The following is a 55,925-nucleotide window of genomic DNA, read 5'->3' on the forward strand; positions in this document are numbered from 1 at the left end:
CGCGGTCCTCGCCGCCCGGGAATTTCTGGGGGGCAGTCCGGCCCTGCTGTACCTGGGGGACAACCTCTTCGCCGACACCCTGACGCCGCTGCGCGAGGCGCTGGACGGGGCCGACGCCGCCCTGGGCGTCAAGCGGGTGCCCGATCCCAGCGCCTACGGGGTGGCGACCGTGCAGGGGGGCCTGCTCACCCGGCTGGACGAGAAGCCGCGCCGCCCGGCGAGCGACCTGGCGGCCTGCGGGGTGTTCGCCTTTCACCCCCACGTGCTCGACGAGGTCGCGCGCCTGGGACCCAGCGAGCGCGGCGAGATCGAATTTCCCCAGGCCCTGCTGCGCGTGATCGCGGCGGGCGGGCGGGTGCGGGCCGTGCCCTTCGCGGGCTTCTGGAGCGACGCGGGCACGCCCGCCGACCTGCTGACGGCGAGCGCCCACTTCCTGGGTGGCCTGCGCCCCCGCACGGAGGGCACCGTGCGCGGCAGTGCCCTGACTGGCCCCGTGGTGATCGAGGAGGGCGCGACGGTGGAGGACTCCTCCCTGACCGGGCCCGTCCTGATTCAGACCGGGGCGACGGTGCGCGGCTGCACGCTGGGCCCCCATGTGAGCATCGGCCCACACGCGCGGGTGGAGGAGGCCCGCTTGTCCGACACCCTCATCGACGAGTACGCGACGGTCCTCCGGCCTGCCCGGCCCCTCGTCCGCGCGGTGATTGGGCGGCACGCGACTGTCACCGCTCCCAGCGACGCGGGCCCGCAGGTCGTGGTGGGCGATTACAGTGTGCTGCGGCTCTAGCCTCCCGGCTCCGCATGGCCTGCTCCCACCCCCTGCCGTACTCTGGGGCATGACTGGACCCTTCCCGGACGAGCCGCATCCCGCCCAAACGCCCGACGAGGAACGGGGCGAGGTGGTCATCAGCGGGCTGGACACCGGCCCCGGTCTGAACGAACGGGAGAATGTCTCCCCCACCGACGAACTCGTGAGCCTCCAGCCCCTCCTTCCCCACAAGGAGCCGGAGGACGAGGACGGCTGAACGGGGCAACAGTACCCTTTTTTCCCTCGTCCGTGTACGCTGGACAGGTGCTGTCCCTTCAAAAAGCCGCGAGCATCCTGGGCGCCTTCAGCGCCGAGCAGCCCGAGTGGGGCGTGCGGGCGCTGGCCGCGCACCTGACAGTCCCGCGCGCGACGGCCCACGCCTACCTCGCGGGCCTGACTGACGCGGGCTTCCTGCGGCGCACGCCCGCCGGGAAATACCGCCTCTCCTGGCACATCGCGGAGATGGGCGCGCACCTCACCTCTGCCCTGCCCTGGTTTCAGGACGCCCGCGCGCTGATCACCCGCCTGGCGCTGGAGGTCCGCTCGGTGGCCTTCCTGTGCATCCTGGAGGGCGAGGAGGTCGTGTGCGCGATCCGCGAGCGCCACCCCGACGCCGACATCGACCTGCCCCTGGACATCTATCTGCCCGCCACCGCCACGGCCAGCGGCAAGATTTTGTACGCCCACGCCGACCTTCAACCGCACGAGTTCGCCGCCCTGACGGTCAACAGCATCACCACCCCCGACGAGTGGCGCACCGAGGTGGCCCGGGTCCGCCGCCGGGGCTACGCCTACTCCATCGAGGAGTGGATCATGGGGCAGTGCACCCTGGGCGTCCCCTACCGCCACGGCGGCCAGGTCGTCGCCGCGATCGGCGTGCAGATGAGCGCCCGGCGTTACCTGCGCGAGGAACGCAGCATCCGCGAGCGCGTGCTCAGCATCGTGCAGGAGGAGGACCGGGGCTGAGGGAGCGGGGCTCGGGGCCTTTAAGAAGCTTCGAGTCGAAGTGGGTGGGATGGCAGGTTTTGCTCCCCTCAGCTCAGCAGTTCTCGGGCCGGTGGGAAAAGGAAAGCCCCCCGCTTGACACGAGGAGCCTTTCTGGTGGCCAGGGCCGGACTTGAACCGGCGACCCAACGATTTTCAGTCGTTTGCTCTACCAGCTCATTAGGAATACCGTCTACAACAGTATATTTCGGTTTCGCCCTCTTGTCAAAGCCCTGGGGAGCACACGATAATGCCCGGGCTGCATACGTGAGAAGGTCGTCCTGAAGCGGGGTTGGGTGTCACAAGGATACAACGACCGGAAATCGTTCGCTGCATCCATGAATAATGCTGTCCGAGACAACGCAAAAACTCGCATAATGCTTCCGGGCCTCTACCGACAAAAGATAAGTTGGAGCTATCCAATCTCGGTAAAGAGTAGGCGGTGTTCAGTCCGTAATTTCTTAGCTTCGCGAAGTATTAAAGCTGAACAAGGTACATTCTACATCCGTCTTCAAGAAGTAGTTTCATCTTCCTGTTCTCCCGCACCTCCTGAGCAAGCCGTTCGAGCCCGATAGCATGACGAATGACAGCAGACATTGACATTCCCGTAGCCTGAGCTACCTTTTCCAGGAATTCAACGTCCTGTTCCGCAAGATTCACAGAAACTTTGATGGCCTTCGGCATCATCTATCTCCTCTCGTACCCTCAGTGGACTACGGTTAGCCTACACTAGAGAGTAGAGGAGTGGGAGGTTATGAGGTTCTGCCTCAGGTAAAGAGTATCGCAAGCTCCAACAGCTTTCCGGAGCTTTACAGCCTGCTGTCTCCTTTTCTAGGGAGAGAAGAAGCACTTAAATCTGAGGGGTTTCCCTCTCTTGAATTTCCACGGGTCCATTTTCGAGTCAAAAGAAGGTAGAGCATTCATCGTCGTGAGATGAACGCTCTCCAGAGACTTCTTATTGAGATTGATGGAAAAGGAGGGGCAAGGCATCCATGAACTCCATGACCCTGCCTGTTGGATTCCGTTCTACTCCAGTTGAATCTTCAGGCCGAGATTGCGAGCGTTCTCGCTCAGGTTTCGCTGCTGAGTCGTGTCGAGCCCGGAGGCGACCTTACCGCTCACGACGACTTCCACGGTCACGTCACCCCCAGCGTCGATAATCTGCTGGATGATTTCCTCATAGATGTCCTGGAACCGCCTCACCATCCGGGCCTGGTCGAGCTTCCCTTCGGCGAACACCTGCTTGGGAAGCCGAACAGGAGGAGGAGGGGGCGGCGGGGGTGGGTCCTTTACATCGTCATCTCCCCCGAAACGACCATCACCGTTATCCCCCTCTGGTTTGTCGCCTACCTCATCAGCCCGCCGCTGCTCCTGCTCGGTCCTGCGCTGCTCCTGGGCTGCCCCGATGCTCACGAGCACCGACTGGCTGTCCGCCCGCACCTCGGCTGGCTCGCCGAACTTCAGATTCAGGTACTTGCTGCCGTCAAAGCCGTCCGCATAAGCGAAGTAGGGAGGATTGGCCACCAGACCGTCGCGGATGGCGCCCAGCAACACCTCGGCGCTCGCCAGACGCTCCAGATACAGGTACTGCGCGAAATACTCCAGCAGTTGTCTGACTGGGAGGTGCGACTTGCCTGCCCAGAGTCTCCTCTTCAGTTGCAGGTCGAGCAGCAGGCCCCCGAATTGCCGGGTGAGCTTCCCGCTGTTGACCAACTTCTTGGTCACGCGCTCTATCAGCTCGCCGTCCGCGTTCAGCCGCTCCTCGTCGAAGGCGATGCTCGGCGGACCACCCGCTTCCTCCTGGAGATACGGCGTCAGCAGGAACGTGTACGTCGCGCCAATTTGGGCAGCGCTGCCCTTGTCGTGCTCCTGCATCCGGCTTGCGGCCTGCCGCTTGTCACTGGGGGTCAGGTTGCTGGCTTCCGCACCCTCGTGGATGGTGGCCCACGCCTTGTACTGGCGGACGCGGGCGAAGAGGTCGTCCAGTCGGGCCTTGTCGGCGGCGAGCACCACCACGTTGTTCCTGCCGAGTCGGTCGCCACTTCCCTTGCGGGTCACGAGTTCCCGGGCACGGAGGACGGCGGGACTGTCCACCGAGCCACGCACATGGGGGTACTCCGAGGGCAGGATGACCAGCCGCACGGCAGGCTCCCGGCTCTCGTCGGGGACGCTGCCACCGTCCGCCGTGACATGCACCCCCGCAAAGTCACCCCGGGTCTTCGAGTTCGTGAACTCTTGCAGACGGCGCTCGACCTCGTGCAGCACCTCGTCTTCGGGGAGGTGGGCCGCGAGGTCGGCGGCGCGGCGGTTCAGGCTGGGCTGGGTGCTGAACCAGTAGTGGGAGCTGTCCGAGTACAGATAGACCGCTTGCTGGGACACACGGCGCAGCGCGTCGTTGAACGGTCCGGCAGGCTCACCCGGCTGAATGCTGTTCAGGAAGATGCTGCGGGTCTCCACCCCCTGATGGGCGGTGGACGCTTTCGGGGCCGTACACATGAACACCGTACGGGTCACGCGACGGGCTGCCGCCACCTGCCCCAGGCGTCCGCTCTTGTCCTCAGTCTCCACCTGGACCGGCAGACTGTTGGGACCGTCCACCTCCTGGTTCATGATGGCTTCCCAGGACTCGCCCAGGTAGTTCCGCAGTTCCGCCTGCACCCGCACATCGTCGAGGGGCAGCGTGCCAGGCAGAATCATCAGGCTCTTCTCGCCGTCCTGCCACAGTCGGTGGATGACCAGCGCCATGAAGCGCAGAACACCGCGCGTGCGCTGGAAGCGTTCGAGCGTGCTCCACGTCCCGAACAGCGCGTCGAACAGCGCCGGATGGATGGGGTAGCTGTTCTTGAGCTTGCGGGCGAAGTCGGGTTCGGTGACGCCGCTGGGGAAGTCGTTCTTGTTGGCGTTGTAGTGGTCCGTGAACGCCTTGACAACGGCGTCCGCCTGGCGGTGGGCATCGCCCTGAAGCGGCTCGAACAGACGGCGGCGAACAATCTCGAAGGACTCCTCCGGGTTGGCGGGCAGCCAGGTGCTCTGCACGCGCTTGAAGGTCTGCTTCAGGGCTCCCAGGGCGGCGCTCCCCCCCTCCCCCGCCACCTCCGACTGGCTCTGCGGCAGGCTCGCCACCACCAGGGCACGCGGGACACGCTTGGCCGCCTCGGTCAGCGACTGGGCGAAGCTGATGTTCGACTCGTAGGACCCGGCAGGCAGGTCGGTGCGTCCATACAGCTCGCGCAGCAGGGCGACCCACTCGTCAATCAGAATCAGGCAGGGACTCGCCAGCTCCAGCAGGCGCGTCAGCTTGTCGGCGCCCGGGTTGCTGCGCTGCTCATCGGCCTGGGCTACGAGCGCGTAGCCTGCCGCCCCGGCGAGCTGGTAAGCCATCTCCCCCCAGATGGTGTTGGTGACGGTTCCGTCCCGCTGCTTGCGCTGCCCCGTTCCCAGGTCGGTGCCGACGAGGACGGCACGGTTGACCCCGGCAGGAGCGGTGGGAATCCCCGCACTGGTGTGGACCGCTTCCAGCCCCGGCAGCTCGCGGGACGGCACGTCGCCGAACAGGTGGTACAGGGCCAACATGCTGTGCGTCTTGCCACCGCCGAAATTGGTCTGCAACTCGACCACCGGGTCGCCCTCGCCCTTGCCCAGTCGAGTCAGGGCGTTGGTTAACAGGTCACGCAGACCCGCCGTGACGAACGTTCTGCCGAAGAACGCACGGGGCTCGCCGTACTCCTCACTGGCCTCGCCCTTGTACACCTGCGCCAAGTCAGCAGCGAATTCCGCCGCCTGGAACTTGCCCTCTCGGACATCGGCGTGGGGGATGATGACCTCGCGCCACGCCTTCAAACCTTCGGGGATACGGCCCTCCACATGGGTCACGCTGCGGGACACTGAGCGTTCCTGCTCGCGCAACTTGATGCGCATGGTCTCGTCGCGCTCCTTCAGGAGATGGGCCGCGACTGCCAGGCCCATGCGGGAAGCCACGCGGTACATCGTGTCCAGGGCGCGGTAGGTGTCGTCGTAGGTGAAGGGCTGGTCGTGCGCCAGGGCATTACGCCAGTCGCGGAGCTCGAACACGTTGTTGCGGTCGGTCTGTTTCAACTTCTCGCCAAAGGCGTCGTGCCAGAACTCAGCGATAGTCTTGACGAGGAGTTGAATATCCCAGACTGGCTTGCTTAAGCTGTCAATTGGAATTCCAGAAAAGCGACCCGTGACACGGTCTACCCAGTCGTCGCCGTAAGCCCTCCGAAGAGCGCGCTCGACGTACACCACCAATTCTTCCAGCAGGGCGTCCTGAGCACCCTGAACACGTTGCCGATTGGAAAGGGCCATATGGGCACAGGCTAGCGCCGGGAGAGTCACGCGAGTGGCACAAAACTACGCGCCACCAGGCACCGGTCACGGCGCGGTCATGAGGGTAGGGACAGCATAGGGTCAGGCTTCAATGCCAGCGGGCGAAGGAGCAAACCCCAACTCCACGTCTCGTCTCAGGAGGTACGCATGAATTGGAACCTTCGTCTGCTGACTCCATTCCTGCTCGCGGGAGGCGTCCTCCTCCTGACCCAGCCGTTCGGGGGTTCCGGAGGCACGCCAGCCGCGAAAGAGACTGTGACTCCGGTAGGGCTTCTTCGGGCTGGCCTGTCACCTACGGATACCAAGAAACCTAATCAGGAGTGTTCGTCAGAAACAGGCTGCGTCGATGTTACGGTCTCCCGCCCCTTCATCACTGCTCCCAGCATTTCTGACGTGGAGGGCGTTCTCGACCTTGGCGAGGGGGGCGTTCATCCGTTGACCCCCAACGACGGTGCGGTAACTGCGCAAGGTCTCAACCCCTACTCAGGCACTACTACAATTAACTGCGATAAGAAGTGCCCCGAAGAAGTCAGCGGAAACCTTCTACTGTATGCCCAGGGACTGAACGTCTATTCAGAACCCTTCTCCACCAAAGTGCCCGCCCCCCTGGAAGTTCTTGGAGTCACGCCGAGCGCCAGCAAGCCGGACCTGGTCAACACCATCTACTGGGCCGCCATTGGTGCAGGTATCCTGAGCTTCCTGCTGTTGTTAGCCACGCGTCCAGCGGTTTACATCCTGGGCCGGAAAGACCGGGGAGATACCGAGCCCGCAGCCTTGGCGGACGAGGTCATTAGTCAGAAGAAGTGGGCCTTTCCCGGCGAGCTGAGTACTATCTTCGCCGCCGCCACCGGCCTTGTGAGTGTTGCTGCCGTCAAGGCCATCTTCGACGGCGAGAAGTTGAAGACAGCCGTGTTTACCGCCAACGAATACGCCACCCATGCCCTGGTACTTGGCGCCCTAATCGCAGTTTCCAGCGTAATTTTCAACTCTTCTTCTAAAGTGGTTACTCCCACGAAGAAAAACTCAGACTTTACACCGTTGTCGGGAGAAGAAGACAAAAACTACCGAACCACGCGGCTATACGGCTTCTACCATGCCGTTGCGTGGTACATCGCCGGGCTCACCGGCCTGTTACTGCTGAGCGCGTGCCTGTTCCTGGAGTTCTATTTCGCAGGGTTCATCCCCAGGACGCTGACCAGCCTCGGCGCCCTGAGCCTACAAATTCTCGCCCTCTGCGTGGCTGTGTTTGCCATCCTCTACACGCAGTCCCAAGTGAGGCTTGGTGGCTACACCCTGCGGGGAAGTAAGTATTCCTCCCTACAGGACGCCCTGAATGCCCAAGAGGACACGGAGGAGAAGTCCGGGGAAGGTCTCAAGGCGGAGATGCTGGAAAGGTCCGAACGTCCAGCCCGTAGCAGCGTGGAAACCTTTCTACGAGGTGCCGTTCAGCCGCCATCACAGTAGCCCGTCGCCTCGAACAATCCCGCTTGACCTCCGCCCGGCTACTCAAACAGCCCCGGCTGCACCACGACTTCCCGCTTCTCCACCCGCGCCGCTGCTTCCGCTGCCTCGCTCCACGACGCCACCAGCGCGTTGTACACCTGACCCTCGGCGCTCCAGCCTTTGCGCTCGCAGATGCCGTAGAGGCGGTAGGCGAGCTGCCGGGCCGAATCCGCGAGGTCGCCGAGTTGGGCCATGAGCGCCCCCGCCGCCTCCGCTCCCTGCTCGTCGTTGATGCGGGCGAGGTGTTGCACGGCTTCCCATGTCGTCGGGTGTTTGTCGGTCTGGGGCGTCCAGTCCTGCGCCAGTTCGTCCCGACGTTTCAGGCGTACCCGTCCGGCCCTCGCCAGAATAAGACCTGCTTCCTGTACGCCCGCCACGCTTACGCCACGCGCCGTCGCCAGCGTCTCGGCCTCGCCATACGCTGCCTCGTCCATGCCGTGGGCCTCGAACCACGTCACGGCAAAGCGGGTGTCCTCGTCCAGGTGGCCTTCCTGTTCAGCTAGGTACTCGTCCAGCGCCGCGTTGATGAGTTGCAGGGCTACGCGCACCGGCATCCGCGAGCCGTCGGATTCCAGCACCTGGCTGTACTTGCTGAACACCGCCATGCCGGGGCCAATGCTGGCCTGTGCCATGTCCACGGGAGCGATGTTGCTGGCAGTCAGGGCTTGCAGGGCTTCAGGGAGGGTGCGGCGCAGTTCGCGGAGGAAGTCAGCACGAGTGGTCAGGGGCGCGTCCGTCGGGCGAGGACGGCAGACCATGACGATGGAGGAAGCGAGGGCGTTGGCGTCCTTACCAATCATGCGGTTGCTGAGTTCCGTGCGAACAGGCCAAGTGCCATTGATGCTGTAGCCTGCCCGAATAATCGCCTCCAGGAAGGTCGCCCAGCCGGTGCTGCTGACGCCACCCGCGTCCGTTTCGGACTGCTTGAAGGCGTAGTAAATCGCTGCCGGGTACTCCTGATTGCCCTGCGTTGCCATATTGTGCATGGCCTGAGTCATGCCGTTTAGAAAAAATGTCTCAGCATTTTCCTTGCTGCCGTGACGGTAGGGCGTGGCGACAAGCTCCCCTGTTTTGGGGACAAGCATTCCGCCGAACACGTCTGGATAAGTGGAACGCAACGAACGCCGCAGCCAGACATAGAAGAAGTCTGAAAGGTCAGCATAGCCGATGTTGTCATAGTAGGGCGGGTCAGTGGAAATAACGGCGTTATCGGGAACAAGACGGGAAGCGGCGTCAACCTGCAGAAGACTGCCAGAGGCAGATGCCGCCAGCCCTTCCATACCCTTCGAGGTGTACTCAAGAGAGTTATCCCAGCTTCCCGACTGTCCTGAGAATGGATTTACTTCCGTGAAGCCCCATGTCATTGGAATTGCTTGTCGGGAGAAGGTATTTCTAGTCTTGGTTCCCCAGGTCGCCCCCCCCACATCCCAAGTGCATATCGTCGTCAGACGGTCTGCCAGGCCACTAACACAAAAGCTTAAATAGGCAGCTATTCCCTCTGCGTATGCCTGCCCCCCATTTCCCCCGTCGCGCAGCGGTTTCCCTCCGTCCATGCCTCTCACCAACGCATCGGCCCTCACACGCTCGCGGGCCTCAGCCACAAGGTCAGAGAAGGTGGTCAGGGCGGTCAGTTGCCGGGGGGTGAATAGGTCGCCAAAGGTGGTCATACCATAGTTCGGCGTTTTGAAGTCGCGGGGATTGGTGGGCAGCTTTGCTTCCGGTATCCACTCCGGCTCCGCGCTCGCCGCCACCTTCTCTATCTCCTCAGTTGGGTCGAGGTAGACCCGTTCCCGGTTGCCCTCAGCCACTACCGCCATCAGGCGCTGGCCCATGCGCCCGGCCTTACCCTCGGCGCGGATGTACGTTAATGGGAAGGGCGTACCCGTCAGGATGCAGCGTGCCCCGGTGCGGCCCACGGTGCCATCCTTCAAGTGTGCAGGAATCTTGCCCTTCCGAACAACGAAACGGTACGTGTTGCCCTCCACGACGGGTTCCACATATGCTTCCTTGCCTTTCATGCGGCTTAGTTCATAGGTACTTAACAGCGGCACATGTGCACCGTTGGTTGCAGGGTCGGGGCTGGCGACGGTCCTGGCCCACAACCAGGCAATAACCGTAGCTTCCTTCCCATCCGGCAGCTTGGCCTTGGGATACAGGTGACCGATGCGCCGCTCGGCTTCCTCCTTCATCCACTGGCCGTAGTACCGCACATCCTCCGCCAATCCCTGCGCACCCTTGTACGTCCCCCCCGTAATGCCTTTGGCGGTGGGATGGACGGGTGGGCGACCGGCGAAGCGCGTTGGAATCTCAATGCTGGCCTTGCCAATCATGACAGCGACGGGGTTCAGGTCACTGCCGTGCGCCTCCAGCCCCAGCCGCTGCGCTTCTAGGGGAATGGTGCAGCCACCGCTGAAGGGGTCGAGGACGGGCGGGGGATTGTTGCCCGTGCAGAGCCGAATGAGGTGGTTGGCCTTGGCAAGCACCTTCTCATTGGTGGTGTTCTCCCACTCCACCAGTTCCGCGATGAAGTCGAACAGGCGGTTGCGCGGAGTGTCCTCGGCTGTGGCGAAGGTGCCAGGGCGACCCGGTGTACGTGGGCGCTTGGAGTCGTTACCGGGAGTCATGACCGTCAGCTCGCGGCAAGCCTGCACGAACTCCAGTGGGGCCGCCGCGTCGTTCGGGTCATCCACCAGTTGTGCAAACAGGATGGCGCGGGCAGTGGCAAGCGGGCGACGTGCCCACCACAGGTGCAGGGTGCTGGGATGGCCGTGCCGGATGCTCTTCTCACGAGCTGAAGCGGCGTTAATGGCGTCCAGCGGCAGGGCAACCTCGATGAGTTTACGGCGGGGGGTGGAGTTGGTCATCGGTGAATCGTCCCGCGTGATGTCATGACTGAACCAAAATAGATTAACCTTCCGTGAGAATTCCCATTACACGACACATGCTCCCGTTGGGCGGGGTTTCCAGCCTCACGTCTGTGACATCGGGGTGAGATGGACTGTGGTGTACTCCGTCCAACGCCCCTTCCCCTTTCATATTTCCCAACAGGAGTGTCCTCATGACTGCCGCGTCCGCATCTGAACAACCAGATTTTCAAAAGCTGTACCAGCAAGTCACTGCCTTGATGGACTTCGCCCGTCCTCTGGCTGACCGCCTGATGGCTGCTGGTTCCCTGGAGGGCGCCCTTCAGGAAGGACAGCAGATGGCAGTCGAGGGGTTGATGCAACATGGACGGGCCTTTATGGCTCAGGTGGGAGTCGAAGTGGGGTTCGCCGGAATGGGGAGCCCGCCCGACGTGCGGGACGCAAGTAACGGCGCGGCGGTGAACGCGGCTCAGGCTGGTCAAGGTACGTCCTCATTGAACCTGGGTGGGTTAGCAGGACTGGCCAACGCTGCGCCCGGAGTGATGTACGCGCGGATAGGCGTCGAGGGGATGCGGGTGGCCGCGGATTTCGCGCGGGATTACGTTGAAGTGGTTCAACGCGAAACAACGAAACGGCACGACATCACGGCACAGCGTGACATCCGGGTTCGAGAACTGGAGCTGGTGCGGGAGACTCTGGAGCAGTACTTGAAGGCCACGTTCGACGAACGCCGCAGCAATTTCCAGGAGCTGTTCAAGCGGCTGGATGTCGCGCAGGGTCAGGGGGACGTGCAGGGGATGCAGATGGTCCTGGCAGGGATTCTGGACCTGGCGAAGTCCAGCCCGTTCAAGGACCTGGCCACGTTCAAACGGAACCTGGACAACCCGGATTTCGTGCTGGAGCTGTAAGCGCATACACCGAAGAGTTCCGAACCAAATAGTTGATGTCAAAGGAGAAAAGATGCCGATACCACTGGTCATCATTGGGATTGCTGCCGCTGGCGCGATAAAGAAGGGGATTGACGCTGGCGGGCTGTTGATGCGCGCTTCGGAACTTCAGAAGGAGACCAACGAGCGCAAAGGGAAGGCCGAGGGCAAGTTTGAGGACCACCTCCAGGCCGTGCGCCATGATGCCCTGGCCCTTGAAGAGCAGAAGCACGCCGTCATGGCAGGCACGATGGCGCGCTTCGTCGAGCTGTGGGAGCGCCAGAAGAAGCGGGCTAATGTCTCGGACAAGGACTTCACGGTACGCCTGAACATCTCAGCGGAGAAGCTGGAGGAATTTCGGGGTATCGGCGTGAAGAGCTTGGAAATTGCAGGCGGTCTGGCCTCAGCCACGGCGGCGGGCGTGGGAACAGGGGCGACCGTCATTTCGGCGGTGAGTGCCTTCGGTGTCGCCAGTACAGGTACAGCCATCAGTGGCTTGAGTGGCGCGGCAGCCAACAGTGCCCTGCTGGCCTGGCTGGGTGGGGGAAGCCTGGCTGCCGGGGGTGGGGGCATGGCCCTGGGCACCATCGTCGCTGGCGGATTGTTTGTCGCACCCGCCGCGCTGGTGGGAAGCTTCATCGCGGCAAAGAAAGGGCAGGAGGCGTTGACCGCTGCGACGGAGTACCAGGCAAAGGTCGATGTGTACATCGCCGAATTGCAGGGGAAACAGACGCACCTCACAGCCATCCAGGAGCGCATGACTGAAGTTTCGGACCTCATCACGGCCCTGGTGCAGCGTCTGCGGAACGCCCTAACCCTCTGCGAGAGGGACGAGGCGCGTATGGAAGGCAACGTCCGTCTAGAAAACTTCTACGCGGCAGCAACGCTGGCGAAAACCCTGTCCGAGTTGCTGAGCGTACCCATCATTGATGAGCACATCCAGGCGGCGGCGGCGTCACAAGCGGTGGTGGCCCAGGCATACGGGTCCCTCTGAACGTCCAGAGAGGTCACAGGGCAACACTTCCTCTCCTGTGTATTCGTCTTAACCCCGGTATTCGCGCGCACGAATACTGGGTGTTTTGCGAATAGGGTCAATGGGCTTCCCGCGCCAACGCCGTCAACTCGCCCAGGTGAAACACCGCCGCGACCTCGGCGAACCCCGGCTCATTGAAGGAGTAGCCGCTCAGGTAGCGAGGGGCACGGGCTCCATCCGGCGTCACTTCCACCAGGGCGAGGCGGAATTGCTCCGGGGCGTTGCGGCTCGCCAGAATCTCGTTGCGGGTCAGGGTCACTGTGTCCGCCTCATACCACCGCCCCTTGACCTCAATGAAATACAGGCGTCCCGTGCCGGGGTCCTTGCTCTCGATGTCATACCCTAGTCCTCGTTGGGCGCTCACATCACGGGGCTCCCGTCCCAGGGTGCGCTCAGCCTGCATCACGGCGTTCATAGCCGCCCGCTCGACTTCAGCACGGGCCGCAGTGTCCACACTGGGCCTCGTGGTCGGACCCCCTGAGACCAGGGCTTCCGGGATGACGAGCGCCATGCCCAGAACTTCGGGCACCCCCGCGCTGATGGTCCGCTCCCGGTTCAGCTCATCCATACGGCGCTCCAGCCGCTCGGCGAGGTCGGCGGCTCGCTCACTGGCCTTCTGGCTGTTCACGCGCGGGGTCCTCCCCTCCCGCTCCTGCGCCCTGAACTCACGTGCCCGACCGTCCCAGTAGTTGATTTCCCGCATCAACCGGGAGCGGACCTCCCGCTCCACCTTCTCGATAGTTTCCAGCCGTGCCGCCCGGACCTCCTGGACATGTTGCGGGGCCAGGTGAAGCGCCGCGTAAGTCCGCACCAGGGACTCCACGTCCTGCCCGAGCCACGCCGCCCGGGTGAAGGACCGGGCTTGCCTCTCCTCGTCGGCGGTCGGGGCACGGTACTCCAGGTGGGGGGCGAGACCGGCATCCTGCGCCGTGCGGTCTGGTCCCAGTTCGACGAACTGGAGCCTGCGGCTGACCACCGTGTACGTCTGCCCCCGGCTGGGGCGGTTGTCGCGGACCTCCTGTCCCACGTAGGCGAGCAACCGGGGCGTCGGCGTGCGGTTCTGCGGGTCTATCAGGATGCTTCCCTGCTTGAGCACCGCCTGGTTCTGCCCCAACGTCAGCGCGATGACGGCATCCAGCAGGGGGTGACCCGGGCAGAGGAACGCCGCCTCGGGGTGAGTGCTGCGTACCATATGCTTGTCGAAGGTCACGCGCACGTACTGCCGGTTCACGGGCTGGCCGGGGTTGAGCTCCCTGGCCTTGTCTCGCACCCGGGCGGGAACGTGCCGAAGCTCGAAGCGCCCCTCCTCCCTGGGCGTCACGCTGCCCCCCAGGTCCCGGAAGGCGTCGAGGAAGAACGCCTGGATGAAGTGGGGCTGGAGTTTCCGGGCCTCGGCCCTCTCCATGTCATCCCGGATGCGGTTCACCTCGCTGGTGTCCATGCGGGTCTGCCCCAGCGCCCGGGTCTCCAGCAGTTTGCGGAGGGCGGCGGTGTCCACCGCTCCCGCCACGGCCTCGTACAGCTCAGCGCGGACATCGGGGCGGTCACCGTAGCGCACGGCCTTCATCAGCAGTTCGCGCAGGGGCTGGCCCTCGAAGAGCTGCCCGAGCACGTCGAAGACCTGCCCGCCCAGGGTGCGGGATTGGGCCTCCAGTTTGTTCAGCAGCGCGGCGTACACGTCCCCTTCCCGGGTGTTGGCGGCGAGCAGGTTCCACAGGAAGCAGACCTCCTCCTGCCCGATGCGGTGGATGCGACCGAACCGCTGCTCCAGCCGGTTGGGGTTCCAGGGCAGGTCGTAGTTGACCATCAGGTTCGCCGTCTGGAGGTTCAGCCCCTCCCCCGCCGCGTCGTTGGCAATCAGGATTTTCAGGTCGTTCCCGTAGTTGAACCGCTCCACGATGGCCCGTCGCTGGTCCCGGCTCACCGCACCGTGGATGACCTCCACCGCCTCCCCCTGCCCGAGCAGGGTGCGGATGCGGGTCGCCAGGTAGTTCAGGGTGTCCCGCGCCTCGCTGAAAATAATCATCTTGCGCCGGGTGCCGTCCGCCCGGAACATCTGCGGCGACTCCAGAACCCCGGCGAGTTCACGCCACTTCGTGTCCTCCTTGCTGTTGCGCAGGCGCAGAGCCTGGGCTTCCAGCTCGGTCAGGGCGTCTATCTCGGCGCGAAGTTCCTGGACGGTCTGAGCACTGGTGGCGTGGTCCACGACCTGCTGTTCCAACTCGCTGGCCTCGGCGTCGTTGAGGTCGTCGAAGTCGTCCCAGTCGTCGGGGCTCGGCATGGCCTGGGTGGTCTCGTCCCGCAGGCGGGCTTCCAGCCGCTCGTGGCGGCGGCGCAACGACTGGTAAATCGCTTCCGGGCTGCTGGCGAGGCGGCGTTGCAGAGTCTGCAAGGCGAAGCCCACGTTGACCTTGCGGCTCTCGTCCAGCCGGTCGGCCCGGTTCATCTCGTTGCGGACGTAGGTGGTCACGTCGTCGTACAGCGCCTGTTCGCGCGCGGACAGGGCGTAGGCCACCGTCTCGGAGACGCGCCGGGGAAAGAGCTTGCGCCCGTCGAAGCGCCGCAGGTCTTCCTTCACCATCCGGCGCATGAGGTCACCCGCCTCCACCCGCCCGGAGTGGTGCCCCTCAAAACGGTCAGCGTCGAGCAGGCCCATGAAGACGGCGAAATCATCATCCTTGCCGTTGTGGGGTGTGGCGGTCATCAGCAGGAAGTGACGCGTCCGGGCCGACAGTTCCCGGCCCAGCAGAAACCGCTTGGTGTACTTGACTTCCCTCCCCTGGGCCTGGGCGCTCATTCGGTGGGCCTCGTCCACCACAATCAGGTCCCACTCGTGGCCCGCCAGCCGGTCTTGCAGGTCGGTGTTGCGGCTAAGCATGTCCATCCGGGCAATCCAGAAGGGCGACTCGCCGAAGGGGTCCGCAATCCGGTTCGCCGTGATGCGGTCGCGGGAGAGGAGGTCGAAGTGCAGGTCGAACTTGGTGGCCAACTCATCCTGCCATTGCTCCACCAGTCCCCCCGGTGCGACGATGAGGCAACGGTCCAGTTCCCCCCGCACCATCAGTTCCTTGATGAGCAGTCCGGCCATGACAGTCTTCCCCGCCCCGGGGTCATCCGCCAGCAGGAACCGCAGCGGCTGACGATTCAGCATCTCGCCGTACACCGCCGTGATTTGGTGCGGGAGGGGCAACACCTGCGAGGTGTGAATGGCCAGGTAGGGGTCGAACAGGTGGGCCAGTTCAATGCGCAGGGCTTCCGAGACGAGCCGCAGGCGGCTGGCGTCCCCATCGAAGCGGTACGCCGCTTGCGGCACGACCACCTCGCACCCCCGCAGGTCATCCGGGTACACCAGCCGTTCGGAGAGCTGACCCCGCGCATCCTTGAGGACCAGCGTGGCGATGTCAGTGGTCACGGGGGTGACACTCAGCACCTGTGCGACCTGCTCCGCGATGAGGCCACGCACATAGGTGCCGGGAACGAGGTCGGAGAGCTGGAGCACAGCGTGATTTTAGAGTCCTGGTGCAGTTTGAGCTTGCTGAAATGGGGGAATGCGAGACACCTCTGCCGCCGAGGGGCTGAGACGGTGAAGGGTCGTCAGCAAGTATTCGCCGGACATCGCCCTGCTCGTCCTCTCGTTCGCTCTGGGGCCAGTACAGGGGAAGTCGCGTCCCTGACGCCGTCCCCTGTGGATTGGGAACGGGATGTTGCGAAGGTGGGAGACGGCAAGGTGGGCGTGCGCTTTGTCTCCGGGGAACAAAAGACGCTTCGGGTGCGCGGGTGGTACTCACACACGAGAGGAAGGACAGCACTTCGTCCTCTTCCCGCGAGCCCATGCACGCGCGGCAGATACACCAACTCATCGGCTTGAGCTCAGCCTCCCCTCCCCCAGTCGTGAGCGGTCAATCGTCAGTCTGTCCAGAAACGCCGAACGACCTAGAGCGTTCAAAGTCGTCGGGAAAATGGGCTGCCCAAATAAATTTGAGCGGCGGAAATTTCATCAGAAAGTATCTCGTCGGGCGGTTGAGGGACGGGGGTAACTTTCGCAGGTCTTCTCGTGGCTCTCAGGCGAGACGACGACCCACTTCATTTTTAGTAACTCAGAGAAATATGGGAGGCGCACTTTCTAGTTTAAAAACGACAGGGGTTTTTTCTTTATCATGGGCGGTACGTGTATGGAATGAGTGGATTGACAAATGGGGCGAGTCAAACTAGCATTCCTCCCATGAAGGAACGCACACTCACGCATGAGCATCAAACCGATGATTGAAATATAGTCGTTTCTCCGAAATAACTTCAACAGAGTGAGCCTGCCGGTGGCACTGGCAACAGCAGTGAAACTCCGATAGGCGGAGGAAGTTTCGACTTGCCTATTGACAATGGATTGACTAGAGGAAAAGAGGGAGATGAGTATGACCTTGCGCAGGAAGAGGCGCGAAAAAACATCAAAGATAACTGCCAGACCCAAGGCTGTAGCAGACAACACAAGCGATAAAAATTCCACAACCCTGCCACTCATCTGAGCAGGAAGGGAATGTTTTCGGAAAGACTTACGAACAGCTTCTCATCTGTTTTTCTGGGGCAGGGAGCGAATAAGCACAATTCCCTTTCCAAAACTCGGAAAGCCGTGGGAGCTAATAGGAGGAATAAAGAGTATGAAGGCACGAGGAGCAACAGTGATACAGAAGCAGATGAGAGAGCACATACTGGACCTGTACCCGGGGTTGGGATTGGACCCGGATTACATGAAGTTCTTCCATTGGATGTACTTCGGAACAGTACAACTACCCGAGGAGCGGAGGGTAATCTACTACGAATATATTTGCAGACTGCTCGGCAAAACATCCTCCAACTTCTCAGTATTCAAGTTTCTGGAACGTTTTCAGGAAGATGTCTATGTGGAATTGGATGTAGCGGAGTACAAGAAGGGGGAGAAGGCGAGAACAATACTTCCTCCGCAGGATGGATTTTTGATAAATCTCATACTGGAGGAACTGTGTGTTCCAATAGAAAATAAGCGTTCCCCCGTCTACTTCACGGACGGTAGACCTTTTTTACCTGCCAGACATTACAAGATGCTGGAAGGAGAATACAAAGACTACTATGGAGCAATGCAGAGGGGAAGCATCATTCACGATTATTTCTCAAACCATCGTTCTTCTTACTATAAGAAATATATTCACCAGATTCCCCCTATTATCCTATCCATAAATAATGGAGACATTCTGGGAGATAAGCAGATACAGGCACTACTCTCCCTTGATTCTCTCAGCACAAACATTCTTCCATTCTATAGAACCACCGATTCCTATAAAAGAATATTTGCCGAGGGATTCAGCTTCCAGAATATAAAACGCGAGTATCGCAGACGTATTCTATACGATACGATAGAGGTGGATTTATCGTCGGCTCAACTTTCCATTGCTGCTCACCTGTGGAAAGTTAAGCCCCTCCTTGATTTATTACACTCGCCAGAATCAATCTGGAAGGCGCTTCACCACTCCTTGGCGAAGGAGTTTTCCGAGACAACCAAGGCACAGATGAAAACGGCAGTCTATGCGGTTACCTTTGGCGGCGGCGAGAATACCATACTGGAGTCCCTGGAGAGTTTTTCGACGAAGGAAAAGGAGGAGTTTTTGAAACTTCCCCCAATCCACGCACTCAGGCGGGCACAGACGAGAGAGCTGAAGAAAATAAGTAACGCTGGCGGAGCCATGTCAGCACAGGGCATATGGATACCAAGAACGAACGCTCCCCAGAGCGTCTTGGTAAAAGCGATGCAGTCGTATGAACGGCTGCTCATAGAAGAAGTCTATAAGGTAGCACTGGACTCTCATAGAGATGTGCGAATACTCAGCCACGAACACGACGGCGTAAGCCTGAAGGTATTGAAGAGTGATAGGGTTAGGTCAACATTAAAGCGTATGCAGAAGGCCGTTCGGCTCAAGGCCAAGGAACTGAAGGTCGAAGTAGCGCTGGAAGTCAAACAATGAAATCAAACTGTATTCTTCTCAATGAGAGAATCGTGGATATCTCGTCCTTCTCTCCACGTTATCGACCCCATGACGCTCAAAGTTAATGTCGGCGGAAATACTTAATCTTCAGATGCCCATCCTCCAGAATTTCCTACGCCTTGAAGAGATGGATTTTCACGCAGCTCATGACTCTGCGCTTCTATGCTCTGGTGTACTTTCGATAGTACCGAGGTCAGCGTTTTGTCCTTCCGGTGAATGTCTCTCGCGCTATTCTGTGGTCTACAACGAAGCAACGGGAGGCAACCACTGGAAGGACTTCGAACTACTGACGTCTTGGAGTCTGTATACCAAGGGTACTCGGGGAATAGGATAGAAATGGGGAGGGCAACAGTGTCACAGCTTGAACTGAATCTCCTTTTACCTCCCGAGGAAATTCTTGATACACGTCGCCAAGGGAAATGTTCCTTTACGCGGTAGATTAGGTACGCGCTCTGGGAACCTCTCCCTGGGTCTACTTATTGACGTACACGATGACCCGGGCCGCGGTTGCGGCGAGCTCTTTCGTGTCCCCCCGCTCCTCATACTCGCGTCTCTGCACCCAGTTGTCTGACGCGTCCATCACGTACTCAAAGGTTCGTGTGGATTGATAGTTGAGCTTCATGTGCTTGTCATAGGTGGTCTCCACCTCTTTGACGGGTAGTCCAGCGTCGTTGTAGTCGGTCACCGTGACCTTGATGGGATAGATGGTGTCTTCGATGCGGTTTTCTTCGCGCACGATTTTCCCATCCCGGTAGGTGATGGTCGTGACGTCCGTCTCATCCTCGCGCCCTTCCAGCGTCAATGAATACCGGGTAACTCTCCCCTCGGTGTCCAGGGTGTACTCGAAGGACTTGGCACGCAACCCACCGCTCGCGGCGACCTCCTCGACAATCGTCGAAGCGCCGTAGGCGCAGGTAGCGAGGGTAACGAACGGGGTGCCTGCGCCTTCGTTGCCCCCAACGCGTGTGAGACGCCCATGTTGGTCGTACTCGTACACCTGTTGTGACGTCGTCACCCCAGAGCGGGTTGAATCCCACGTCTGGTCCACCGCACCGAGTCTCCCATCAGCGGAGTAGCTGTAGGTAGAGCTGAACCGGCTCCCCGTGCTCCTGCCTGCCACGGTCAGGGTCATGTCGCTCACTTCACGGCGCAGGAGACCAGCGGTGTAGGTGCTCGACACCTTCATTGACGCCACGGAGGAGCGCGCGTCCGTCAGGGTGATGCTGGCAATCTTGTCCAGGTGGAACGTGTCTGAAAACGGGCTTGGCACGCAATACATCGCACTGGTCTGCCCGGCGCCAAACAAAACCAATAAGGAAAGAAAACGAAGGCTTTTCACATTCCTCATTCTAGTGGGCGTGGAGGCCACGAGACGAAGCAAACCCGGAGAGGAGTGACGATAGCGGCGCCAAACGTCCCCACCGGGTGGAACTCTTTCCTCGCCCTAGCACATGGAGGGGGAAATCCCTGATTTCGATTTCCCCCAGGCCAGTACGCCTTAGCCTTCGGGCGAATTTGACTTCCTGCCCCTTTGTCTCCTCCTTCTCACAGAGCGCTCCACGGCTGTGCTGGATGACTGGAGTGAACGCGACTCGGGCGGCGTCCGCCATTCGGATAGTGCGGCACAAAGGAGATTCACGATGCCCTCCAGACGCGCCCTGTCCAGGCCCATCTCCCACTCGGAGCGGTCTCCGTCTGAGCTGTTCAGCCAGGCTCGCAGCCCCCACACCTCGCCATCTCCTCCTTGGAGCACGACCTCCACCTGTCCCCGGGACAGCGCCTGCCGCCACTTCGGGAGATTGACGCGAAAGCCCTCCGGGTAGGTTCGACGGAAGTCCATCTCTCCCCACCGTCGCCGCAGTGACGGACTCAATGGGCCGAGGGTCAATTCATCGAGAACTTCTTCCAGGGGAAGCGTGGTGACCCACAGCAGCATCGAGGCGACAAGCTGCGCTCCCACAGATACGGCTTGGGTATGGTGCTCCTCGCACGAGCGAATCTGAAACAGATTGCGCTGGAGGGCCAGGGTGGTCCAACGAACGCGCTCCTCCACACTGAACCCCTGCTCTTGCCCGCTCACCTGCGGTCACCCGCCTTCGAGGCGGCGAGACGGTCTGCCGGGGAGACTTGAGCGTGAACCCTCGCCAGGTCTTCAGGGAGCAGATTCACGTACCGGCGCGTCATGTCGAGGTTGGAGTGGCCCATCACATGCTGGAGCGAGAACACGTCCCCTCCATTGCGCAGGTAGTTCACGGCGAAGGCCCGCCGGAAGGCGTGGGGCGCCGCGTGTGCCCTGGGCACCTTGGCTTGCTCGGCGAGGTCCGCGAGTATCTGCGACACCCCGGAGCGGGTCAGCGGTGTCCCGGCCCGGCCCAGGAAGACGTTCTGGGTGAAGGAGTGGCGCGGCTTGCGGCTCTTGCGGATATAGCGGTCCAGGGCCTCGGAGGACATCTGGCCCAGGGGAATCACCCGCTCCTTGTTGCCCTTGCCGATAACCCGGAGGAGCCCATCAGCCAGGCGCACATCGTTCAGGGTCAGGCTCGCTACCTCAGCCAGCCGAAGTCCAGTATCGAACAAGGTGACCACGATGGCGGTCTCCCGGTCACGACACGGGCTCTTGCGAGCGGCGTCGAGCATCCGGCGATACTCCTCTCCTCCCAGCGTGAGCATGAGCCGTTGGGGTTTCCTGATACGTTCCAGACGAACGGTGGGGTCCCGGTCCAGGAGTTCGTCCTTGAGCGCCCAGCCAAAGACACCCTTGAGGGCACGGTAGTGGGCGTCAATGCCGCCCTCCGTCAGTCCCCGCGCTTCGAGGTGTTCCATGAAGCCGCGCAGGTCCGCCACGCTGACTGCCTCCGCTCGCAGGGAGTGGCCCTGCCCTTTGAGGTAGGTGCGTAAGGCCCGGGCGGTGGCGCCGTAGTACGTCAGGGTGTACGAGCTGCGCTTCCGGAGCTTGAGGTGCCGAGTGTGCCGCTGCCAGAGTTCGTCGAGGTGCATGGCTGCTCCTTTCGACGGCATCCTGTGGTGGTTTGAGCGGGCCGGAGACTCGAATCGTTTGCTCTGCAATGGGGCTGTGGAGAGCACACTATCCCGCGATTCTCATCTCGCTCATTCGACCCGGTACAAAAAGAAAAATCCCGTGCTGGACGGGATTCTTTCCTCTTGGTGGCCAGGGCCGGACTTGAACCGGCGACCCAACGATTTTCAGTCGTTTGCTCTACCAGCTGAGCTACCTAGCCATGCCCCGGAGGGCTTTGGCGGTCCGGACGGGATTTGAACCCGCGACCTACTGCGTGACAGGCAGTTATGCTAACCGCTACACTACCGGACCAGGCACTGCAAAAAGCAGCGGGGTTAAGGATAGCCGCGCCCCCCCACCTTGTCAACCGGCCCACACTCGCCCTCGCCGTCCCGTTCAAAAAGGCATCGCGCGGGCCACCTTCACTGGTTCCCGCTCCGCCGGGTCAAGGAGCAGTTCCAGGTACTGGCGGGCGGGCAGAGCGTCGATCATCGCGAGTCCCGCCTCCTCGTTCAGCAGAATGCCGCCCCCTATCTGGGTGTGCCCGTAGACGCCAAAACTCAGGCCCGCCATCTTCACGTATTCGGGGGAATCCCGGAACCAGCGTTTCGCGCCCGGGTCGCTGTAGAACAGGTCGTCGTAGTGGGTGTGGGCGGGCAAGGGGGAGACGTGGGCGAATTGGACGCTGCCGACGCGCACCTCGCGGGGGAAACCCTCCATCCACGCGCGCAGGTGTTCGGGCAGATGCACGCCGCCGTGGCTCGGGTCGAATTCCACGTGGACCAGACCGCTCCCCGTGCCCAGCACGTGGCTGGTGGTCAGCACGGCGGCGTCGTGGTTTCCCAGCAGGATGTGAATGGCGTGGGGGGCGGCAGCCTGAAAGGCCCGGAGCCCTTCCAGGTGCCGGACCTGCTCGCGGGCGGCAAGGAACAGGTGGTCGGGATTGCGGGGGTCGAAGCGGGACACGCCCGTCAGGCGCTCGTAGGCCCCCTCGTTCTTGGGATGCACGAGGTCGCCGATCAGCACCACCTGATACAGCCCGGCCCGGACGGGTGGGGTGGGACGACCCGCCGCGTCCACGCAGCTTGCCGCCCGCAGCGCCCCCCACAGCCCGTCCCAGTCCGCGTGAACGTCGCCCACGGCAATGAACTTCTGCACGGGCCTAACCTCTGAGGATCGCCTGGAGTTCCTTGTAGATGGCGCGGCTCTCCTCCACGGTCTCGCCGTAGCCGCGCAGCAGCACCCGGGTCGCCTCGCCGCCCTTCCCGGCGGCCTTGAGCTGCTCGATCAGGTCCTCGATGTGGCGGCGGGCCTTTTCCATCTGGGGGTCGCGGGGAGGTTCGGGGGCCCGGGAAGCGGGGCCGGCGGTGGGTGCCACGACCCCCTCGGCCTCCGCGTCGAGGTCGGCGGTGTTCGGGCCGTCCTCCGGGTCGTACTCCACCCACTGCGCCTCGGTGGGCAGGGGCACCCCGAAAAAGCGCGCGGCGTCGGCCAGGGCGCGCAGCTTGGCGTCGTTCAGGGTGTGGCCCGTCGCCAGGCCCTCGCGCACCGCGCCGAGCACGTTCAGGCGGGCGCGCACGACCGGGGGCGTCACGCTGTCGCAGGCCCACTGGAGGGACCAGCCGGGGTCCACCCGTTCCAGGTGCAGGGCGAGCTGGTCGGGGTCGGGGCTGGGGGTCACGCGCGCCTGGTCCCCCCGCACCTCCGCCACCGCCCAGGCGGTCATCGCGGCACGCAGGGCCTCACGCGTACGGTCAAGGTCGGCCATAGGGCCTGAGTCTAGCGGGCGGGGCCGGGGAGGCGTGTGCGGGAAAGGAAAATCCCCGACTTTAGAGCCGGGGGGTGCCGTCGGGCGAGTCTGGACGCGGCGGGCACACACGAGAGGCTTAACTCGGGTCAGGAGTTGGATCAGTCAGGGCCAGCAGCTTGAGCATGGTCAGGATGGCCGTGATGAGCGCCACCCCCATTCCAAGATTCGCTTCGGAAGAGGGGAGCTTCCGTTTCCTGGTGGGCTTCTCGTGGTTCAAGGAGCACCACCTTTCTGGACGCCACGCTGTTCGCGCAGCAGGCGTCCTTTCCCCTTGTCGAGGTGTGGCCTCCCGGCTCTCCCGCTTGTCATGCAACCCGCCCTCAGGCAGGAGCGGATACAGGCGAGGCTGTGACAGAAACTTTCCGGCCCGTACTGCAACTCCCATGACATTTATCACCCGCTCTTCCTGACAGGTCCCACTGGGGTATCCATCTCCCGGGGCGCAAGCTGGGGGCATGACTGGAGAGGCGATTGAGCTGCGCGGCGTGGACAAGACCTTCGGGCGGGTGCGGGCGCTGGAGGGCCTCAACCTGGACGTGCGGGCGGGGGAACTCACCGCGCTGCTGGGGCCGAACGGGGCGGGCAAGACGACCGCCATCGAGCTGATGCTGGGGCTGCTCCAGCCCACGGCGGGCACGGTGCGGGTGCTGGGGGGTGACCCGCGCGACCCGCGTACCCGGACGCAGGTGGGGGCGATGCCGCAGGAGAGCGCCATCCCCGCCGCCCTGACCGTGCGCGAGGCCGTGACCCTCTTCGCCCACCTGTACCCCACGCCGCTTCCCGTGGACGAGGCGCTGGCCCTGGCCGACCTGGGACCGCTGGCGGGTCGCCGGGCGGGGGCGCTCTCGGGCGGGGAGAGGCGGCGCCTGGCCTTCGCGCTCGCGGTCGTCGGGGACCCCGCCGTGCTGTACCTCGACGAGCCGACGACGGGTATGGACGCCGGGAGCCGCCAGGCCTTCTGGGAGGCCGCAGAGCGCATGAAGGACGGGGGCAAGACGATCCTCCTCACGACGCACTACCTGGAGGAGGCCGAGCGCACCGCCGACCGGGTCGTGGTGATGAACGCGGGCCGCATCCTGGCGGACGACACCCCGGAGCGGCTGCGGGCGAGCGTCGCCACCACGCGGGTGCGTTTCTCCTCGGACCTCGTGCTGGCGGAACTGCGGCACCTGCCGGGGGTGGAGGCCGCCGAGGTGGACGCGCACGGCCACGCCACCCTGACCACCCGCACCCCGGAGGCACTTGTGACCGCGCTGGTGCAGTCGGGCACGCCCTTCACCGACCTGGAGGTCACGCGCGCCAGCCTGGAGGACGCCTTCATGAGCCTGACCGCCCGCCACGAGGGGGTGCAGGCGTGACCGCCACCCCTCCCGCGCTGGTGCTGCGCCCCGCACGCCCCGTCTGAGCCCTCTTGCCCCGTTGGAGGTTTCACCATGACCACCCTGACCCGCACCGCCGCCGCCACCGCCCGCCGCGCGCCCCTCCTCCCCGCCCTGGGACAACTGATCCTCGCGGAACTGCGGCGGATGCTGCGGAATCCGATGTTCGCCATCGGGACGGTCGGCTTTCCGATCATGTTCTTCGGGCTCTTCGGCCTGTCCGCGGTGAAGGAGACCACCGACGGCGGGGTGAACGTGGGCCAGATCATCCTGGTGAGCTTCGGGACGTACTCGCTCCTCAGCCTCGCCATGTTCTCGTTCGGGTCGGCGGTCGCCACCGAGCGCACGGGCGGCTGGCTGCGGCTGCTGCGGGCCTCGCCCATGCCAACGGCGCTGTATTTCGCGGGCAAGGTGATCGCCGCGCTGATCTTCAGCACCCTGAGCCTGAGCCTGCTGTACGCCTTCGCCCACTTCGCGGGCGGGGTAACCCTGCCGCTGGGGCTGGCGCTGACCCTGCTGCTCAAGCTGCTCGCGGGCATGGTCTCGCTCATCGCCGTGGGGCTGAGCATCGGCTTCCTGGCGAACCCGCAGGCCGCGCAGATCCTGGCGAACATCGTCAGCGTGATCATCGCCTTCGCGTCGGGGCTGTTCGTGCCGCTGGACGGGCTCCCGGGCTTCATCCAGAAGGTCGCGCCGTACCTGCCGAGCTACCACCTGGCGCAGGTGGGGTGGAACACGGTGGCGGGGCACACGGCGGGAGAGGCCGCGCACTGGCTGTGGCTGGCCGGATACACGGTCGTCTTCGCCGCGCTGGCGATCTGGGGCCTGAGGCGGGACGAGGCGCGCGGGCAGTGAGGGGAACCCGGGCCACGGAGGCGGGGGAGGAGTGCATCATGGGGAATGATGCGCCTCCCCTTGCCGTGGGCGGTGGGCCGATGACCCGCCCGGTCACGCACCGCCGCGCCCCGATCTGGGACCTGTTCCCGCTGTTCTGGCTGGCGTTCCTGGCCTTTCCGGTCGCGGGGTTTCTCGAACAGGCCCGGACGGTGGGCCAGATCGCGCTGTTCGTCGGGCTGCTGGCGCTGTTCCTGGGGCTGTACGTGTCGGTCTTTCGCTTTCGCCCCGGCGTCTACCGCACCCCGCAGGCACAGGAACGCTGGGCGCTGACGGGGTGGGCCGCGAGCCTGATGACCTACTTCGCCCTCTTCCCGCTCACGGGGGGCGGGGGCGGCGCCTTCCTGATCTACGGGGCGAGCATGATCGGCTTCCAGCCCCGGACGGCCCTCGCCCTGTGGCTCGCCTTTCTCAACATGGCGGTGATGGTCTTTCCCTTCTGGACGGGCACCTACCACCCCGAGGACCTGTGGTGGTTGGCCCCCAACCTCGTGTTCACCCTGGTCGCCGCCTACGCCAACCACGCGAGCTACGGGCAGCGCATCGCCCGCGCCCAACTGGAGCAGGTGCAGCGCGAGAAGGAGCGCCTGGCCGCCGACGCCGAGCGCGAGCGCATCGCCCGCGACCTGCACGACCTGCTGGGGCACACCCTGAGCGTGATCGTGCTGAAAAGCGAGCTGGCGAGCAAGCTGGCCGAGCGTGACCCCGCCCGCGCGGCGGCGGAAATCCGCGAGGTGGAACGGATCAGCCGCGACGCCCTCTCGGAGGTTCGGGCGGCGGTGAGCGGCTACCGGGGCAGCGGCCTGAAGGCCGAACTCGCCCGGGCGAAGGTGGCGCTCGACGCGGCGGGCGTGCGGCTGAACGTGACCGGGCCGCTCCCCGACCTCCCCACCCCCACCGAGGCAAGCGCGGCCATGCTGCTGCGCGAGGCCGTGACCAACGTGATCCGCCACGCCCACGCCCGCGAGGTCGAGGTGACCCTGACCCGCACCGGGCGCGGCCACCGCCTCGTGATCCGCGACGACGGGGTGGGCGGGGACAGCCCCGAGGGCAGCGGCCTGACCGGGATGCGCGAGAGGTTGCGCGCGATAGGCGGCAGCCTCACCCGCGACGGCAGCCGCGGCACCACCCTGACCGCCGACCTCCCCGACGACGTGGGCGGGCCATCGGCGGGCGAGCTGGTGAGGGCGTGATCCGGGTCCTCCTCGCCGAGGATCAGGCGCTCGTGCGGGGGGCGCTGGCGGCGCTGCTCGCGCTGGAGGGCGATCTGGAGGTGGTCGGCACGGCGGCGGACGGCGAGGCGGCCCTGACCATGAGCCGGGAGCTGCGCCCGGATGTTCTCGTCACCGACATCGAGATGCCGCGCCTGAGCGGGTTGGACCTGGCCGAGCGGCTGGGGGCGGAGTTGCCGGGGGTGCGGGTGGTCATCGTGACGACCTTCGCCCGGGCCGGATACCTGCGCCGCGCGCTCGACGTGGGGGCACGCGGCTACCTCCTCAAGGACGCGCCCGCCGCCGACCTCGCCGACGCCATCCGCCGGGTTCACGCGGGCGGTCGGGCCGTGGACCCCGCCCTGGCCGCCGAGGCGTGGGGCGAGCGCAGTCCCCTCACCGAGCGCGAGCGGCAGGTGCTGCGCGAGGCGGAGGGCGGGGCGAGCACGGCCGTCATCGCCTCCCGCATGAATCTCTCCGAGGGCACCGTCCGCAACTACCTCTCCGAGGCGATCAGCAAAATGGGCTGCGAGAACCGCATCGAGGCGGCGCGGCAGGCGAGGGAGAAGGGGTGGTTGTGAGGGGGTGGGCAGTAGGGAAATCCCTATGCTCGACGGTCGATTACACTAATACTGCTAATCTAGGCGCGGGAGGTTCCAAGATGCCTAACAACTTGCCTCAGGACATGAGAAATTTTGGCGAACAGCTTCTGAAAGAATTGGATAAAACTCAAGACAAGCCTACTTCAATGTTGTGGACCGACAACTTAGAAAGGGGAACTTGGACATTGCTCATTGGTCTAGCGGAAGCCAGACAAGAAGACGCAGATAGAAGCCTTATAGCGGATAGGATTGATAAGGTCGCAGCAAGGATTAGGCCAGGGTATAAGTTTAAGTTTGCCATTACCGCTCCGGCCAATAGACTGCTACGTTCCTATAGTCTTGCATTATCGACCGGACCTGATGAGATAGCTCAGATAGAATTCAATAATAACCTGATCGACGGCGTCCCTACAGGCAATAACTATATATATAGATTGAACATTCAGTAGTTGATGCACGGCTCAATCCCTATTAAATTACTCCTTATTGGCATTTGAAAGTACGGTTTCCCTAAGTATTTTAAGTTCCTCTTTTGTAAGAGGCCCTTCCCCCCTTCTCCTCCTCCTAAAGAGGCCAGTCAATTCTTCCTTATACGCGATAAGGAGGGGAAGTATTATAGCACCTATGATATCACTTGGTTGAGGGAGGTATTTCGATATTGGAGATAATTCAGGTTCTTTTAAATTTATAAGCTCCTTTGCCTGCCTACTAGATAACTTCTCAGAAACAATTTGTTGAAGAACTCCTATATATCTGTCTATTTTAGCTTCATTTATATATTTATTGTTAACTATGTTGATTGTTACGTTTATAACTTTACCATTTGTGAACTGTTGCTGAGGGCTATATATAGAATGTTGGGTTATTTGAGAGTTAAATTCGTCCAAAATACTTTCTATATTATCAGCATCTACGCCACGAGATAGAAGTATATTAATTAGCAGAAGAAGTATTATTATGAAGCTCTTCAAGTCGCTGGGGCTACTAGGGACTCCTCTACCTAGGGAGAATAAGTTGGGGGAGACATCCTCAATAGCACTGACAACGGCAGCCCTGCTAGCACCTTCCTCTTGCAATCTATACAAGGAATTCCTAAGAGACTCGAGCTCTTCTATACTGATTCTTCTATTTACAAAAAAGTTCAATACTTTTGATGCAAAACTCGTCGGTTGACCATTGTAGTTTATAACATTGCCCTCGGAGTCAGTAGTGTAGATTCCGTCCGTGTTAACATTTCGATGGCATCTCGGGCAAGGGATATAATTACCTTGTAATGTGAACGAACTTCCCGAAATCTGGATAGGTGACTCAAACACAAGTCCGCAGTTTTGACACTTAAGATATTGCATACTGCACATTATTACCTGAGTTCGGAAAGTTTTCAATGAATATATGAAGGGATATTAAACTGTTTTCTTGCTTCTGCCAGCCCATCAATCCTGACACCCCAAACCTCAACATAACGAGGTTCGGGAAAAAGAAAGATCGTGATTGCGCGAACACTCCCGGCCTTAACAAGTCACAGCGCATGCGCCTCCTGGAAGGGGTGTGTATCCCCGTATCTACATGTCAACTCGACCACTCCCTCTAAGCTTGCCTCATTTTATGGTCTCGCCTGGACCCCTCACCCAGCTCGTCTTAGAGGCACCGATACCTACTCACGGGTGCCCCAGCAACTTGGGTGTAGCCGTAGTCGCTTGAATCAGACACCTACCTCTGCCCCCACGCCAGCCCCGCCCCGAGCAGCAGCACGAGCGCGGAGACACCCAGCCCCAGCCGCAACCCGCCCGCCCCGTCCGAGAGCGCCCCGGTCAGCAGCGGCCCCAGCGTCTGCCCGGCGGCAAAGATCACGGTGAAGGCGGCGATGCCCTGGCCCCAGGCGTGTTCGGGCAGGGTGCGCCGGGTGAGGATGGTGGTGAAGGTGACGACCGCGAGAAAGCTCCCGCCGAACAGCAGCCCGGAGGCGAGCAGCGCGGCGGGATGGGTGGAGAGCAGGGGCAGGGTGGCCCCCACGGCGAGCGTGAGCATCTGGGCCGTCATCGCGCGGGCGCCGGGGAGGTGCGTGGCGGGCCGTTGCCACACCAGGGCGCTGAGGACCACCGAGGCACCCAGCACCGCCCAGAAGGGGGTGACCAGCCCGCCCGCCCCGCTCGCCCGCAGGAACGCGACGATGAAGGTCATGTACGCGATGTACCCCACGCCGAAGCAGGCGTAGGCGGCGAAGGCCGGGACCAGCGGGGTGAGGGGCGTGCGGCTGGTGGAGGGGGCAGTCGCCGCACGATCAGGCAGACGGCCCAGCGCCGGAAGGGTGGCCCCCAGCGCGAGCAGCGAGGTCCCGCCGAGGGCGGCCCAGGCTCCCCGCCAGCCGCCCGTCAGCAGCGGCGGAAGCAGCAGCGCGGACGCCAGGATGCCCACGCCCGCCCCCCCGTAGAACACGCCCAGGAGCAGGGCGCCGCGTTCCGGGTGCGCGCGGGCCGCGAGGGAGGCGAGCGCCCCGCCCGTCACGAACACCAGGGCGCCCCCCAGCCCCGCCAGGAAGCGCAGGGCCAGCAGCATGGGCGCGGCTCCGGTCAGCGCGCAGGCGAGCAGGGAGAGAGCGGTCAGGCCCATCCCGAGAGCGAAGACCCGCCGCAGACCCAGCCGCGCCGCGATCCCGGTGGCGGTCAGCGCCCCGGCCAGATACCCCACCGCGTTCGCCGCGTTCATCGCCCCGGCCAGGGTGAAGGTCCAGCCCAGGTCCGCCCGCATGGCGGGCAGGATCAGCGCGTAGGCGAAGCGCGCGAAGCCCAGCGCGACCGCCCCGCCGAGAGAGAGCAGCGCCATCTGCCCCAGCGTGCGGGCGAACGATTCGGGGGTGGAGACCGCCGCGGACCCGCTCACAGGTGCAGGCGCAGTTCCCGCAACCCCCGCAGGGTGAAGTTGGGCAGGTAGGCGAGAGGCTGTTCCGGCACCCCGTAGCCCGGGAAGCGCCCCAGGAAGCGCGTCAGGAAGATCGCGGCCTCCATCCGCGCGAGGCTCGCCCCCAGGCAGTAGTGCGCCCCCGCCGCGAAGCTGAGGTGGGTGCGGGCATTCTCGCGGGCGAGGTCGAGGGTGTGGGGGTCCTCGTACACGCGCGGGTCACGGTTGGCCCCGGCGAGACTGATGCTGAGGTGCAGCCCCGCGGGGAACTCGACCCCGCCGAGGGTCAGGGGCGCGGTAGTGAACCGGCCCGTACTCTGAACGGGCGAGGTAAAGCGCAGCAGTTCCTCCACGGCGTTCGCGGCTCGCGCCTGCGGGTCCTCAGCCAGCCACACCCGCTGCTCCGGCCACTCGTGCAGGGCGAGCAGGCTCCCCGAGATCAGGTTGCTCGTCGTCTCGTGCCCGGCGACGAGGAGGAGCACGGCGTTGGCGAGGAGTTCCTGACCGCTCAGCCGCCCCCCCTCGTCCTCGGCGGCGGCGAGGGCGGAGAGGAGGCCGGGCTGGGGGTGCGCGCGCAGGTCGTCGGCGAGGGTGCGGAAGTAGGAGAGCATCGCGGCGGCGTCCGCCTCGACCTGCGCCCAGCGTTCGGGCGTCACGTTCAGCCCGCCGAGCAGGTCGGCCACGCTGCCCGCCCAGGTCTTGAAACGGTCGGCGTCCGTGCCGCTCAGGCCCAGCATCTGCACGATCACGGTGACGGGGAGGGGCACGGCAAGGGCGGCGACGGCGTCCACCTCTCCCCCGTTGTCCGCAGCGTGGCGGGCCGCTCTGTCCAGCAACTCGTCCGTCAACCCGCTGATGAACTCGCGGCTCTCCTCCAGCACGCGCGGGGTGAAGGCCCTCTGCGCGAGCGAGCGCAGCCGGGTGTGCGAGGCGCCGTCGTTGAACAGCATCATGGGAGACATCAGCGCATAGGAGGCGGTGGAGTAAATCTCCGGGCCGCCCTCGTACTTACCGGTGCGGACGTGGGGGCTTTTCAGGGCGGCGGAGACCTCCGGGTGCCCGGTGAGGAGCGCGAAGCCCACGCCGGGGTCGTACAGGACGGGCGACACGGCCCGCACGCGGTCGAGGTAGGCCGGGGGGTCGGCGAGGTGTTCGCCCTGCCAGTAGCCCCCGAGCAGCGCGGCGCGGTCAGCGGTGGTCATGCCCCAGGGTACTCCGCCCCCTGCTACCCTGCCCCTCATGTCGGTGGGCACGGGGCGGCTGGTGGTCGGCGTGAGCGGCGGAAGCGGGATTCCCTACGCGGTATCGGTCTTGCGGGCCCTGCGCGAATTAGAGGTCGAGACGCACCTCATCGTGACGAGCGGGGCCAAGCGGGTGATGACGGCGGAAGGGGGGCCGAGCCTCGCCGACCTCACCGCCCTCGCCAGCGTGACGCATGACGACCGGGACTTGGGGGCTTCCGTCGCCAGCGGGTCCTTCCGCACCGACGGAATGCTCGTCGTGCCGTGCAGCGCCGGAACACTGGCGAAGGTGGCGGGGGGCTTGGCCGACAACCTGCTGTCCCGCGCCGCGCACGTCACCCTCAAGGAACGGCGGCGCCTCGTCCTGGTGCTGCGGGAAGACCCCTTCCCCCGCCCCATGCTGCTCAACATGCTCGCGGCCTTCGACGCCGGGGCGACGATCATGACGGCCAGCCCCGGCTTCTACCACGCGCCGGGGACGGTGGAGGAATTGCTGCACTTCGTCACGGCGCGGGTGCTTGACCAGTTCGGGCTGGACGTGCCGGGCTTCCGGCGCTGGGGGGAGCAATGACGGGCGCGTGTCTGCTCGCGGGCCGCACCGCCGCCCTGATCCCCGCCGCGGGGTCCGGGACTCGGCTGGGCCTGGGGCCGAAAGCCTTTGTCGAGGTCGCGGGCCGATCCCTCCTCGCCCGCAGCGTGGCCGCCCTCGCCCCACTCGTGGACGAGGTGCTGGTGGCGCTGCCGGAGGGGCTGGAGTTGCCGGAGGACCTTCCGGCGCGGGCCATCGTGGGCGGCCCCACCCGGCAGGAGAGCGTCCACCGTCTCCTGCGGGCGACCTCGGCCGAGATCGTCCTCGTTCACGACGCGGCAAGACCTTTTCTACCCACGAACGTGGTTCACGCCCTGCTGGAGGCCATTCCCGAGACCGGGGCCGCCACCGCCGCCCTGCCCGTCGCGGACACGCTCGTGCGGGGGGAGGGGGGACGGTGGGGAGGGGTCGTCCCCCGCGAGGGACTCTGGGCCGTGCAGACGCCGCAGGGCTTTCGCCGCGAACTGCTGCTCCGGGCGCACCAGGCCGCCCACGAGGAGGGCTTCGGCGCGACGGACGACGCGGGGCTGGTCAATCGGCTCGGGGTGCCCGTGACGCTCGTGCCCGGCGACGCGCGGCTGTTCAAGGTCACGGCGCCGGGCGACCTCGCCCTGGCCCACGCGGTCGCGGCGGTGTGGGATGCTGGGGCCGATGACGCCTGAGTCCGAGACCCAGCGCCCCCGTCCTCACGCCCAGACCTACCTGGCGCCCGCCAAGGTCAATCTCGGCCTGAGCGTGCGCCGCCCCCGCGCGGACGGCTACCACGAGGTGCATTCCCTGATGGTGCCGCTCGCTGTCGGGGACGAGCTGGCGATCACGCCTGCCGACACGCTGACCCTGACCGTCGAGGGGGCGGAGTTGCCCACCGACGAGCGCAACCTCGTGTACCGGGCGGCGCGGGCGTACCTGGACGCGTCGGGCACGGCGGGCGGCGCGGCGATTACGCTGCGCAAGCGCCTGCCCCTCGCCTCCGGTCTGGGGGGCGGCAGCAGCGACGCGGCGACCACGCTCATGGCCCTGGCGCGGCTCCACCCGGCCCCCGTGAACCTCCCGGCCCTCGCGCGACCCCTCGGGGCGGATGTGCCCTTCTTCCTGCTGGGCCAGTCGGCGCTCGCCCAGGGCATCGGCGAGGTGCTGACCCCGCTCCCCGTGCCGCGCGTGCCGCTCGTCCTCGTGAACCCGGGTGTGGAGGTCAGCGCCCGCGACGCCTACGCCTGGCTCGACGGGGAGGAGGCCTTTACCCCCGAACTCGATGTGGAGGGCATCCTGGCCGCCCTCGGCGACGGGCGGGAGGTGCCGTACCACAACGCGCTGCAAGGTCCGGTCACCGCCCGCCACGCCCCCATCCGCGACGTGCTGGCGGCCCTGGAAGGCGTGGGCCTGCGCTCCCCCCTGATGAGCGGCAGCGGCGCGACCTGCTTCGCCCTCGCCCGAAACGACGACCAGGCCCACGACGCGGCACGTGCGATACAGGCCCGGCACCCCGACTGGTGGGTCGTAGCGACGAGTACGCTGTAGGAGAAGGGTCGCAGCCTTACCCGTTTCTCCTGCCGGGTTCCGGCCCCTGGAGGGCAGCCTGCGGCTGCCACCCCCCTCCCCGCCTCCCCCTTGCGGGGGAGGAGGAACAACGCCAAAGCTTTTGCTTTTCAAAACCGTCTCCTGTGGACGGCCTATTCCTGCGGTTGGCTTGCTCTCGCACCGCCTTCACCACGCCTTGCTCGCGCAGCGAGACGGTGGGCGAGCGACTGAGGATGCAACAAGATCAAACCTTGCGCGTAAAAAGAGACGGCCACCGGCGAACTGGGCCGAGCCCCTTGCCCAGCGCAGCGCCGCTCCCCCTCCACCGAGAGGAGAGACACGTGAGCAGGCCTGGCGTCAACGCGCGGGCCGCCCCGCGCGGCGGAGTCGTCGCCCCCTCTGGGGGTAGGGGGCCGGGGGTGGGGGCAACGCCTTCCAACTCAACCGCCCCACTTTAATGCGCCGCCGCCACCGCCCTCACCACCCGGTCCTGCACCTCCCGCAACGTGAGGATCGGGCTGTCCTCCGGCCCATTCATCAGCAGCGCGAAGGCGAGGGTATGCCCACTCCTCCCCGTCACATACCCGGCCAGCGCGCTCACCCCCGGCAGCGTGCCCGTCTTGGCCCGCACGTCCAGCCCGCTGCCCCGCAGCCGCAGCGCCAACGTGCCCCCGCGCCCACCGTGCCCGGGAACGTTCTCCCCGGTCCCGGCCTGGGGAAGGGCCTCGGCGAAGGCGTTGCGCCGCGCGCGGTAGGTGGCGTCCGGCAACTCGGCGCCGGGCTGGCCCTGCGGATAGGGCAGGTGATACATGACCCCCAGCAACTCCACGAGCGCGCGCGGGGTCAGGCGGTTTTCCCGGCTCAGCCCGCTGCCGTCGGCGAGGCGAACGCCCGTCAGGTCCACGCCAAACCGGCGCAGCGCGGCCCGCTCGCGGCTCAGGGCGCCCCCCAGCGTGCCGTTGCCGACCGGCCGAACCGCCAGCGTGGCGAGCAGCTCCTCGGCGCGGAGGTTGTCGCTGGGCCGCAGGGTGGCGGCCAGCACCGAGGAGGGCGAGGCGCTGCGAACCGAGGCCACCCCCTGCTCCGGGCGGCGGGGCACCGGGACGAACGGGTCGGGAGGCAACGGCCTGCCCCGCTCGTCGCTCCGGGGAGGCGGGATGTACGGCCGGAAGGGGGAAGCCGTGCCGACCGCCCCCGAAAGGACCCGAATTCCCGCCCGGCGCAACTCCGTGATCAGCGCCGCCCCCACCCGGGCACGGGCCTCGCCCGCCGAGAGGGGGGGGCGGTTATGCCAGTCGGCCAGGCGAAGCGGCGTCATGGGCACACCGAGCGCGAGGCCCCGCCAGGTGCCCGCGTCCAGCCCCGTCTCGTCCAGCCGCACGCCGCCGACCTCCCGCACGCCGCGCGCATAAGCCTGTTTGGCCAGCGAACGCAGGCTGTTGGGGCCGCTCGCCACGCTCAGGGTCGGGTCGGCCCCGCCCCGCAGCGTGAGGTGGGAGACGCGGGCCCGGCCCACCTCGGCGGCGGGAACGGTGAGTTCGGTACTCCACCACCCCGCCCCGCCCCGGTCCACGAGCACCGAGGCCGCCATGACGAGCTTGAGGGTGCTCGCCGGGATCAGCGGGAGGTCCGCCCCCCGCGCCTCCAGCCGCTCGCCCGTGGTGAGGTCGCCCACGAGCAGGCCGACCCGCACGCCGGGCGGCAGCCCCGCCAGCGCCCGCCGCACGCCGGGGCTCAGGTCGGGGGCGTGCCGCAGGGTGACACTCGGGGCGGACGGCGTGGCCCGCGACCCCGGCAGGCCCGCCGCCAGGAGCAGGCCGGCGAGGCAGAGCAGCAGCGGGCGGCGCACCCGGGCAGGATAGACCAGGGAGGCGGCTGACGCTGCCGCCTTCCGCCCCTAGCCTTCCGCCTTCTGCATCCGCAGGTACATCGCGTACTGGGGCGCGCCGCCCAGCATGTTCTGCCCGCCGTCCACGGGCAGGATCACGCCCGTCACGTAGCTCGCGGCGTCGGACACCAGGAAGAGCGCCGCATTGGCGATGTCCTGCGGCACCCCGAAGCGGCCCAGCGGCACCGTGTCGATGAACTGCTGCCGGGTCCGCTCGTCGGGGGCGAGGCGGGCCATCCCCTCGGTGCCGTCGATGGGACCGGGGATGATCGCGTTCACCCGCACCCCGCGCAGGCCCCACTCGACCGCGAGCGTCTGCGTCAGCGCGTCCACCCCCGCCTTGGCCGCGACCACGTGCGCCTGCATGGGCACGGGCACCCCGTACGCGCTGATGGAGAGGATGTTCGCCCCGGGCAGCCGCAGGTGCGGCGCGCACGCCTTGATCGTGTTGTAGGTGCCCAACAGGTCGATGTCCACCACGCTCTTGAACCCGTTGGGCGAGATGCCGTCCACCGGGGCCGGGAAGTTCCCCGCTGCCCCCGCGATCACGATGTCGAGCGGCCCGAAAGCGTCCACCCCCGCCCCCGCCGCCGCCTGGAGGGCCGCGAAGTCCCGAACGTCGGCGGACACGCCCAGCGCCCGCCCGCCCGCCTCCTCGATGCCCCGGGCCGCGTTCTGCGCCTTTTCGAGATTGCGGCCCAGGATGGTCACCGCGCAGCCGTGGGCGGCGAAACTCCGCGCGATGCCGAGGTTGATGCCGCTGCCCCCGCCCGTAATCAGGGCGTGCTTGCCGGTCAGGAGGTCGGGGCGGAAGGTGGTGGAGGGATCGTGGGGCTGGGTCATGGGGGCTCCTTCGGGGGTGGGTCGTGGGGGTCAGGCTTTTTTCAGGGCGGCGGACAGCCCGTCCACCGTCATGTGCCGGGCGTTCCACTCCACGGCGGCGGCGAGGCTCTCGGCGTGGGGAAGGCCGCCCTGCAGGGTACGCTTGGTGCCCTCCAAAGCCCTCGGGGGCAGCGCGGCGAGGTGGGCGGCGAGGTCCTGGGCGCGGGCATACAGCGCGTCCGCATCGGGTAGAACCTCCGTCACCAGGCCCCAGCGTTCGGCAGTCTGGGCGTCGATAGGTTCCCCCGTCAGGGCGAGGTGCGCCGCCCGGCCCCGGCCGATCAACCCCGGCAGGCGCTGGAGGCCACCGAGGTCGGCGGTGATTCCCAATTTCACCTCCGGCAGGCTGAACCGGGCCCCGGCGCTACACAGCCGCAGGTCGCAGGCGGCGGCAAGTTCCAGGCCCGCGCCGATGCACCACCCGTCGATGGCGGCGATCACGGGGATCGGCAGGGCCGCCAACCCCTCGATGGCCGCGTGCATCTCGTCCACGACGGCCCTGAACTTGGCCGGGTCCCCCAGTGCCGGGGCGATGATGGGCGCGGTCGCCGCCACGTCCAGCCCCACGCTGAAGTGCCGCTCGCCGCGCACGATCAGCGCGCGAACACCCTCCAATTCACGCAGGGCCAGGGGCACCTCCCGCCAGGTCGCCGGGCCGAACGCCCCCTTGGGGTGGGCCAGGGTCAGGGTCGCCACCTCCCCCTCGCGGGTCAGGCGCACACTCTCGTCGGTCATGGGAGGAGTGTACCGGGTTCAAAAAGGTGGGCACGCTCACGCCACGTCTCCCCCGCCGATACGCCAGACTTGGCCCCAATGCGAATCGTCGTGGCGGGCATTCTGGAACGCGAGGGGCCGGGCGGGGTGCGGCAGGTACTGGTGGGCGCCCGGTCCTCCCCCGCGTGGGCGGCGGGCCTGTGGGAGTTTCCCGGCGGCAAGGTGGAGGACGGCGAGACGCCGGGCGAGGCCCTGGCCCGCGAGTGGCGCGAGGAACTCGGCGCCGAGGTGGAGGCGGGGGGAGAGGTCTACCGCCGGGAGCTGGACACCCCGGTGGGGCCTTTCCTGCTCGTGGCGCTGCGGGTGCGCCTGCTGGCGGAGGAACCGCGCCCGCTGGAACACCGCGCCCTCGCCTGGGTCGCCCCCGCCGACCTGACCCGCTTGAAACTGCTGCCCAGCAACGTGCCCATCGCGTCGGTCTTGAATGAGGAGCCGTAATAGGCCCCACCCGTTCCAACCGGGATTCCGGGAAGTGCTGCCACAGTGGAGGACCGGCTGTCAAGCCACCCCACCATACTTTTTTGGACCTTTCACGAACATCTGCCCAATCCAATCAGCTTGGTTTTGCATAGTGCTGGTCAAGAGGGCGCAGCAGTCGGCCTCTAATGAGCCTTCGGACATAGGAATAGGTAGACGGTTTTGAAGAAAGCCGTCATGCCCATATCTATCGGAGTTCCTTACCTATCGGACTTGTCGTAAACAAGCCGAACGGTTGTCTAAAACCTTCTCGCCAGGCGGCAAAACGCTGCCGCAAAGGAGAACATCATGCGTCATACCTTCAAGTCCGTCCTCGTGATCAGCACGCTTCTGCTCGGCGCCGCCCAGGCGACTTCGGGGAGCACCGGCAGCAACGTCGCCGCCTCCAGCAGCACCCGGGTCGAGGTGCGCGGCGCCGTCCTGCTCGACGCGCAGGGCCGCACGGTCGGCACCTTCATGAGCAATGGCCAGGCGATGGCGAGCGGCGCGCTCCGGGCGGCCACCCAGGTTCGCGTCATGTTCGAGGGGGGCGCCAGCCGGACCTACACCCTTGCCGGGAGCCTGGGCGCCCAGGGCCAGGTGTCGCTCGATACCCTCATGGTGCGCGGCGGGAGCGGCACGACCTCGCTCAGCCAGGCGATCCGGGCCGATCTCCAGGCCATGCAGCAGAACAGGCAGGCCATGGGTGGCAAGACCGTCACGTTCGTGGATGCCAACGGCAGGGCGGTCGCCACCCTCATGGCCGACGGCACCCTGCGGGCCAGCGGAGACCTGCGGCAGGCCACCCGCGCCACAGTGACGCTGGAGAACGGCCAGCGGGTGGGCTATGACCTTGCCGCCCGGCTGATGGCGGATGCCAGCGGCACGCTCCGGCTCGGCGACATCACCGTGAATGACCAGGGCCGCAGCGTCGCGCTGGTGAACGTCCTGACCAGCCTGAAGCAGGAAGGCGCTGGCAGCGTGGCGGGCGGAACCCGCAGCGGCGCCTCCGGGACGAACTCCGCCCCCGGCAGCGGCTCGGTGGATGTGAGCACCTCGGGGAGCGCCAGCACGTCCGGCAGCACCACCTCTGGCAACGGCTCGACGAGCGGCGGGATCAGCATCAGCGTAGGCGGCGGGATCGGGATCGGCATCGGCGGCGGGAAGTAAGCTCCCGGGCGCCCGGATCAGGCTGGAACAAAGGGGGCGAGCGGCGTGAATGCCCCTCGCCCTCCTCGGTGGGCTCGCCGTCTGCCTGACGTGTGGTGGAGATCTGTCCGTGCCCCTCAAAGGGCAGCAGCCGGGGCAACCGCCGTCTCCCGGCTCACGCCACCCGTTCCGCCCCGAACACTTGACCCGGCCGCGCGTACTCGTCCTGCGCGGCGACGAGTTGAATCTCACGGGTGCCCATCCGGTGGGTCAGGTCGAGGAGGGCATACAGGGCGCTCATGCTCAGGCTGAGGGCCCGCGCGGCGTCCCCCGCCCTCAGGTACTGCCCCAGAAACAGGGCGGCGATGGCGTCCCCGGTGCCGTTGCGCGGCGGGTCCAGGGGGATCAGCGGCGTGCGGCACAGCCAGGCCCCCTCCCCGGTCACGGCGAGCGTCTCGATCACCCCCTCCGGCGCGTCCTGCCGCACCAGGCTGGTCACGACCACGATTCGCGGACCGCCCCCCCGCAGCCGCTCGCGCAGGAGCCGGGCCGCCTCCAGGGCCTCGGGCAACGTTTTCACGCCCCGGCCCGTCAGCAGCTCCAGCTCGAACTGGTTGGGGGTCACGATGTCGGCCTCGGGGACAGCCTGGGAACGGATCAGGTCGGGCAGCTCGGGCCGCACGAAGACGCCGCGCCCCACGTCGCCCATCACGGGGTCGCAGCAGTACAGGGCGGCGGGGTTGGCGGCCCGCACCCGGCGCACGGCCTCCACGACGGCGCTCACGGTGCCCTCCGAGCCCATGTAGCCGCTCAGGACGGCGTCGCAGTGGGAGAGGACCCCCCGCGCCTCAATGCCGTTCAGCAGGTCGGCCACGAGTTCGGGCGGGAACACGGTGCCCGTCCACGCGCCGTAGCCGGTGTGATTGGAGAACTGGACGGTGTGGATGGGCCAGACCTCGAAGCCCAGGCGTTGCAGGGGGAACACGGCGGCGGCGTTCCCCACGTGCCCGTAACTCACCCACGACTGGATGCTCAGGATGTTGGGCGGCGGGGCGGGCGTGAGGGAGGCAGTCATGCGCCGAGGATAGCCTCCCCCCACCCCAGCGTCAGCCCCGGGACCGCGCCGCTCACATTCCCTTGTCGTCCCCGCCCGTGCCGAAGGTCGTGCCCGTGTCGGCGATGGCTCCGGCGCCCGGGGTGCCGATCCCCTCCGAGTCGTCGCCCGTCGTGATCGGCGTATCTGTCATGCCGCTCTCGGACTCGCCCGTCCACTCGGAGCGGTCCCACATCTGATTGCCCGCGTCCTCGGGCAGGCCGCCCTGGTCGGTTCCGCTGGGTTGAGTGGCGTCGCGCCGGGAATCGTCTGAGGTCATGGCTCTCCTCCGCTTGGAATCGTGTGGGGAAGCGCCGAACACGGGAACCCCTCTTCCCCTGCTCGGCGCCGGGTTCAGGGCAGGATCAGGCGAACGCCGCGGCTTCAACGGCGGTTGTCGTTGTCGCCGCCCGTCGTCATGTTGCCGAACGTGCCCGTCGAGTTGTCGTTCTTGCTGGGGTCGGTGGAGCTGCCGCCGCTCAGCCGGTCCATGCCCGACTGGTCGCTCGACTCGGTCTCGCTCGTGAGCCCCATGCCGGAGGTGCCGCTCATCCCCGACTGACCCATGCGGCTCGACCCGCCGCTCATGGACTGGCCCATGCCGGAGCTGCCCATCCCGGCCTGCCCCATCAGGCCCTGGCTCTGGACGCGGAGCTGGTTGTGCACGTCCCTCACGCCGCGCAGGTTCTCGATCACGTCCTCGGCCCGGCGCTTCTGCTGACGGTCGGTGACGGTGCCGGTCAGGGTGACCTCCCCGTTCTGGACCTGCACCTCGATGTCGCTGGCGTCAATGTGGTCATCGTCCTCCAGCGCGTCATTCACCATCTCGCGGATACGGTCGTCGCTGCGCTGGTAGCCCCGGGGACCCTTGCCCCGGTGACCCCCCATCCCCATGCCGCCCATTCCCGACTGGCCGGACATCTGGCCCTGGCTGTAGCCCTGACTCTGCCCGTAACCCGGCTGGCCCGAACCGCTCATGCCGCCCGTTCCGGCACCGAACACCATCGTGCTCCCGGACTGGCCGCCCCCGTACTGCCCCCCCTGGTACTGGCCCCCCTGTCCCTGGTATTGCCCCTGATAGGAGCCTTGCCCACCCTGTCCCTGGTACGAGCCCCCCTGGGACTGACCCTGATACTGCCCACCGCCCATGCTGCCGTAGCTGTCGTCGGCATAGCGGTAGTCCTGGCCGCCCGACATGTCCTGGCTGCGGCCAGACTGGCCCGGCATCTGGCGCTGCCCATAGTCCTGATCGTAAGCACGGCCCGCCGCCCCGTAGCCGTAACCCATGCCCGTGGGGTCGCGGTCCATCCCGGAGCGGTCATCCCCAGGGCGGGAGCGGTTGCCGTACCGGTCATCGCCGGAACGGTCGTCATAACGGCGGTCGTCACGCATGAAACGGTCGTCGCGGTAGCGGGTCATGGGTTCCTCCACGGGAATGCGGAAAACCGCCCGCCCGGAACCTCCGGGCGTCCACGGTCTTCTCTGATGCTGCCCCCCTGTGATACCCGTCTAGACACCTGGCCGGGATGACAGCCCGTTCAAGGGGCGGGTCGCCGACCCCTCATGAAGGTTCGGTGACGGGTGCAGGGCCACCGGGAACGGCTGGGGGCGTCCCAGAAATCGGCGTGCGAGAACAGCGCCTCTGCGGAGGCTGTGACCCTCATGGGGACATTTCCAGAGAAAAGGGCCGCAGTTGGGCGGTGGCGGTGGGAGTATGCTGGGGCGTTATGACGCAGTCGCAAACCATCATGTCCGGCGGGAACGCGGCCTTTATCGAGGGGCTGTACGAGGCGTACCTGGCCGACCCGCAGAGTGTGGACCCCGAGTGGCGCGCGTATTTCGACGAGCTGCGCGGGGGCGCGAAGGAAACCGCGCACTCGGCCGTGCAGCAGGCCTTCTACGAGCTGGGCACCCAGCGCCGGGGGCAGGCCGTCCTCCCCGTGCCGCAGGGCGTCAGCGGGGCGCAGCAGGCGGCGGGCGCCCTCGTCACCGCGTACCGGGTCTACGGCCACATCAGCGCCCACATGAACCCGCTGAAGATGCGCGGCCTCCCGGTCGTGCCCGAACTCACGCCGGAGTATTACGGCCTCTCGCAGGCGGACCTGGGCGAGTACGTGCAGGAGGGTTCCTTCCGGGGGCCGCTGCGCGACGTGATCGAGCAGCTCCAGCAGACGTACTGCGGGGCCATCGGCTTCGAGTTCAACTACCTGCCCGCCCCCGAGCGCAAGTGGTTCCAGGACCGCATCGAGCCCACCCGGGGCCGCGGCCAGTACACGCCCGAGGAGCGCCGCCGCCTGATGACGAAGCTCAACGCCGCCGAGGGCCTGGAGCGTTACCTGCACGTCAAGTACGTGGGCCAGAAGCGGTTTTCCCTGGAGGGGAGCGAGAGCTTCATCCCCCTGCTCGACCGCATCATCCAGCAGGCGGGCCGCTACGGGGTGAAGGAGACGGTCATCGGGATGGCGCACCGGGGCCGCCTGAACGTCCTGGTGAACATCTTCGGCAAGAAGCCCTCCGACCTCTTCGCGGAGTTCGAGGGCAAGAAGAAGCTCAGCGACAACCCCGACATCGCGGGCGACGTGAAGTACCACATGGGGTATTCGAGCGACGTGCGGACGCCCGGCGGCCCCATGCACCTCGCGCTCGCCTTCAACCCCAGCCACCTGGAGATCGTGTCGCCCGTCGTCCACGGTTCCGTGCGCGCCCGCCAGGATCGCCGGGGTGACACCGAGCGTAAGCTGGTCCTCCCGGTCACCGTCCACGGCGACGCCGCCGTGAGTGGGCAGGGCGTGGTCATGGAGACGCTCAACCTCTCGCGGCTGCGCGGCTTCACGACGGGCGGCGCCGTCCGCATCGTCATCAACAACCAGATCGGCTTCACGGTGAGCGACCCGCGCGACACCCGCTCCAGCCGGTACTGCACCGACGTGGCCAAGATCGCCAACGCGCCCGTGCTGCACGTGAACGGCGACGACCCGGAGGCGGTGGCCTTCTGCGGCGACCTCGCGCTGGAGTACCGCCAGACCTTCGGCAAGGACGTGTTCATCGACCTGATCTCCTTCCGCCGTCACGGTCACAACGAGGCGGACGACCCCACCATGACCCAGCCCATCATGTACCGGGAGATCAAGGCGCACCCCGGCACCCGCGCCCTGTACGCCCAGCAGCTCGAACAGGCGGGCGTGTTGAAGGGCGGCGAGGGCGACGCGCTCGTGGAGCGGTACCGCGACCAGCTCGACGCCGGGGATGCCGTGGTCGAGGAGATCGAGAACCTGGAGCAGAGCAAACTCGCCGCCGACTGGCGCGACTACGTGAACACCCACTGGACGGACGACACGCCGACCGCCGTGCCGCAGCAGAAGCTGACGGAACTGGGGCTGAAGCTCGCCGAGGTGCCGGAGGGCTTCGCGCTGCACCGCGGCGTGGCGCGCGTGATGGAGGCGAGAAAGGCGATGGCGCGCGGCGAGCAGCCCCTCGACTGGGGCATGGGCGAGATGCTGGCCTACGCGACCCTCCTCGTGGAGGGCTACAGCGTCCGGCTGGACGGCCAGGACTCGGGGCGCGGCACCTTCGTCCACCGCCACGCCGTGCTGCACAACCAGAACGCGCAGGACCCCATGAACGAGGAGTACGTCAGCCTCGCGCACCTCGCGCCGGACCAGGGCCGGGTGGAGATCGTGGATTCCACCCTCTCGGAGGAGGCCGTCGTCGCCTTCGAGTACGGCTACTCGACCTCCGAGCCCAAGGCGCTCGTCGCGTGGGAGGCGCAGTTCGGCGACTTCGCCAACGGGGCGCAGGTCGTGATCGACCAGTTCCTCAGCGCGGGCGAGAGCAAGTGGCAGCGCCTCAGCGGGCTCACGCTGCTCCTCCCCCACGGGTACGAGGGCGCGGGGCCGGAGCACTCCAGCGCCCGGCTGGAGCGCTACCTGCAACTGTGCGCCCAGAAGAACATGCAGGTCGTGGTCCCCAGCAACGCCGCCCAGATCTTCCACCTGCTGCGCCGCCAGGTGCTGCGGCCCTACCGCAAGCCCCTGATCGTGATGACGCCCAAGAGCCTGCTCCGCAACAAGCTCGCCATGAGCCCGCTCTCCGAGTTGGCCGAGGGCCGCTTTCAGGAGGTCATCGGCGACGACACCGTGCGGAAGGCTCGCCGGGTCGTCATCTCCTCCGGCAAGCTGCACTGGGAGCTGTTCGAGGCGCGGGGCGCGAACGAGGAGGGCTACGCGGGCACGGCGCTCATCCGGCTGGAGCAGCTCTACCCCTTCCCGGCGGACGCCCTGCGGGCCGAACTCGCGGGGCACCCCGGCGCCGAGGTCGTCTGGGCGCAGGAGGAGCCCGAGAACCAGGGCGCGTGGCTGATGATCTGGGAGGACCTGGAAAAGGTCCTGGCCGAGGGGCAGACCCTGACGCACGCCAGCCGCCCGCGCGCCGCCAGCACCGCCGCCGGGTACGCGAGCGTCCACACCCAGGAGCAGGCGCGGGTGATCGCCGACGCGCTGGGCGAGCCGGTGACCCGCAAGGACGCCGAGGTGCAGGTCAAGGCGGTCCCGCAGGCCACAGCGCAGAGCTGAGGCGGCCAGGAGTCGGGGGGTCGGGGGAAGGCGCCCTGGCCCCCCGACCTGTTCCCCCGTCACCCGGCGAGTCACGCCCCGAGGGGGGTATAAAGGAAGGCGTTATGGCGGATATCAAGGTTCCCGTATTTTCCGAGTCGGTGAGCGAGGGCACGCTCCTGACCTGGCACAAGCAGCCCGGCGAGGCCGTGAAGCGCGGCGAGGTCATCGCGGAGATCGAGACCGACAAAGTCGTGCTGGAGGTCACCGCCCAGCAGGACGGCGTGCTCCAGAGCGTCGCCAAGAATGAAGGCGACACGGTGCTCAGCGAGGAGGTGCTGGGGACCATAGGCGAGGCGGGCGCGGCCCCGGCTGCCTCCACCCCGGCCCCCACCCCCGACCAGGCGAGCGGCACGGTGGCGAGCACGGTGGGCGCGGGCGGCACGGCCACCCATCCGAACGGCTACGGCGCCCAGAACGCGGGCAACGAGGCGACCCGCCGCGACGACCTCTCCCCCGCCGTGCGTAAGATCGTCACCGAGAACAACCTCGATCCCGCGCGGATTCCGGCGACCGGCCCCAAGGGCAACATCACCAAGGAGGACGCGGTGGTGGCGGCCCAGGGCGGCCTGACGTACCAGGGACCGCAGGAGGCCGCCGAGCCCCCGAGCATGCGGGAGGCGGAGGCGACCACGGCGCAGCCCCAGACCCAGGCCCGCACCCCCTCCGCTCCGGCCCCCACCGCCCCCGTTCCCCAGGGCGCCCGGCCCGAGCAGCGCGTGCCCATGACGCGCATTCGCCAGCGCATCGCCGAGCGGCTCAAGGAGGTGCAGAACACCGCCGCGATCCTGACCACCTTCAACGAGGTGAACATGAAACCGGCGATGGATCTGCGCAAGAAGTACCAGGATCAATTCGTCGCCAAGCACGGGGTCAAGCTCGGCTTCATGAGCCTCTTCGTGCGGGCGGCGACCGAGGCGCTCAAGCAGTTCCCGGTCGTCAACGCCAGCGTCGAGGGCAAGGACATCATCTACCACGGTTACTACGACATCGGCATCGCGGTGGCCAGTGACCGTGGCCTGGTCGTGCCCATCCTGCGCGACACGGACGGGATGAGCCTCGCCGCCATCGAGAAGCAGATCGCCGAGTTCGCCACCAAGGCGCGCGGCGGCAAGCTGACGCTGGAGGACATGAGCGGCGGCACCTTCTCCATCACGAACGGCGGCACCTTCGGCTCCATGATGAGTACCCCCATCATCAACGCGCCCCAGAGCGCCATCCTGGGGATGCACAACATCATCGAGCGCCCCGTCGCCGAGAACGGCCAGGTCGTGATCCGCCCCATGATGTACGTGGCCCTGAGCTACGACCACCGCATCATCGACGGCAAGGAAGCCGTGCAGTTCCTCGTGACGATCAAGAACATCCTCGAAGACCCGGCGCGGATGCTGCTGGAGATTTAAAGTCTTCAGCCGTGAGCGGTCAGCTTTCCGGGGAAGGGGGCTGACCGCTGTGCTTGGGGGTGGGGGAGGCATCTTCTGCCACTCTGAACGCAGCGAGGGACCCCCATACAGTTAACTCACCGTACAGGTCGCGCCACTGCGGGTTTGTCCCCTCAATAAGCTCGACCTTCCTCACTCGCAGCCAGCCCTTGAGCTGCTTTTCCCTCGCAATGGCTGAGCGAATATCAGTCGTCTCCTCAAAGTAGACGCGCCGCGTCAGGTTGTACTTCTGGGTGAAACCCGGCACGGTCTTCTGCCGATGCTCCCAGACCCGCCGCGTCAGGTTGTTGGTCACACCGATGTACAGAGTGCCGTTCGGACGGTTGGTCAGGATGTACACCCAGTACGAACGGCCCACAGGTTGAGGATAAGGCGCGACAGGGAGGCGAAGGAGGAATCTGTCACCCTGAGCGTCAGCGAAGGGTCTCGCCTTCCCACCAAGGGTAGGGATGCTTCGCTTGCGGCTCAGCATGACAAATTCCGTCTCCATGGGCGGATCGCTCCATTACAGCGTGCCTCTTCAGGACAGCGGAAGCGGCGCCAGGCTGCACACCTAAATCTCTTGCAACGGCCTCTGCGCCAGCCACTCCGGCACCTCGCCCGGCGCGTAGGTATCGAAGGTCAAGCGGGTGAGGGAGACGAGGGGATGGCCCTCCAGCGGTCCCTCCTCCCCCCGGCGGTCCACGATGCAGGCGACGGCGACACACTGACCGCCCAGAGCCTCTACCGCGCGCACGGCTTTCAAGACGCTGCCCCCCGTCGTCAGCACATCCTCCACGGCAACGAAGGTCTCGCCGGGCGCAATGGTGAACGCCTCCCGAACCTTCATACTGCCCTTCCCGTCCTTCTCGGCGAAGATGGCGCGGCCCCCGTAATGCCGGGCGACCTCGTAGGCAAGGATCACGCCGCCCATCGCGGGGCCCACGAGGGTCTGCGCTTCTATGCCCGCCTCGCGGAGCTTTCCGGCAAGGGCCTGACCGATTCTTTCCGTCAGGTGGGGGTATTGCAGCACGGTGGTGGATTGGAGGAACTTGGGCGAGTGGCGGCCCGACGCGAGCAGAAAATGGCCCTCGTGATACGCGCCCGCCTCCCGGTACAGCGCCAGAACGTCCATGCGGCGAGTATCGCATTCCGGGGCCGCCGGGGAGTGCATGATGGTGCATGGATTCGCCCGCCCATGCCCCGACCTTCCCGCACGCCCACGCCCTGCGCTCCCGCCGCCTGCTCCTGGGGATTCCCCTCACGGAACTCGCGCGGGCGGCGAGCCTCGACCCCCATGTTCTGGAGGCGGTGGAGCGCGGCGAGTACGACCTGCGCAGCCTGCACGCCCTGGCGCGGCGGGTGCTGTCGCGGCGGCTCGACCTGTCGCTGTAACGCGGCACAGGCCTCGTGGGAGGCCAGATGAACCAGGCTTACGTGGACGCCAGTTGGCACGAACAACCCGACGGGCACGGGGTCGGCGGCTGGGGACTGGTCCTCCTGATCCCCGCCGAACTGCCCGCCCGCTACCAGGGTCAGATGAACGCGCCCGACAACAACGCCGCCGAGCTTCGCGCCGTGCTGGAAGCCGTGCGTCACGCTCCCGGAGGCGAACCCCTTACCGTCTACACCGACAACGAGGCGGTGATCGCGTCGGTGGGCCGGGGACGGGGGCCCCAATTGCTCGCCGAGGCTGCCCGCGAGGTGCAGGACGAGGCGGAACTCCGGGATGTGATCCTGCGGGTGGAGTATGTCCCGCGCACCCGGCGACATATGCTCTCCGCCCACGACCTCGCCAACGACGCGCGGCGGGGGCTGACCACCCCGGCCCTGCACGGGCCGCACGCCGACGTGCTCATCGAGCAGCGGCCCGCCGTGCCCGAGGCGCGGGTGAGCCTGCGCCGGTACGGCGAGCGCGTGACGGCCCTCGTGAACCTCGACCCCCTCTCGGCCGTGCCGCCGAGCGCCCAGGCCCTGCTCGCGGCCATCACCCTCGCGCGTCCGGGAGAGGTGCTGCTCGTGCGCCGGGCCAGCAAGGTCGCGCAGGCGCTGTGGCAACGGCCCGAGCGCGCCCTGCGCCCCGCCGCCCTTGCCCAACTTCAGGAGGCGCGGCAGACAGCCGACGGCTTGGGCGTGCAGGTGCAGTTCCAGACGGCAGGGTGAGGGGGCGAGCCGGGGCTTAACACCTCCTTTCCTTGGAGTTGTGGCAGTCGCAGCTTCAGGAGGGCAGGCTCGCGCCCGCCACCCCCCACCCAGCCTCCCCCGCAAGGGGGGAGGGGCCAAAAGCGCCAAAGCTCCTGCTTCCCAAAACCGTCAATTGTGGACGGCCCATTCCTGTCAGCGACTCGCTCTCGCACCGCCTTCACCACGCCTTGCTCGCGCAGCGAGACGGTGGGCACGCGGATCAGGATGCAGCAAGATCAAACTTTGCGCGTTAAGGAAAACGACCACAGGAGCGATGGGCAGGGACCTTGCCTAGCGCAGCGCTGCTCCCCCCTGCCCTCTGGGTAGGGGGGCAGGGGGGTGGGCTACACCTACGACTCGGCGAGAACAACCCTTCAAACCTCCGTCGTCTCCCCCGGCTCCAGCACCCGAACCTCCACCCCGCGCGCCTGCCCCTCCCGCGCGAACACCTGCGGATCACCGACCAGAGGCGGGAACGTGCCGTAGTGCATGGGAATGGCGACACGGGGCCGCAACAGCTCCAGCGCCCGGGCGGCCTCCTCCGGCCCCATCGTGTAATGATCCCCGATGGGGAGCAGCGCCACGTCCAACCCCCGGTCCCCGATCAGCCGCATATCGCCGAACAGGTTCGTGTCGCCCGCGTGGTAGACCCGCACGCCGCCCATCTCAATCACGAGCCCGGTGGGCATCCCGCCGTAGGTGCCGTCCGGGAAGGAGGACGAGTGCCAGGCGGGGGTCAAGGTGACGCTGCCCCACTCACCGCGCACCGTGCCGCCGATGTTGGCGCCGATGGCGTTTTGCGCCCCCTGCGCCTGCGCATACCCCCCGATCTCGGCGGTGCCGATGACGGGCACCCCGGCCCTCCCGAAGTCCAGCGCGTTCCCCCAGTGGTCGCCGTGCGCGTGGCTGATCAGCACGGCGCTGACGTTCCAGCCCAGCGCCTCCTCCAACGTGACGGGCGACTTGGGATTGCCCTGGATGAAGGGGTCGATCAGGACGCGGTGGCCCGCGTTCTCCAGCAGGAAGGCACTCTGCCCCAGGAAACGAATCTGCATGAGGCCAGTGTAGGCACGCGGGCCGGGAACTGCCCTGACCGTTCTCTCACGCTCTGAGGTTTCTCACCGCCGCGGTGAGAGGTCCGTCAGGTTCGGGCCCGTATAGTGGGCGCGTGCCGCACGGTTGCCCCGCGGCGGGAAGGAGCGCCGCGCATGTCCCTGTTTCCCGGTGATGTCAGTCCCCGGGACGTGCTGGACGTGCTGCTCGTCGCGTTCCTGATCTACCAGGGCTACCTGCTGGTGGTCGGCACCCGCGCGGTGAACGTGCTGCGCGGCATCCTGGTGTTTGCCGCGGTGTGGGTGGCCGCGCAACTGCTGGGCCTGACCACCCTGAGCTACCTGCTGGGCCGGGCGGGGACGGTGGGCCTCTTTGCCCTCGTGGTGCTGTTCCAGCCCGAGCTGCGCGCGGCGCTGGAGCGGGTGGGCCGCCCGCGCGGGCGCGACCTGGGGGCGAGCGGCGCGGCCCTCCAGGACCTCGCCCGGGCGATGGAGCGCCTCGCCGAGCGCAAGACGGGGGCGCTGATCGCCATCGAGCGCCGCACGCCGCTGGGCGAGTACGCGGCGACTGGGGTGGCGCTCGACGCGGTGGTGAGCGTGCCCTTTCTGGAGGCGCTGTTCGCGCGCAACGCGCCGCTGCACGACGGCGGCGTGATCCTCCAGGGGTCGCGGGTGGTCGCGGCAGGGTGTCTCTTTCCCCTGCAATCGAGTGACGGCACCTACCGGCGCTACGGCACCCGGCACCGGGCGGCCATCGGCCTCTCGGAGCTGACGGACGCGGTCGTGCTGGTGGTCAGCGAGGAGCGGGGCAGCATGCGGATCGCGCTCGCCGGGCGGCTGGGGCCGGACCTGAACGGCTCGGAACTCCGCGAGCAGCTCCGCGCCCTGGTGTACGACCGGGCGGACCTCAGCGGGGAGATCACGCCTCCCCCGCCTGCTCCCGCCGCCGAGGTGGGGCCGGGCACCCAGCGCGAGCGGGGGGGCGCGTGAGGGGGGGACAACTCGGGCGCTGGGCCGACCCGCGCTATGCCTGGCGGAGGGTGCTGCACAACCTGCCCGCCAAGCTGCTGGCCCTGGCGGTGGCGGTCACGCTCTGGCTGGTGGCGACCGCCGACCGCCGGGCGAACGTCGAGCAGGGGTACGACGTGCCCGTGACGGTGAGCGACACGACCGGCGAGCGCGGCACGGGCACCCGGGTGGTCAGCGGACTTTCGCCCAGCACCATCCGCGTCTTTCTCAGCGGGCGCCCCGAGCGGCTGCGCGAGCTGCGGGGCGAGAACATCGAGGCCATCGTGGACGTGACGGACGTGCCCGAGGGCAGCTTCAACCGCCCGGTGCGGGTCCGGCCCCCCAGCGGCACCACCCTCATCCGCCAGACGCCCGAGCGGGTGCAGGGCTTCCTCGACACCCAGCTCACCCGCACCCTCCCAGTCACCCTCAGCGTGGCGACCCCGCCGGAGGACAGCCTGCCCCGCTACGCGGCCACCCCGGCCACGGCGGCGGTCAGCGGACCCGGGCGGGTGGTGGCGACGGTCGCGCGGCTGGTGAACAGCCCGGTCACCCTGGGTCCCGGCGAGGAGCGGGAGGCCAGCCTGATCGCCCTGGACGCGGGGGGCCAGGCGGTGGAGGGGGTGACCACCCGTCCCGACACGGTGACGGTGCGGCGCCTCGACACCGGGGAGGTGCCCGTCAAGGCCGTCCGGGTGGTCCTGAACGACCCGCCCGCCGGGCTGCGGGTCACGTCGGCGAGCGTGCAGCCGGGCAGCGTGCGCCTGGTCGCCGCCCCCGACCTCCTCGCCCGGTTGCGCGAGGTGCAGGGCACCGTCAGCTACCGCGAGGGCACGTACACCGCCCCGGTGACCCTGCGCCTGCCCGCCGGGGCGCAGGCCCTGGAGCCCGTGAGCGTGCGCCTGACCGTGGAGCGGCGGGCAGCGGGGACGGCGGGGGGGAAGCCCACGACCGGGTCGCCGTGATCCTAACTGGGTTCTTCGCCCCGACCTGCCGAACCACCGAACGACGCGGCCTCCTTTTGGAAGCGCTACCAGGGCGAACGTCAGAATTTCGGCACTCGGCGGGCGTATACTCTGCCCATGGTGTGGCGAGTGAACCACGTAGCCATATGATCGCCGAACTGCTGGACCCGAGACACCCGCTGGCCGAGCTCGCGGGCTGGGACGAGCGCGTGCGGCTGATGGTGCGCCCGCGCCGCTTCGAGCATGTGCTGAGGGTGGCGGAACTCGCCTGCCGCATCGCCTGCGCCAACGGCCTGGACGAGGCGCGGGCCTACGCGGCGGGCATTCTGCACGACATCGCCCGCGACCTGCCGGACGCGGAGCTGCTGCGCCTGGCGCCGCCCGAGTGCGCCATCGACAGCGCCCACCCCCTCGCCCTGCATGGCCGCGCCGCCCGCACCCTGCTGGAACGCTGGGGTTACCGCGACCCGGTGGTGCTGGAGGCGGTCGAGGACCACACGACCGGCCCGCGCGGCGACAACGGGGTCGCCGCCTGCGTCTACGTCGCCGACGTGTCCGAGCCCGGGCGCGGCGTGAACGACGACATCCGCGAACTCGCCCTGCAAGACCTCGACGCGGCCCTGAGCCGGGCGATCATCTCCAAGGTCACCTACCTCCAGGGGCGCGGCATCCAGGTGCATCCGCGCACCCTGCGGGCGTACCGGGCGTTGCCCTGCATCGGGGGGGCGCCCGCCGCCGTGCCGCCGGGCGTGTCCTCCCCCGGCGCAGGCTCCCACCTGCCCACATGACCGGCCCCTCCCCCCAGTCTCCCATCCCCGAGTTCAACTTCTCCTTCGCCAACCCCCGCTCGCGGTCGCGCCTGCGGTCGGTTCAGGCCTTCGGGCTGAGCCTGGCGGCCCTCACGCTGGGGGGCCTGGCGGTGCTGAAGGCGCCCGGGAGTGCCGTCGCCGGGGCCACCCCCACCGGGGCTCCCCCCCACTTCACGGTGCTGCTGGCGGGGCGGGACATCGTGTACTGCTACTACCGCACCCCCTGCAAGGACCAGGACCAGCGCACCGGCCTCCTCCAGACACCGAACACCGACACGCTGATGCTGGTGAAGGTGGACGGCACCCGCGTGAACGTGCTGAGCATCCCGCGCGACACGAACGTCGGCCCGTTTGACCCGGGCCGCAGCCGGGCCGAGCAGAAGGTGAACAGCCGCTACTGGGCGGGTGGCCCCCACGCGCTCACCCAGGCCGTGGAGACGATCACGGGCGAGCGGGTGGACGCCTACGTGATCGTGCGGACCGATTACGTCGCGCGGGTGATCGATGCGCTGGGCGGGCTGGACGTGACGGTCCCCAAAGGCGGCATCGAGTGGGTGGACCAGGCGGCGGGCGTGAACCTGAAACTTTCGGAGGGGAACCACCACCTCGAAGGGGAAGAGGCCGTGCTGTTCCTGCGCGTGCGCAAGGGTTTCGGGGACGATTACGGGCGCATCGACCACCAGAAGCAGGCGCTGACGCAGCTCGCCGCGCGGCTCAAGTCGCCCCAGGGGCTGAGCGCCCTCCCCACCATCCTGGGCGGGGTCGGGCACGGGGTGGAGACGAACGTGGACCCCAACCTCTTCCCCTCGCTGGTGCCGTTCCTGCCGGGGCTGAAGCTCTCCTTCGCCACCCTGCCCACCCGGACGATTCCGGGGACCTTCAACCTCGCGGTGGACCGGGAGGCACTCGCGCGGGTATGGGGCACGGGGGGTCAGGCGCAGACGGCGAGTACCGACCTGCCGGGGGTGAGCGTGCGTATCATGGATGCCAGCGGCGCGGGACTCGGCCCGGCGCTCGCCCGCGCCCTGCGGACCCTGGGCTACCCCCGCGTGAGCGTGCAGGAGGCCCCCGCCAGCGGCGAGGCCAGCCAGGTCTTCACCGGGCAGGACGTGGGGGCCGCGAACACGCTCGCCGACACGCTGGGGCTCCCCCGGCTGCAAGGTGAGCGTTTCCCGGTGGGGGCGGGCGAGGTCGGTATTCTGCTGGGCAAGGACGCTCGCCAGAGCCTCGCCGCCCTGGGCGCCCTGAACGGGGGACCCACCGCCCAAGCCCCCCTCACCCGACCGGAGAACGAATGACCCCACACACCCACACCGATTCCCTGCACCGCCAACTGCGCGCCATCGTGGACGCCGCCCGCGAGCGCCGCGCCGAGAACGTCGTCGTGCTCGACCTGACCGACGTGTCCTCGACCCTCGAATACTTCGTGATCTGCACCGCAACCGCCGGGCTTCAGCTCAACGCCGTGCAGGAGAACATCCGCGAGAAGGCGCAGGAGGCGGGACTCCCCCGCCCCACCGTCGAGGGTCCCAGCGAGCGCTGGCTGCTGCTCGCCTTCGGCGGGAGCATCGTGGTCCACATCATGACGAAAGAAGCGCGCGAGTATTACGACCTGGAGGGGCTCTGGAGCGACGCCCGGACGCTGGACTTCCCCGAGCAGGCGGCCCCCCGGCCGGGGAGCGGCCAGCCCTCCGCGTAGAAGCCCCCTCCTGACACTCGCCTGACCTCGCGGCGGACAATGGAGGGCGATGAGCCATGTGGTCGTGATCGAGGACGAGGGCACCGTGCGGGAGGTGGTGCGCTTCCACCTGGAACGGGCCGGGCTGCGGGTGAGCGCCTTTGACACCACGGGGGCCGCGCAGGGCACGCTCTCGTCGGCGGACGCCCTGGTCCTCGACTGGATGCTGCCCGGCGAGAGCGGCCTGGGCTTCCTGCGGCGGCTGCGCGGCGACCCCGAGTTGCGCCGACTCCCGGTCCTGATGCTCACCGCCCGCGCCGCCGAGGCCGAGCGGGTCGAGGGCCTGGAGAGCGGCGCGGACGACTACCTCACCAAGCCCTTCAGCGCGGCCGAACTCGTCGCCCGCGTGCGCGCCCTGCTGCGCCGCTCGCTGCCCGACGCCCCGCAACAACTGAGCAACGGCCCGCTGGGGATGGACCTCGCGGCGGCGGACGCGCGGCTCTCGGGCACCCGGCTCAACCTCACCCGGCGCGAGTTCGACCTGCTCGCCTTCCTGACGCGGAATGCGGGGCGGGTGTACTCGCGCGGCGAGTTGCTCGACCGGGTCTGGGGTGCCGACTTCCTGGGCGGCGAGCGCACCGTGGACCAGCACATCACCCAACTGCGCGCCCACCTGGGGGACGACCCCGCGCGGCCCCGCTTCCTCGAGACGGTGCGCGGCAAGGGCTACCGGATGCGCCCCTGGACGGAGGAGGGCTGATGGACCTCCCCTCCGTCCTGCCCGGGCGTGCGGACGCCTGGATGGACGCCCTGCCCCAGGCCGTGCTGCTCTTCGAGGCCGGGGTGGACGCCCTGACGGTCATGCGGGTCAATGCCGCCGCCACCCGGCTCTGGGGCGTGCCGCAGGAGCGGGCGGCGGGGCGGCCCCTGCTGGAGGTCGTCCGGCGGCACACCCTGGAAGCCCTCGCCGAGCGCGGCGGCGAGCTGGAGCTGGAGGCGGGCGGGCGCACCCTGCGCTGCACGGCCATCCGCGCCGCCCCCGGGCAGCCCGGCGCCCTGATCGTCGAGGACATCACCGCGCACCGCCGCCGTGAGGCCGAGCTGCGTGAGGCAACGGCCGTCCTCTCGCACGAATTCCGCACCCCCGTCACCGGGCTGCGCGGGGTGCTGGAAGCGCTGGAGTACGACATGCCGCAGGGGCTCGCGCAGAGCTTCGTGCGGCAGGGCCTTCAGGAGGTCGAGCGGCTGGCCCGGCTGGTGGAGGACCTCGCCGTCGGCTTCCGGCCCACCCGCGCCCGCACCCTGCCGCTCGCAGAGGCCTTCGCCCGGGCCGAGCGGCTGCTGGCCCCGGAACTCGCCGCGCGGGGGACCACCCTCACCTTCGGGGCCGACCACCTCGTGCGCGCCGATCCCGACAAGCTGCTGCAAGTCCTGCTCAACCTGATCGAGAACGCGCTGAAGTACGGCCCGCCCGGTCAGCCCGTCGAGGTCGCCACCGCCCCGCGCGGCAGTTGGGTGGAGGTCGCCGTCCTCGACCACGGGGCGCCGCTGGAGGGCACCGAGGGCCTCTTCCGCGCCCACACCCGGGGACCGCACGCGACCGGTCAGGGGAGCGGCATGGGCCTGTACATCGTGCGCAGCATCGTGCAGGGCTGGGGCGGCCAGGCCTGGACCGAGCGCCGGGGTGAGCGCAACGCCTTCTGCTTCACCCTGCCGGGCGGGGCGGGCATCGGCTAGGGCGGGGTCCCGGGGGCACAAGAGGAGGGAGGAGGCCGAGTACGCCTCCTCCCTCCTGGTGACGCCTCAGCTCCGGCGCGGCCCCTCGGTCGGCCCGCCCAGCTTGACCTCGGTGCGTTCCTCGGTGCGGCCCCGCCCCGCGAGACCGGCCAGGCCGATCAGGCCCAGCAGCCCCCAGGGAAAGCGGCTGCCCTGCTGCTCGTTGCCCGGAACGCCGTCACTCTCCGAGGTCGTGGTGACGTTGTCGTTCTGCACGGTTCCCGTCGTGTCGGTCGTGGTGGTGTCGGTGGAGGTCGTGTCGGTCGTCTGGGCGGTGGCCGTCACCGGGGCCGCGACCAGGACCAGCGCGACAAGGATCTTCTTGAGGTTGGGGGTCATAGGTCCTCCTGTTGGGGTGGGAAAAAGGCGGGCTCAGCTCCGGCTGTCGCGGCGGTCGTCATCGTCACCGATGACCCGGACGTTCCCGGTCTCGTTCACGTCGAGGACCTCGCGGCCCACGGTATCGGTCACGGTCTGCTGCTCGGTCACCGTGCGCTTGGAGACCTCGACCTCCTCGGTCACGACCGCCTGCTTCTGAACGTT

Annotated in this window: 50 protein-coding genes and 2 tRNA genes (2 of these 52 only partly in view); 28 read left to right on the forward strand and 24 right to left on the reverse strand. The window is 66.7% G+C overall.

Annotated features, from left to right (window positions below):
• The 3 genes in view from DAERI_RS16655 to DAERI_RS16665 are tightly spaced (at most 49 nt apart) and all read left to right on the forward strand, a layout consistent with a single transcriptional unit that may run on beyond the window.
• Window positions 1-787: the 3' portion of a sugar phosphate nucleotidyltransferase gene (locus DAERI_RS16655; RefSeq protein WP_165794252.1), read on the forward strand. It extends 251 nt beyond the left edge of the window; the window shows 787 of its 1,038 coding nt (coding positions 252-1,038); the start codon falls outside the window, past its left edge; its stop codon occupies window positions 785-787.
• Between the two features lie 49 nt (window positions 788-836).
• Window positions 837-1,025, forward strand: coding sequence for a hypothetical protein (locus tag DAERI_RS16660; RefSeq protein WP_103130567.1), 189 nt, complete (start codon window positions 837-839; stop codon window positions 1,023-1,025).
• Window positions 1,026-1,072: 47 nt separating this feature from the next.
• A complete protein-coding gene (locus DAERI_RS16665) occupies window positions 1,073-1,774 on the forward strand; it encodes an IclR family transcriptional regulator (protein WP_103130568.1) in 702 nt (233 codons plus the stop codon).
• A gap of 495 nt (window positions 1,775-2,269) precedes the next feature.
• On the opposite strand, the gene DAERI_RS21815 is transcribed toward DAERI_RS16665, so the two are convergent.
• Together DAERI_RS21815 and DAERI_RS16670 are read right to left on the reverse strand one after the other, a co-directional pair.
• On the reverse strand, window positions 2,270-2,476 hold the full coding sequence (locus tag DAERI_RS21815; RefSeq protein ID WP_165794253.1) for a ribbon-helix-helix domain-containing protein: 207 nt from the start codon (window positions 2,474-2,476) through the stop codon (window positions 2,270-2,272).
• A gap of 342 nt (window positions 2,477-2,818) precedes the next feature.
• Window positions 2,819-6,118, reverse strand: coding sequence for a DUF499 family protein (locus tag DAERI_RS16670; RefSeq protein WP_103130569.1), 3,300 nt, complete (start codon window positions 6,116-6,118; stop codon window positions 2,819-2,821).
• Window positions 6,119-6,286: 168 nt separating this feature from the next.
• Between DAERI_RS16670 and DAERI_RS16675 the strand changes: the two genes are divergently transcribed.
• Window positions 6,287-7,603 carry a hypothetical protein gene (locus tag DAERI_RS16675; protein WP_133162056.1) on the forward strand — a complete coding sequence of 439 codons (1,317 nt, stop codon included), beginning with the start codon at window positions 6,287-6,289 and terminating at the stop codon, window positions 7,601-7,603.
• Window positions 7,604-7,641: 38 nt separating this feature from the next.
• Here DAERI_RS16675 and DAERI_RS16680 read toward each other — a convergent pair whose 3' ends face one another.
• Window positions 7,642-10,506: a DUF1156 domain-containing protein gene (locus DAERI_RS16680; RefSeq protein WP_103130571.1), complete on the reverse strand. Its 2,865-nt coding sequence runs from the start codon at window positions 10,504-10,506 to the stop codon at window positions 7,642-7,644.
• 194 nt (window positions 10,507-10,700) lie between these two features.
• Between DAERI_RS16680 and DAERI_RS22105 the strand changes: the two genes are divergently transcribed.
• On the forward strand, window positions 10,701-11,414 hold the full coding sequence (locus tag DAERI_RS22105; RefSeq protein WP_133162057.1) for a hypothetical protein: 714 nt from the start codon (window positions 10,701-10,703) through the stop codon (window positions 11,412-11,414).
• Window positions 11,415-11,466: 52 nt separating this feature from the next.
• Complete coding sequence (locus tag DAERI_RS16690; protein ID WP_103130573.1) at window positions 11,467-12,426, forward strand: hypothetical protein; 960 nt, start codon at window positions 11,467-11,469, stop codon at window positions 12,424-12,426.
• 97 nt (window positions 12,427-12,523) lie between these two features.
• Here DAERI_RS16690 and DAERI_RS16695 read toward each other — a convergent pair whose 3' ends face one another.
• Entirely contained in the window at window positions 12,524-15,964 is a 3,441-nt protein-coding gene (locus DAERI_RS16695; protein ID WP_103130574.1) for a helicase-related protein, read from the reverse strand.
• A 1,153-nt stretch (window positions 15,965-17,117) separates the two neighbouring features.
• On the opposite strand from DAERI_RS16695, the gene DAERI_RS22110 reads away from it, so the two are divergent.
• Window positions 17,118-18,455, forward strand: coding sequence for a hypothetical protein (locus tag DAERI_RS22110; RefSeq protein WP_133162058.1), 1,338 nt, complete (start codon window positions 17,118-17,120; stop codon window positions 18,453-18,455).
• Window positions 18,456-18,948: 493 nt separating this feature from the next.
• On the opposite strand, the gene DAERI_RS16700 is transcribed toward DAERI_RS22110, so the two are convergent.
• From DAERI_RS16700 to DAERI_RS16725, 6 genes are all read right to left on the reverse strand, one after another.
• Complete coding sequence (locus DAERI_RS16700) at window positions 18,949-19,815, reverse strand: hypothetical protein (protein ID WP_133162059.1); 867 nt, start codon at window positions 19,813-19,815, stop codon at window positions 18,949-18,951.
• A gap of 737 nt (window positions 19,816-20,552) precedes the next feature.
• Window positions 20,553-21,473, reverse strand: a complete 921-nt coding sequence (locus tag DAERI_RS16705) for a tyrosine-type recombinase/integrase (protein WP_165794254.1) — start codon at window positions 21,471-21,473, stop codon at window positions 20,553-20,555.
• A gap of 166 nt (window positions 21,474-21,639) precedes the next feature.
• Window positions 21,640-21,715, reverse strand: a tRNA-Phe gene (locus DAERI_RS16710).
• Window positions 21,716-21,731: 16 nt separating this feature from the next.
• A tRNA-Asp gene (locus tag DAERI_RS16715) sits at window positions 21,732-21,807 on the reverse strand.
• A gap of 84 nt (window positions 21,808-21,891) precedes the next feature.
• Window positions 21,892-22,653 carry a metallophosphoesterase gene (locus DAERI_RS16720; protein ID WP_103130577.1) on the reverse strand — a complete coding sequence of 254 codons (762 nt, stop codon included), beginning with the start codon at window positions 22,651-22,653 and terminating at the stop codon, window positions 21,892-21,894.
• A 4-nt stretch (window positions 22,654-22,657) separates the two neighbouring features.
• Entirely contained in the window at window positions 22,658-23,263 is a 606-nt protein-coding gene (locus tag DAERI_RS16725) for a single-stranded DNA-binding protein (protein WP_103130578.1), read from the reverse strand.
• 497 nt (window positions 23,264-23,760) lie between these two features.
• Between DAERI_RS16725 and DAERI_RS16730 the strand changes: the two genes are divergently transcribed.
• From DAERI_RS16730 to DAERI_RS22115, 5 genes are all read left to right on the forward strand, one after another.
• The gene (locus DAERI_RS16730) at window positions 23,761-24,663 is read left to right on the forward strand and encodes an ABC transporter ATP-binding protein (RefSeq protein WP_103130579.1); all 903 of its coding nucleotides are present in this window, start codon (window positions 23,761-23,763) and stop codon (window positions 24,661-24,663) included.
• 75 nt (window positions 24,664-24,738) lie between these two features.
• Window positions 24,739-25,539, forward strand: a complete 801-nt coding sequence (locus DAERI_RS16735; RefSeq protein ID WP_103130580.1) for an ABC transporter permease — start codon at window positions 24,739-24,741, stop codon at window positions 25,537-25,539.
• Window positions 25,540-25,619: 80 nt separating this feature from the next.
• A complete protein-coding gene (locus tag DAERI_RS16740) occupies window positions 25,620-26,771 on the forward strand; it encodes a sensor histidine kinase (RefSeq protein WP_103130581.1) in 1,152 nt (383 codons plus the stop codon).
• A complete protein-coding gene (locus tag DAERI_RS16745; RefSeq protein ID WP_165794255.1) occupies window positions 26,768-27,370 on the forward strand; it encodes a response regulator transcription factor in 603 nt (200 codons plus the stop codon). Before DAERI_RS16740 ends, DAERI_RS16745 begins: the two co-directional genes overlap by 4 nt.
• Before the next feature lie 80 nt (window positions 27,371-27,450).
• Window positions 27,451-27,840, forward strand: a complete 390-nt coding sequence (locus tag DAERI_RS22115) for a hypothetical protein (protein ID WP_133162060.1) — start codon at window positions 27,451-27,453, stop codon at window positions 27,838-27,840.
• Between the two features lie 27 nt (window positions 27,841-27,867).
• Here the strand turns inward: DAERI_RS22115 and DAERI_RS22120 are convergent, their stop codons facing one another.
• The 3 genes from DAERI_RS22120 to DAERI_RS16755 all read right to left on the reverse strand — a co-directional run bounded on the left by DAERI_RS22120 (window position 27,868) and on the right by DAERI_RS16755 (window position 31,491).
• Complete coding sequence (locus tag DAERI_RS22120) at window positions 27,868-28,740, reverse strand: hypothetical protein (protein ID WP_133162061.1); 873 nt, start codon at window positions 28,738-28,740, stop codon at window positions 27,868-27,870.
• Between the two features lie 361 nt (window positions 28,741-29,101).
• Window positions 29,102-30,271 (reverse strand): YbfB/YjiJ family MFS transporter, encoded by a 1,170-nt coding sequence (locus DAERI_RS16750; protein WP_103130583.1) that lies wholly within the window; start codon window positions 30,269-30,271, stop codon window positions 29,102-29,104.
• Window positions 30,268-31,491 carry a cytochrome P450 gene (locus DAERI_RS16755; protein ID WP_103130584.1) on the reverse strand — a complete coding sequence of 408 codons (1,224 nt, stop codon included), beginning with the start codon at window positions 31,489-31,491 and terminating at the stop codon, window positions 30,268-30,270. Before DAERI_RS16755 ends, DAERI_RS16750 begins: the two co-directional genes overlap by 4 nt.
• Window positions 31,492-31,528: 37 nt before the next feature.
• Here DAERI_RS16755 and DAERI_RS16760 point away from each other — a divergent pair, with 37 nt between their 5' ends.
• From DAERI_RS16760 to DAERI_RS16770, 3 genes are read left to right on the forward strand one after another with little or no spacing between them, the layout of a single operon-like run.
• Window positions 31,529-32,101, forward strand: a complete 573-nt coding sequence (locus DAERI_RS16760; protein WP_103130585.1) for a UbiX family flavin prenyltransferase — start codon at window positions 31,529-31,531, stop codon at window positions 32,099-32,101.
• Complete coding sequence (gene ispD / locus DAERI_RS16765; protein ID WP_103130586.1) at window positions 32,098-32,781, forward strand: 2-C-methyl-D-erythritol 4-phosphate cytidylyltransferase; 684 nt, start codon at window positions 32,098-32,100, stop codon at window positions 32,779-32,781. Before DAERI_RS16760 ends, ispD begins: the two co-directional genes overlap by 4 nt.
• On the forward strand, window positions 32,771-33,637 hold the full coding sequence (locus DAERI_RS16770; RefSeq protein WP_103130587.1) for a 4-(cytidine 5'-diphospho)-2-C-methyl-D-erythritol kinase: 867 nt from the start codon (window positions 32,771-32,773) through the stop codon (window positions 33,635-33,637). The genes ispD and DAERI_RS16770 overlap by 11 nt, the downstream gene beginning before the upstream one ends.
• A gap of 454 nt (window positions 33,638-34,091) precedes the next feature.
• On the opposite strand, the gene DAERI_RS16775 is transcribed toward DAERI_RS16770, so the two are convergent.
• From DAERI_RS16775 to DAERI_RS16785, 3 genes are read right to left on the reverse strand one after another with little or no spacing between them, the layout of a single operon-like run.
• Window positions 34,092-35,486, reverse strand: a complete 1,395-nt coding sequence (locus DAERI_RS16775) for a D-alanyl-D-alanine carboxypeptidase/D-alanyl-D-alanine-endopeptidase (protein WP_103130588.1) — start codon at window positions 35,484-35,486, stop codon at window positions 34,092-34,094.
• A 48-nt stretch (window positions 35,487-35,534) separates the two neighbouring features.
• A complete protein-coding gene (locus tag DAERI_RS16780; protein WP_103130589.1) occupies window positions 35,535-36,368 on the reverse strand; it encodes an SDR family oxidoreductase in 834 nt (277 codons plus the stop codon).
• A 30-nt stretch (window positions 36,369-36,398) separates the two neighbouring features.
• Window positions 36,399-37,142: an enoyl-CoA hydratase/isomerase family protein gene (locus tag DAERI_RS16785; RefSeq protein WP_103130590.1), complete on the reverse strand. Its 744-nt coding sequence runs from the start codon at window positions 37,140-37,142 to the stop codon at window positions 36,399-36,401.
• 78 nt (window positions 37,143-37,220) lie between these two features.
• Here DAERI_RS16785 and DAERI_RS16790 point away from each other — a divergent pair, with 78 nt between their 5' ends.
• Window positions 37,221-37,619, forward strand: coding sequence for an NUDIX domain-containing protein (locus DAERI_RS16790; RefSeq protein WP_103130591.1), 399 nt, complete (start codon window positions 37,221-37,223; stop codon window positions 37,617-37,619).
• Between the two features lie 327 nt (window positions 37,620-37,946).
• A complete protein-coding gene (locus tag DAERI_RS16795; RefSeq protein WP_103130592.1) occupies window positions 37,947-38,807 on the forward strand; it encodes a hypothetical protein in 861 nt (286 codons plus the stop codon).
• A gap of 154 nt (window positions 38,808-38,961) precedes the next feature.
• On the opposite strand, the gene pdxY is transcribed toward DAERI_RS16795, so the two are convergent.
• The 3 genes from pdxY to DAERI_RS16810 all read right to left on the reverse strand — a co-directional run bounded on the left by pdxY (window position 38,962) and on the right by DAERI_RS16810 (window position 41,298).
• Complete coding sequence (gene pdxY, locus DAERI_RS16800) at window positions 38,962-39,861, reverse strand: pyridoxal kinase PdxY (RefSeq protein ID WP_103130593.1); 900 nt, start codon at window positions 39,859-39,861, stop codon at window positions 38,962-38,964.
• Between the two features lie 52 nt (window positions 39,862-39,913).
• Window positions 39,914-40,159 carry a hypothetical protein gene (locus DAERI_RS16805; RefSeq protein WP_103130594.1) on the reverse strand — a complete coding sequence of 82 codons (246 nt, stop codon included), beginning with the start codon at window positions 40,157-40,159 and terminating at the stop codon, window positions 39,914-39,916.
• A gap of 104 nt (window positions 40,160-40,263) precedes the next feature.
• A complete protein-coding gene (locus DAERI_RS16810) occupies window positions 40,264-41,298 on the reverse strand; it encodes a BON domain-containing protein (protein ID WP_103130595.1) in 1,035 nt (344 codons plus the stop codon).
• A 308-nt stretch (window positions 41,299-41,606) separates the two neighbouring features.
• Between DAERI_RS16810 and DAERI_RS16815 the strand changes: the two genes are divergently transcribed.
• Together DAERI_RS16815 and odhB are read left to right on the forward strand one after the other, a co-directional pair.
• Window positions 41,607-44,450, forward strand: coding sequence for a 2-oxoglutarate dehydrogenase E1 component (locus DAERI_RS16815; protein ID WP_103130596.1), 2,844 nt, complete (start codon window positions 41,607-41,609; stop codon window positions 44,448-44,450).
• A 104-nt stretch (window positions 44,451-44,554) separates the two neighbouring features.
• Entirely contained in the window at window positions 44,555-45,892 is a 1,338-nt protein-coding gene (gene odhB, locus DAERI_RS16820) for a 2-oxoglutarate dehydrogenase complex dihydrolipoyllysine-residue succinyltransferase (RefSeq protein ID WP_103130597.1), read from the forward strand.
• Window positions 45,893-45,911: 19 nt separating this feature from the next.
• Here the strand turns inward: odhB and DAERI_RS16825 are convergent, their stop codons facing one another.
• Window positions 45,912-46,289 (reverse strand): GIY-YIG nuclease family protein, encoded by a 378-nt coding sequence (locus DAERI_RS16825; protein WP_201262781.1) that lies wholly within the window; start codon window positions 46,287-46,289, stop codon window positions 45,912-45,914.
• 195 nt (window positions 46,290-46,484) lie between these two features.
• Complete coding sequence (gene pyrE / locus DAERI_RS16830; protein ID WP_103130598.1) at window positions 46,485-47,045, reverse strand: orotate phosphoribosyltransferase; 561 nt, start codon at window positions 47,043-47,045, stop codon at window positions 46,485-46,487.
• 47 nt (window positions 47,046-47,092) lie between these two features.
• Here pyrE and DAERI_RS16835 point away from each other — a divergent pair, with 47 nt between their 5' ends.
• Together DAERI_RS16835 and DAERI_RS16840 are read left to right on the forward strand one after the other, a co-directional pair.
• The gene (locus tag DAERI_RS16835; RefSeq protein WP_103130599.1) at window positions 47,093-47,305 is read left to right on the forward strand and encodes a RodZ family helix-turn-helix domain-containing protein; all 213 of its coding nucleotides are present in this window, start codon (window positions 47,093-47,095) and stop codon (window positions 47,303-47,305) included.
• Between the two features lie 27 nt (window positions 47,306-47,332).
• Window positions 47,333-48,073: a ribonuclease HI gene (locus tag DAERI_RS16840; protein WP_103130600.1), complete on the forward strand. Its 741-nt coding sequence runs from the start codon at window positions 47,333-47,335 to the stop codon at window positions 48,071-48,073.
• A 395-nt stretch (window positions 48,074-48,468) separates the two neighbouring features.
• Here the strand turns inward: DAERI_RS16840 and DAERI_RS16845 are convergent, their stop codons facing one another.
• On the reverse strand, window positions 48,469-49,149 hold the full coding sequence (locus DAERI_RS16845) for a metal-dependent hydrolase (protein ID WP_103130601.1): 681 nt from the start codon (window positions 49,147-49,149) through the stop codon (window positions 48,469-48,471).
• 153 nt (window positions 49,150-49,302) lie between these two features.
• Between DAERI_RS16845 and cdaA the strand changes: the two genes are divergently transcribed.
• The 7 genes from cdaA to DAERI_RS16880 all read left to right on the forward strand — a co-directional run bounded on the left by cdaA (window position 49,303) and on the right by DAERI_RS16880 (window position 55,343).
• On the forward strand, window positions 49,303-50,136 hold the full coding sequence (gene cdaA, locus DAERI_RS16850) for a diadenylate cyclase CdaA (protein ID WP_103130602.1): 834 nt from the start codon (window positions 49,303-49,305) through the stop codon (window positions 50,134-50,136).
• Complete coding sequence (locus DAERI_RS16855) at window positions 50,133-51,119, forward strand: CdaR family protein (RefSeq protein WP_103130603.1); 987 nt, start codon at window positions 50,133-50,135, stop codon at window positions 51,117-51,119. The genes cdaA and DAERI_RS16855 overlap by 4 nt, the downstream gene beginning before the upstream one ends.
• A 146-nt stretch (window positions 51,120-51,265) precedes the next feature.
• Window positions 51,266-51,907 (forward strand): bis(5'-nucleosyl)-tetraphosphatase (symmetrical) YqeK, encoded by a 642-nt coding sequence (yqeK, locus tag DAERI_RS16860; protein WP_103130604.1) that lies wholly within the window; start codon window positions 51,266-51,268, stop codon window positions 51,905-51,907.
• A complete protein-coding gene (locus DAERI_RS16865; RefSeq protein WP_103130605.1) occupies window positions 51,904-53,226 on the forward strand; it encodes an LCP family protein in 1,323 nt (440 codons plus the stop codon). Before yqeK ends, DAERI_RS16865 begins: the two co-directional genes overlap by 4 nt.
• Window positions 53,223-53,627: a ribosome silencing factor gene (gene rsfS, locus DAERI_RS16870; RefSeq protein ID WP_103130606.1), complete on the forward strand. Its 405-nt coding sequence runs from the start codon at window positions 53,223-53,225 to the stop codon at window positions 53,625-53,627. The genes DAERI_RS16865 and rsfS overlap by 4 nt, the downstream gene beginning before the upstream one ends.
• A 49-nt stretch (window positions 53,628-53,676) precedes the next feature.
• Window positions 53,677-54,366 (forward strand): winged helix-turn-helix domain-containing protein, encoded by a 690-nt coding sequence (locus DAERI_RS16875; protein WP_103130607.1) that lies wholly within the window; start codon window positions 53,677-53,679, stop codon window positions 54,364-54,366.
• A complete protein-coding gene (locus DAERI_RS16880; protein WP_103130608.1) occupies window positions 54,366-55,343 on the forward strand; it encodes a sensor histidine kinase in 978 nt (325 codons plus the stop codon). Before DAERI_RS16875 ends, DAERI_RS16880 begins: the two co-directional genes overlap by 1 nt.
• Before the next feature lie 66 nt (window positions 55,344-55,409).
• On the opposite strand, the gene DAERI_RS16885 is transcribed toward DAERI_RS16880, so the two are convergent.
• Together DAERI_RS16885 and DAERI_RS16890 are read right to left on the reverse strand one after the other, a co-directional pair.
• Window positions 55,410-55,721, reverse strand: a complete 312-nt coding sequence (locus DAERI_RS16885) for a hypothetical protein (RefSeq protein ID WP_103130609.1) — start codon at window positions 55,719-55,721, stop codon at window positions 55,410-55,412.
• Window positions 55,722-55,754: 33 nt separating this feature from the next.
• Window positions 55,755-55,925, reverse strand: partial view of a PRC and DUF2382 domain-containing protein gene (locus tag DAERI_RS16890; protein ID WP_103130610.1) — the final stretch only. 741 nt of this gene lie beyond the right edge of the window; only the last 171 of its 912 coding nucleotides appear in the window; its start codon lies off the right edge, out of view — the gene reads right to left on this strand; it ends in the stop codon at window positions 55,755-55,757.

Origin of the sequence: Deinococcus aerius (genome assembly GCF_002897375.1) — a bacterium.
GTDB lineage: Bacteria > Deinococcota > Deinococci > Deinococcales > Deinococcaceae > Deinococcus > Deinococcus aerius.

What these genes read in the sequence shown, in the direction of transcription:
- DAERI_RS22115 (WP_133162060.1), top strand. Translation starts at nt 27,451, where the DNA reads ATGCCTAACAACTTGCCTCAGGACATGAGAAATTTTGGCGAACAGCTT.
- DAERI_RS22110 (WP_133162058.1), top strand. Translation starts at nt 17,118, where the DNA reads ATGAAGGCACGAGGAGCAACAGTGATACAGAAGCAGATGAGAGAGCAC.
- DAERI_RS16845 (WP_103130601.1), bottom strand. Translation starts at nt 49,149, where the DNA reads ATGCAGATTCGTTTCCTGGGGCAGAGTGCCTTCCTGCTGGAGAACGCG.
- DAERI_RS16885 (WP_103130609.1), bottom strand. Translation starts at nt 55,721, where the DNA reads ATGACCCCCAACCTCAAGAAGATCCTTGTCGCGCTGGTCCTGGTCGCG.
- DAERI_RS16875 (WP_103130607.1), top strand. Translation starts at nt 53,677, where the DNA reads ATGAGCCATGTGGTCGTGATCGAGGACGAGGGCACCGTGCGGGAGGTG.
- DAERI_RS16865 (WP_103130605.1), top strand. Translation starts at nt 51,904, where the DNA reads ATGACCGGCCCCTCCCCCCAGTCTCCCATCCCCGAGTTCAACTTCTCC.
- DAERI_RS16690 (WP_103130573.1), top strand. Translation starts at nt 11,467, where the DNA reads ATGCCGATACCACTGGTCATCATTGGGATTGCTGCCGCTGGCGCGATA.
- DAERI_RS16760 (WP_103130585.1), top strand. Translation starts at nt 31,529, where the DNA reads ATGTCGGTGGGCACGGGGCGGCTGGTGGTCGGCGTGAGCGGCGGAAGC.
- DAERI_RS21815 (WP_165794253.1), bottom strand. Translation starts at nt 2,476, where the DNA reads ATGCCGAAGGCCATCAAAGTTTCTGTGAATCTTGCGGAACAGGACGTT.
- DAERI_RS16815 (WP_103130596.1), top strand. Translation starts at nt 41,607, where the DNA reads ATGACGCAGTCGCAAACCATCATGTCCGGCGGGAACGCGGCCTTTATC.
- DAERI_RS16785 (WP_103130590.1), bottom strand. Translation starts at nt 37,142, where the DNA reads ATGACCGACGAGAGTGTGCGCCTGACCCGCGAGGGGGAGGTGGCGACC.
- DAERI_RS16780 (WP_103130589.1), bottom strand. Translation starts at nt 36,368, where the DNA reads ATGACCCAGCCCCACGATCCCTCCACCACCTTCCGCCCCGACCTCCTG.
- DAERI_RS16835 (WP_103130599.1), top strand. Translation starts at nt 47,093, where the DNA reads ATGGATTCGCCCGCCCATGCCCCGACCTTCCCGCACGCCCACGCCCTG.
- DAERI_RS16770 (WP_103130587.1), top strand. Translation starts at nt 32,771, where the DNA reads ATGACGCCTGAGTCCGAGACCCAGCGCCCCCGTCCTCACGCCCAGACC.
- DAERI_RS16740 (WP_103130581.1), top strand. Translation starts at nt 25,620, where the DNA reads ATGACCCGCCCGGTCACGCACCGCCGCGCCCCGATCTGGGACCTGTTC.
- DAERI_RS16670 (WP_103130569.1), bottom strand. Translation starts at nt 6,118, where the DNA reads ATGGCCCTTTCCAATCGGCAACGTGTTCAGGGTGCTCAGGACGCCCTG.
- cdaA (WP_103130602.1), top strand. Translation starts at nt 49,303, where the DNA reads ATGTCCCTGTTTCCCGGTGATGTCAGTCCCCGGGACGTGCTGGACGTG.
- DAERI_RS22105 (WP_133162057.1), top strand. Translation starts at nt 10,701, where the DNA reads ATGACTGCCGCGTCCGCATCTGAACAACCAGATTTTCAAAAGCTGTAC.
- pdxY (WP_103130593.1), bottom strand. Translation starts at nt 39,861, where the DNA reads ATGACTGCCTCCCTCACGCCCGCCCCGCCGCCCAACATCCTGAGCATC.
- DAERI_RS16810 (WP_103130595.1), bottom strand. Translation starts at nt 41,298, where the DNA reads ATGACCCGCTACCGCGACGACCGTTTCATGCGTGACGACCGCCGTTAT.
- DAERI_RS16705 (WP_165794254.1), bottom strand. Translation starts at nt 21,473, where the DNA reads ATGCACCTCGACGAACTCTGGCAGCGGCACACTCGGCACCTCAAGCTC.
- DAERI_RS16735 (WP_103130580.1), top strand. Translation starts at nt 24,739, where the DNA reads ATGACCACCCTGACCCGCACCGCCGCCGCCACCGCCCGCCGCGCGCCC.
- DAERI_RS16675 (WP_133162056.1), top strand. Translation starts at nt 6,287, where the DNA reads ATGAATTGGAACCTTCGTCTGCTGACTCCATTCCTGCTCGCGGGAGGC.
- DAERI_RS16725 (WP_103130578.1), bottom strand. Translation starts at nt 23,263, where the DNA reads ATGGCCGACCTTGACCGTACGCGTGAGGCCCTGCGTGCCGCGATGACC.
- DAERI_RS16805 (WP_103130594.1), bottom strand. Translation starts at nt 40,159, where the DNA reads ATGACCTCAGACGATTCCCGGCGCGACGCCACTCAACCCAGCGGAACC.
- DAERI_RS16660 (WP_103130567.1), top strand. Translation starts at nt 837, where the DNA reads ATGACTGGACCCTTCCCGGACGAGCCGCATCCCGCCCAAACGCCCGAC.
- DAERI_RS16790 (WP_103130591.1), top strand. Translation starts at nt 37,221, where the DNA reads ATGCGAATCGTCGTGGCGGGCATTCTGGAACGCGAGGGGCCGGGCGGG.
- DAERI_RS16730 (WP_103130579.1), top strand. Translation starts at nt 23,761, where the DNA reads ATGACTGGAGAGGCGATTGAGCTGCGCGGCGTGGACAAGACCTTCGGG.
- DAERI_RS16880 (WP_103130608.1), top strand. Translation starts at nt 54,366, where the DNA reads ATGGACCTCCCCTCCGTCCTGCCCGGGCGTGCGGACGCCTGGATGGAC.
- DAERI_RS22120 (WP_133162061.1), bottom strand. Translation starts at nt 28,740, where the DNA reads ATGCAATATCTTAAGTGTCAAAACTGCGGACTTGTGTTTGAGTCACCT.
- DAERI_RS16795 (WP_103130592.1), top strand. Translation starts at nt 37,947, where the DNA reads ATGCGTCATACCTTCAAGTCCGTCCTCGTGATCAGCACGCTTCTGCTC.
- DAERI_RS16680 (WP_103130571.1), bottom strand. Translation starts at nt 10,506, where the DNA reads ATGACCAACTCCACCCCCCGCCGTAAACTCATCGAGGTTGCCCTGCCG.
- ispD (WP_103130586.1), top strand. Translation starts at nt 32,098, where the DNA reads ATGACGGGCGCGTGTCTGCTCGCGGGCCGCACCGCCGCCCTGATCCCC.
- rsfS (WP_103130606.1), top strand. Translation starts at nt 53,223, where the DNA reads ATGACCCCACACACCCACACCGATTCCCTGCACCGCCAACTGCGCGCC.
- pyrE (WP_103130598.1), bottom strand. Translation starts at nt 47,045, where the DNA reads ATGGACGTTCTGGCGCTGTACCGGGAGGCGGGCGCGTATCACGAGGGC.
- yqeK (WP_103130604.1), top strand. Translation starts at nt 51,266, where the DNA reads ATGATCGCCGAACTGCTGGACCCGAGACACCCGCTGGCCGAGCTCGCG.
- DAERI_RS16840 (WP_103130600.1), top strand. Translation starts at nt 47,333, where the DNA reads ATGAACCAGGCTTACGTGGACGCCAGTTGGCACGAACAACCCGACGGG.
- DAERI_RS16755 (WP_103130584.1), bottom strand. Translation starts at nt 31,491, where the DNA reads ATGACCACCGCTGACCGCGCCGCGCTGCTCGGGGGCTACTGGCAGGGC.
- odhB (WP_103130597.1), top strand. Translation starts at nt 44,555, where the DNA reads ATGGCGGATATCAAGGTTCCCGTATTTTCCGAGTCGGTGAGCGAGGGC.